The organism is Bradyrhizobium sp. NBAIM01 (genome assembly GCF_020194115.1).
Lineage (GTDB): Bacteria > Pseudomonadota > Alphaproteobacteria > Rhizobiales > Xanthobacteraceae > Bradyrhizobium > Bradyrhizobium yuanmingense.
Genome location: NZ_JADYVU010000005.1, coordinates 276,779 through 332,139, shown reverse-complemented (window position 1 = coordinate 332,139; position 55,361 = coordinate 276,779). Strand labels below are relative to the sequence as shown.

At 63.9% G+C, this 55,361-nt stretch carries 56 protein-coding genes and 1 pseudogene (2 of these 57 running past the window's edge); 32 read left to right on the top strand and 25 right to left on the bottom strand.

Annotated elements, in window-relative coordinates:
• The 5 genes from I6F31_RS19395 to I6F31_RS19375 all read left to right on the top strand — a co-directional run.
• Positions 1-355 carry the 3' end of a TRAP transporter substrate-binding protein gene (locus tag I6F31_RS19395; protein ID WP_036000349.1) on the top strand. Its footprint begins 773 nt before the window's first position, so only the last 355 of its 1,128 coding nucleotides appear in the window; the start codon falls outside the window, past its left edge; the stop codon is at positions 353-355.
• A 114-nt stretch (positions 356-469) separates the two neighbouring features.
• Positions 470-1,072, top strand: a complete 603-nt coding sequence (locus I6F31_RS19390) for a TRAP transporter small permease subunit (protein ID WP_025035930.1) — start codon at positions 470-472, stop codon at positions 1,070-1,072.
• Positions 1,069-2,418 (top strand): TRAP transporter large permease subunit, encoded by a 1,350-nt coding sequence (locus I6F31_RS19385; protein ID WP_036000352.1) that lies wholly within the window; start codon positions 1,069-1,071, stop codon positions 2,416-2,418. The genes I6F31_RS19390 and I6F31_RS19385 overlap by 4 nt, the downstream gene beginning before the upstream one ends.
• Positions 2,405-3,850 carry an amidase gene (locus tag I6F31_RS19380; protein WP_225185956.1) on the top strand — a complete coding sequence of 482 codons (1,446 nt, stop codon included), beginning with the start codon at positions 2,405-2,407 and terminating at the stop codon, positions 3,848-3,850. The genes I6F31_RS19385 and I6F31_RS19380 overlap by 14 nt, the downstream gene beginning before the upstream one ends.
• Complete coding sequence (locus tag I6F31_RS19375) at positions 3,847-4,017, top strand: hypothetical protein (protein WP_157284651.1); 171 nt, start codon at positions 3,847-3,849, stop codon at positions 4,015-4,017. The genes I6F31_RS19380 and I6F31_RS19375 overlap by 4 nt, the downstream gene beginning before the upstream one ends.
• A 74-nt stretch (positions 4,018-4,091) precedes the next feature.
• On the opposite strand, the gene I6F31_RS19370 is transcribed toward I6F31_RS19375, so the two are convergent.
• Positions 4,092-4,550 (bottom strand): Rrf2 family transcriptional regulator, encoded by a 459-nt coding sequence (locus tag I6F31_RS19370; protein ID WP_036000430.1) that lies wholly within the window; start codon positions 4,548-4,550, stop codon positions 4,092-4,094.
• 66 nt (positions 4,551-4,616) lie between these two features.
• Between I6F31_RS19370 and I6F31_RS19365 the strand changes: the two genes are divergently transcribed.
• Together I6F31_RS19365 and I6F31_RS19360 are read left to right on the top strand one after the other, a co-directional pair.
• Positions 4,617-5,417: a class I SAM-dependent methyltransferase gene (locus I6F31_RS19365; RefSeq protein ID WP_225185955.1), complete on the top strand. Its 801-nt coding sequence runs from the start codon at positions 4,617-4,619 to the stop codon at positions 5,415-5,417.
• A 196-nt stretch (positions 5,418-5,613) separates the two neighbouring features.
• Complete coding sequence (locus I6F31_RS19360) at positions 5,614-6,861, top strand: glycosyltransferase (protein WP_225185954.1); 1,248 nt, start codon at positions 5,614-5,616, stop codon at positions 6,859-6,861.
• A gap of 551 nt (positions 6,862-7,412) precedes the next feature.
• Here I6F31_RS19360 and I6F31_RS19355 read toward each other — a convergent pair.
• A complete protein-coding gene (locus I6F31_RS19355) occupies positions 7,413-7,667 on the bottom strand; it encodes a hypothetical protein (RefSeq protein WP_225185953.1) in 255 nt (84 codons plus the stop codon).
• Positions 7,668-7,827: 160 nt separating this feature from the next.
• Here I6F31_RS19355 and I6F31_RS19350 point away from each other — a divergent pair, with 160 nt between their 5' ends.
• Positions 7,828-8,562 carry a DUF3750 domain-containing protein gene (locus I6F31_RS19350; protein ID WP_109143958.1) on the top strand — a complete coding sequence of 245 codons (735 nt, stop codon included), beginning with the start codon at positions 7,828-7,830 and terminating at the stop codon, positions 8,560-8,562.
• A gap of 179 nt (positions 8,563-8,741) precedes the next feature.
• On the opposite strand, the gene I6F31_RS19345 is transcribed toward I6F31_RS19350, so the two are convergent.
• Positions 8,742-10,145: a DUF305 domain-containing protein gene (locus I6F31_RS19345; RefSeq protein ID WP_225185952.1), complete on the bottom strand. Its 1,404-nt coding sequence runs from the start codon at positions 10,143-10,145 to the stop codon at positions 8,742-8,744.
• Between the two features lie 432 nt (positions 10,146-10,577).
• Here I6F31_RS19345 and I6F31_RS19340 point away from each other — a divergent pair, with 432 nt between their 5' ends.
• The 3 genes from I6F31_RS19340 to I6F31_RS19330 all read left to right on the top strand — a co-directional run bounded on the left by I6F31_RS19340 (position 10,578) and on the right by I6F31_RS19330 (position 13,689).
• A complete protein-coding gene (locus tag I6F31_RS19340; RefSeq protein WP_225185951.1) occupies positions 10,578-11,330 on the top strand; it encodes a hypothetical protein in 753 nt (250 codons plus the stop codon).
• 207 nt (positions 11,331-11,537) lie between these two features.
• Entirely contained in the window at positions 11,538-12,503 is a 966-nt protein-coding gene (locus tag I6F31_RS19335; protein ID WP_225114123.1) for an ABC transporter substrate-binding protein, read from the top strand.
• A gap of 253 nt (positions 12,504-12,756) precedes the next feature.
• Positions 12,757-13,689: a dienelactone hydrolase family protein gene (locus I6F31_RS19330; protein WP_225185950.1), complete on the top strand. Its 933-nt coding sequence runs from the start codon at positions 12,757-12,759 to the stop codon at positions 13,687-13,689.
• Positions 13,690-13,749: 60 nt separating this feature from the next.
• Here the strand turns inward: I6F31_RS19330 and I6F31_RS19325 are convergent.
• The 3 genes and pseudogenes from I6F31_RS19325 to I6F31_RS19315 all read right to left on the bottom strand — a co-directional run.
• A pseudogene (locus I6F31_RS19325) lies at positions 13,750-13,971 on the bottom strand (GrlR family regulatory protein); the annotation flags it as partial.
• Between the two features lie 39 nt (positions 13,972-14,010).
• Complete coding sequence (locus I6F31_RS19320; protein ID WP_225133072.1) at positions 14,011-14,628, bottom strand: class I SAM-dependent methyltransferase; 618 nt, start codon at positions 14,626-14,628, stop codon at positions 14,011-14,013.
• Positions 14,629-14,952: 324 nt separating this feature from the next.
• The gene (locus I6F31_RS19315; protein ID WP_225114126.1) at positions 14,953-15,657 is read right to left on the bottom strand and encodes a hypothetical protein; all 705 of its coding nucleotides are present in this window, start codon (positions 15,655-15,657) and stop codon (positions 14,953-14,955) included.
• A 303-nt stretch (positions 15,658-15,960) separates the two neighbouring features.
• Between I6F31_RS19315 and I6F31_RS19310 the strand changes: the two genes are divergently transcribed.
• On the top strand, positions 15,961-16,413 hold the full coding sequence (locus I6F31_RS19310) for a hypothetical protein (RefSeq protein WP_225185949.1): 453 nt from the start codon (positions 15,961-15,963) through the stop codon (positions 16,411-16,413).
• Between the two features lie 102 nt (positions 16,414-16,515).
• Here I6F31_RS19310 and I6F31_RS19305 read toward each other — a convergent pair whose 3' ends face one another.
• The 3 genes from I6F31_RS19305 to I6F31_RS19295 form a co-directional block, all read right to left on the bottom strand.
• Positions 16,516-17,337, bottom strand: coding sequence for a tetratricopeptide repeat protein (locus I6F31_RS19305; RefSeq protein ID WP_225146689.1), 822 nt, complete (start codon positions 17,335-17,337; stop codon positions 16,516-16,518).
• A 69-nt stretch (positions 17,338-17,406) separates the two neighbouring features.
• Positions 17,407-18,108 carry a GrlR family regulatory protein gene (locus I6F31_RS19300; RefSeq protein ID WP_036022782.1) on the bottom strand — a complete coding sequence of 234 codons (702 nt, stop codon included), beginning with the start codon at positions 18,106-18,108 and terminating at the stop codon, positions 17,407-17,409.
• A gap of 193 nt (positions 18,109-18,301) precedes the next feature.
• The gene (locus tag I6F31_RS19295) at positions 18,302-19,336 is read right to left on the bottom strand and encodes a glutamine synthetase beta-grasp domain-containing protein (protein ID WP_036000382.1); all 1,035 of its coding nucleotides are present in this window, start codon (positions 19,334-19,336) and stop codon (positions 18,302-18,304) included.
• A 539-nt stretch (positions 19,337-19,875) separates the two neighbouring features.
• On the opposite strand from I6F31_RS19295, the gene I6F31_RS19290 reads away from it, so the two are divergent.
• On the top strand, positions 19,876-20,079 hold the full coding sequence (locus I6F31_RS19290; RefSeq protein ID WP_225146688.1) for a DUF2735 domain-containing protein: 204 nt from the start codon (positions 19,876-19,878) through the stop codon (positions 20,077-20,079).
• A gap of 110 nt (positions 20,080-20,189) precedes the next feature.
• Here I6F31_RS19290 and I6F31_RS19285 read toward each other — a convergent pair whose 3' ends face one another.
• The gene (locus I6F31_RS19285) at positions 20,190-20,516 is read right to left on the bottom strand and encodes an MliC family protein (protein WP_225146687.1); all 327 of its coding nucleotides are present in this window, start codon (positions 20,514-20,516) and stop codon (positions 20,190-20,192) included.
• Between the two features lie 86 nt (positions 20,517-20,602).
• Between I6F31_RS19285 and I6F31_RS19280 the strand changes: the two genes are divergently transcribed.
• From I6F31_RS19280 to I6F31_RS19265, 4 genes are all read left to right on the top strand, one after another.
• Complete coding sequence (locus tag I6F31_RS19280; RefSeq protein ID WP_036022792.1) at positions 20,603-21,346, top strand: tyrosine-protein phosphatase; 744 nt, start codon at positions 20,603-20,605, stop codon at positions 21,344-21,346.
• A gap of 24 nt (positions 21,347-21,370) precedes the next feature.
• Complete coding sequence (locus I6F31_RS19275; RefSeq protein WP_225146686.1) at positions 21,371-22,051, top strand: SDR family oxidoreductase; 681 nt, start codon at positions 21,371-21,373, stop codon at positions 22,049-22,051.
• Between the two features lie 98 nt (positions 22,052-22,149).
• A complete protein-coding gene (locus tag I6F31_RS19270; RefSeq protein WP_057029000.1) occupies positions 22,150-22,836 on the top strand; it encodes a DUF2161 family putative PD-(D/E)XK-type phosphodiesterase in 687 nt (228 codons plus the stop codon).
• Between the two features lie 94 nt (positions 22,837-22,930).
• Positions 22,931-23,230: a hypothetical protein gene (locus tag I6F31_RS19265; RefSeq protein WP_036000395.1), complete on the top strand. Its 300-nt coding sequence runs from the start codon at positions 22,931-22,933 to the stop codon at positions 23,228-23,230.
• An 80-nt stretch (positions 23,231-23,310) separates the two neighbouring features.
• On the opposite strand, the gene I6F31_RS19260 is transcribed toward I6F31_RS19265, so the two are convergent.
• The 7 genes from I6F31_RS19260 to I6F31_RS19230 all read right to left on the bottom strand — a co-directional run bounded on the left by I6F31_RS19260 (position 23,311) and on the right by I6F31_RS19230 (position 29,811).
• Positions 23,311-23,916 (bottom strand): GNAT family N-acetyltransferase, encoded by a 606-nt coding sequence (locus tag I6F31_RS19260; RefSeq protein WP_109143965.1) that lies wholly within the window; start codon positions 23,914-23,916, stop codon positions 23,311-23,313.
• A 152-nt stretch (positions 23,917-24,068) separates the two neighbouring features.
• Positions 24,069-24,467 (bottom strand): PaaI family thioesterase, encoded by a 399-nt coding sequence (locus tag I6F31_RS19255; protein WP_036000401.1) that lies wholly within the window; start codon positions 24,465-24,467, stop codon positions 24,069-24,071.
• 140 nt (positions 24,468-24,607) lie between these two features.
• A complete protein-coding gene (gene kynU, locus I6F31_RS19250) occupies positions 24,608-25,810 on the bottom strand; it encodes a kynureninase (protein WP_225146685.1) in 1,203 nt (400 codons plus the stop codon).
• A gap of 8 nt (positions 25,811-25,818) precedes the next feature.
• A complete protein-coding gene (gene kynA / locus I6F31_RS19245; RefSeq protein WP_036022774.1) occupies positions 25,819-26,658 on the bottom strand; it encodes a tryptophan 2,3-dioxygenase in 840 nt (279 codons plus the stop codon).
• A 31-nt stretch (positions 26,659-26,689) separates the two neighbouring features.
• Positions 26,690-27,502: an alpha/beta hydrolase gene (locus I6F31_RS19240; RefSeq protein ID WP_225146684.1), complete on the bottom strand. Its 813-nt coding sequence runs from the start codon at positions 27,500-27,502 to the stop codon at positions 26,690-26,692.
• Positions 27,503-27,753: 251 nt separating this feature from the next.
• The gene (locus tag I6F31_RS19235; RefSeq protein WP_036000410.1) at positions 27,754-29,031 is read right to left on the bottom strand and encodes an ArgE/DapE family deacylase; all 1,278 of its coding nucleotides are present in this window, start codon (positions 29,029-29,031) and stop codon (positions 27,754-27,756) included.
• Between the two features lie 54 nt (positions 29,032-29,085).
• Entirely contained in the window at positions 29,086-29,811 is a 726-nt protein-coding gene (locus I6F31_RS19230) for a pyridoxamine 5'-phosphate oxidase family protein (RefSeq protein WP_225185948.1), read from the bottom strand.
• A 74-nt stretch (positions 29,812-29,885) separates the two neighbouring features.
• On the opposite strand from I6F31_RS19230, the gene I6F31_RS19225 reads away from it, so the two are divergent.
• Both I6F31_RS19225 and I6F31_RS19220 read left to right on the top strand, forming a co-directional pair.
• A complete protein-coding gene (locus I6F31_RS19225) occupies positions 29,886-31,355 on the top strand; it encodes a PLP-dependent aminotransferase family protein (RefSeq protein ID WP_225185947.1) in 1,470 nt (489 codons plus the stop codon).
• A gap of 67 nt (positions 31,356-31,422) precedes the next feature.
• Positions 31,423-31,668 (top strand): DUF6719 family protein, encoded by a 246-nt coding sequence (locus tag I6F31_RS19220; protein ID WP_036022769.1) that lies wholly within the window; start codon positions 31,423-31,425, stop codon positions 31,666-31,668.
• 10 nt (positions 31,669-31,678) lie between these two features.
• On the opposite strand, the gene I6F31_RS19215 is transcribed toward I6F31_RS19220, so the two are convergent.
• The gene (locus I6F31_RS19215; protein ID WP_036022768.1) at positions 31,679-32,041 is read right to left on the bottom strand and encodes a hypothetical protein; all 363 of its coding nucleotides are present in this window, start codon (positions 32,039-32,041) and stop codon (positions 31,679-31,681) included.
• 32 nt (positions 32,042-32,073) lie between these two features.
• Complete coding sequence (locus I6F31_RS19210; RefSeq protein ID WP_225185946.1) at positions 32,074-32,238, bottom strand: hypothetical protein; 165 nt, start codon at positions 32,236-32,238, stop codon at positions 32,074-32,076.
• Positions 32,239-32,650: 412 nt separating this feature from the next.
• On the opposite strand from I6F31_RS19210, the gene I6F31_RS19205 reads away from it, so the two are divergent.
• Positions 32,651-32,863: a hypothetical protein gene (locus tag I6F31_RS19205; protein ID WP_036000463.1), complete on the top strand. Its 213-nt coding sequence runs from the start codon at positions 32,651-32,653 to the stop codon at positions 32,861-32,863.
• Between the two features lie 12 nt (positions 32,864-32,875).
• On the opposite strand, the gene I6F31_RS19200 is transcribed toward I6F31_RS19205, so the two are convergent.
• Positions 32,876-33,424, bottom strand: a complete 549-nt coding sequence (locus I6F31_RS19200) for a CreA family protein (protein WP_036000425.1) — start codon at positions 33,422-33,424, stop codon at positions 32,876-32,878.
• Between the two features lie 208 nt (positions 33,425-33,632).
• Between I6F31_RS19200 and I6F31_RS19195 the strand changes: the two genes are divergently transcribed.
• From I6F31_RS19195 to I6F31_RS19175, 5 genes are all read left to right on the top strand, one after another.
• Complete coding sequence (locus I6F31_RS19195; RefSeq protein ID WP_225185945.1) at positions 33,633-35,156, top strand: L,D-transpeptidase; 1,524 nt, start codon at positions 33,633-33,635, stop codon at positions 35,154-35,156.
• Between the two features lie 89 nt (positions 35,157-35,245).
• The gene (locus tag I6F31_RS19190; RefSeq protein WP_225185944.1) at positions 35,246-35,815 is read left to right on the top strand and encodes a glutathione peroxidase; all 570 of its coding nucleotides are present in this window, start codon (positions 35,246-35,248) and stop codon (positions 35,813-35,815) included.
• Between the two features lie 179 nt (positions 35,816-35,994).
• Positions 35,995-37,014: a polysaccharide deacetylase family protein gene (locus I6F31_RS19185; RefSeq protein WP_036033905.1), complete on the top strand. Its 1,020-nt coding sequence runs from the start codon at positions 35,995-35,997 to the stop codon at positions 37,012-37,014.
• A 7-nt stretch (positions 37,015-37,021) separates the two neighbouring features.
• Positions 37,022-37,573 (top strand): dihydrofolate reductase, encoded by a 552-nt coding sequence (locus I6F31_RS19180; protein WP_225150921.1) that lies wholly within the window; start codon positions 37,022-37,024, stop codon positions 37,571-37,573.
• Between the two features lie 298 nt (positions 37,574-37,871).
• Positions 37,872-38,987 carry a helix-turn-helix domain-containing protein gene (locus tag I6F31_RS19175; RefSeq protein ID WP_057028994.1) on the top strand — a complete coding sequence of 372 codons (1,116 nt, stop codon included), beginning with the start codon at positions 37,872-37,874 and terminating at the stop codon, positions 38,985-38,987.
• Between the two features lie 3 nt (positions 38,988-38,990).
• Here I6F31_RS19175 and I6F31_RS19170 read toward each other — a convergent pair whose 3' ends face one another.
• On the bottom strand, positions 38,991-39,443 hold the full coding sequence (locus I6F31_RS19170; RefSeq protein WP_036000486.1) for a DoxX family membrane protein: 453 nt from the start codon (positions 39,441-39,443) through the stop codon (positions 38,991-38,993).
• Between the two features lie 352 nt (positions 39,444-39,795).
• Positions 39,796-42,105, bottom strand: coding sequence for an NADP-dependent malic enzyme (locus tag I6F31_RS19165; RefSeq protein ID WP_225185943.1), 2,310 nt, complete (start codon positions 42,103-42,105; stop codon positions 39,796-39,798).
• A 240-nt stretch (positions 42,106-42,345) separates the two neighbouring features.
• On the opposite strand from I6F31_RS19165, the gene I6F31_RS19160 reads away from it, so the two are divergent.
• The gene (locus tag I6F31_RS19160) at positions 42,346-44,310 is read left to right on the top strand and encodes a hypothetical protein (protein ID WP_225185942.1); all 1,965 of its coding nucleotides are present in this window, start codon (positions 42,346-42,348) and stop codon (positions 44,308-44,310) included.
• A 165-nt stretch (positions 44,311-44,475) separates the two neighbouring features.
• Here the strand turns inward: I6F31_RS19160 and aspS are convergent, their stop codons facing one another.
• Positions 44,476-46,248 carry an aspartate--tRNA ligase gene (gene aspS, locus I6F31_RS19155; protein ID WP_225185941.1) on the bottom strand — a complete coding sequence of 591 codons (1,773 nt, stop codon included), beginning with the start codon at positions 46,246-46,248 and terminating at the stop codon, positions 44,476-44,478.
• A 197-nt stretch (positions 46,249-46,445) separates the two neighbouring features.
• On the opposite strand from aspS, the gene I6F31_RS19150 reads away from it, so the two are divergent.
• A complete protein-coding gene (locus I6F31_RS19150) occupies positions 46,446-47,918 on the top strand; it encodes a protein adenylyltransferase SelO (RefSeq protein ID WP_036000509.1) in 1,473 nt (490 codons plus the stop codon).
• Positions 47,919-48,040: 122 nt separating this feature from the next.
• Here I6F31_RS19150 and I6F31_RS19145 read toward each other — a convergent pair whose 3' ends face one another.
• Positions 48,041-49,051: a M23 family metallopeptidase gene (locus I6F31_RS19145; RefSeq protein WP_225185940.1), complete on the bottom strand. Its 1,011-nt coding sequence runs from the start codon at positions 49,049-49,051 to the stop codon at positions 48,041-48,043.
• 253 nt (positions 49,052-49,304) lie between these two features.
• On the opposite strand from I6F31_RS19145, the gene I6F31_RS19140 reads away from it, so the two are divergent.
• Genes I6F31_RS19140 through I6F31_RS19125 form a run of 4 tightly spaced genes read left to right on the top strand, consistent with a single transcriptional unit; the run spans position 49,305 to position 53,317 of the window.
• Positions 49,305-50,156, top strand: coding sequence for a phosphodiesterase (locus tag I6F31_RS19140; protein ID WP_225185939.1), 852 nt, complete (start codon positions 49,305-49,307; stop codon positions 50,154-50,156).
• Position 50,157: 1 nt separating this feature from the next.
• A complete protein-coding gene (locus I6F31_RS19135; RefSeq protein WP_225185938.1) occupies positions 50,158-51,108 on the top strand; it encodes a sugar ABC transporter permease in 951 nt (316 codons plus the stop codon).
• Positions 51,105-51,974, top strand: coding sequence for a carbohydrate ABC transporter permease (locus tag I6F31_RS19130; RefSeq protein ID WP_057028987.1), 870 nt, complete (start codon positions 51,105-51,107; stop codon positions 51,972-51,974). Before I6F31_RS19135 ends, I6F31_RS19130 begins: the two co-directional genes overlap by 4 nt.
• Positions 51,975-51,985: 11 nt before the next feature.
• Positions 51,986-53,317, top strand: a complete 1,332-nt coding sequence (locus I6F31_RS19125) for an ABC transporter substrate-binding protein (protein ID WP_225140279.1) — start codon at positions 51,986-51,988, stop codon at positions 53,315-53,317.
• 76 nt (positions 53,318-53,393) lie between these two features.
• Here the strand turns inward: I6F31_RS19125 and I6F31_RS19120 are convergent, their stop codons facing one another.
• Positions 53,394-54,383 carry a zinc-dependent alcohol dehydrogenase family protein gene (locus I6F31_RS19120; protein WP_225140278.1) on the bottom strand — a complete coding sequence of 330 codons (990 nt, stop codon included), beginning with the start codon at positions 54,381-54,383 and terminating at the stop codon, positions 53,394-53,396.
• Positions 54,384-54,486: 103 nt separating this feature from the next.
• Between I6F31_RS19120 and I6F31_RS19115 the strand changes: the two genes are divergently transcribed.
• Positions 54,487-55,361, top strand: the 5' portion of a protein-coding gene (locus tag I6F31_RS19115; RefSeq protein WP_036000535.1) for a LysR family transcriptional regulator. It continues 25 nt past the right edge of the window; the window shows 875 of its 900 coding nt (coding positions 1-875); it begins with the start codon at positions 54,487-54,489; its stop codon lies off the right edge, out of view.

The window sequence follows — 55,361 nt, the reverse complement described above, 5'->3', positions numbered from 1 at the left end:
CAACCGGACGAAATTCAACGCGCTGCCGAAGGAACAGCAGGCGATCCTGCAATACGCCGCCGAAGCCGTGTCCTCCGCCAACGAATGGAAGGCCATGGATTATTATTCGAAGGACCTGCAGGAGCTGATCAACAAGGACAAGGTCAACGTCCAGCGCACACCGAAGTCTGTGTTCGACGCGCAGATCAAGGCGTGGGACGGTCTGATCGCCCAGCTCGGCTCGGATCCGTTCATGAAGAAGGTGATGGATTCGCAGAAGGAATGGGTGCGCCGCGTGGTTTACTACAACATGAACAACGCGACGGACTACCGCGGCGCCTTCGAGCATCACTTCCCGGGCGTGCTCAAGGTCTGACGGCTGTCGCGGGGGATCGCGTCAGGTCTTATCGCGGGGGCGGCGCAATTGAAGCGCCGCCCACGAGTTGGAGGGGGACATCCGGATGGACTGCTCGCAGCGAGTTCAGCTCGCATGACGAAATTCCTGTTCTTCATCGATGAGCTCAGCACGTGGGTGGGCAAGGCGTTCGCCTGGCTGATCCTCGTTCTCACCCTGGGAGTCAGCTACGAGGTGTTCGTGCGCTACGTGCTGCGTGCGCCGACCACCTGGGCTTTCGACATCAGCTACATCACCTATGGCGCGATGTTCCTGATGGCCGGCGCGTACACGCTCTCGCGAAACGGCCATGTCCGCGCCGACGTGGTCTACCGCCTCTGGTCGCCGCGCACCCAGGCGACGATGGACCTCGTCCTGTATATCCTGTTCTTCCTGCCGGCGATCGCGGCGCTGATGTATTCGGGCTGGAACTACGCCCAGATGTCGGTGCGCTTCCGCGAAGTCAGCATCTTCAGTCCGGCCGGCGTTCCCGTGTTTCCACTGAAGGCGCTGATCCCGCTCACCGGCTTCCTTCTGTTCCTGCAAGGGGTCGCCGAGATCATCCGCTGCGTGCTGTGCATCCGCACCGGTCGATGGCCGCAGCGCCTGCACGACGTGGAGGAGACCGAGAGCCTCGTCATCCGCGAACATCAGCAGCACGCGGCTGAGCCGCAGAGTGAGAAGGGACCAGGCGCATGACCGATCCTCAACTCGGCATGCTGATGCTGGGCCTCTTCATCTTCATCATCATGCTCGGCTTCCCGATCGCCTTCACGCTGATGGCGATGGGCGTCTCGTTCGGCTATTACGCCTACTACACCCCCGGTCAGGACTTCTTTCAGAACCGTATCTTCACGCTTCTGGTGCAGAAGACGTTCGAGGTCACATCCAGCGACGTGCTGGTGGCGGTTCCGCTGTTCCTGTTCATGGGCTATTTGATCGAGCGCGCAAACATCCTCGACCGCCTGTTCTACTCGCTGCAGCTGTCGATGAAGAACGTGCCGGGCGCACTTGCCGTGGCCACGCTGATCACCTGCGCCATGTTCGCGACCGCCACCGGCATCGTCGGTGCCGTCGTCACGCTGATGGGGCTGCTGGCATTGCCGGCGATGCTGCGAGCCGGCTATGACGCCAAGCTGTCGGCGGGCGTCGTCTGCGCCGGTGGCTGCCTCGGCATCCTGATTCCGCCGAGCATTCTCCTGATCGTCTATGCGGCGACTGCCGGCGTCTCGGCGGTCAAGCTTTACGCGGCGGCGTTCTTTCCGGGGTTCATGCTGGCCGGCTTGTATGTCCTCTATGCGATGACGCGCGCGATCATCAATCCCGCGCTCGCGCCGAAGCTGCCGCGCGAGCAGACCGACGTGCCGACCTCGAAGGTCATCTGGGCGCTTGCCACGTCGTTCCTGCCGCTCGCGTTGCTGATCGTTTCGGTGCTCGGCGCGATCCTGTTTGGGCTCGCGACGCCCTCGGAAGCGGCCGCGGTGGGAGCCCTCATGAGCATCGTGCTGGCGGCTGCCTATCGTTCGCTCAACTACGAGATGATACGCGAATCCGTGTACCTGACCGTGCGCGCCACGGCGATGGTCTGCTACCTCTTCATTGGATCCTGGACGTTTTCGGCGGTGTTTGCCGTCCTTGGCGGACAATCGGTGGTCGAGCAGTTCTTCACTTCGATGAACCTTTCGCCGATCCAGTTCCTGCTGCTGACCCAGATCATCATCTTTCTGCTCGGCTGGCCGCTGGAATGGACCGAGATCATCATCATCTTCGTGCCGATCTTCCTGCCGCTGCTTCCGCAGTACGGCATTGATCCGATCTTCTTCGGCATCCTGGTGGCACTGAACACGCAGACCGCGTTCAATACGCCGCCGGTCGCCATGGCCGCCTTCTATCTGAAGGGCGTGGCGCCGCCTGAGGTGAAGCTGACCGACATCTTCTCCGGCGCGCTACCGTTCGTCGGCCTGGTCTTCCTCACCATGGCACTGGTCTACATCTTCCCGGGGATCGCATTGTGGCTGCCGAGCTATCTCTATGGGGCGCGATGAGCGGACCCGGCAAACCGACGAGAGGCTGCGCATGAGTCTCAACGCGCTCGGCCTCGCGGAGTCTGCGGCCGGCATCCGCGACGGCCGGCTCAGCTCGGTGGAACTCGTCGGCGACTGCCTCAGGCGCATCGATGAGGTCGATCGCGATATCCAGGCGTGGGCGTTTCTCGATCGCGACCACGCGATGCAGCAGGCCGAGGCGGCCGACGATCATCGCAAGCACGGCAAGGCCACAGGCCCGCTGCATGGCGTGCCCGTGGGCATCAAGGATATCTTCGACACCGGCGATATGCCGACGGAATTCGGATCGGAGCTGTGGGCCGGACGGACGCCGCGGCACGATGCGGCGGCCGTGGCGCGTCTGCGGGCGGCAGGAGCCGTGATCCTCGGCAAGACGGTGACCACGGAGTACGCGTACTACAATCCGGGCAAGACCCGAAATCCGCACAACCCAAATCACACCCCCGGCGGATCGTCCTCGGGCTCCGCCGCGGCCGTCGCGGCGCTGATGGTACCGGGTGCCATCGGCTCGCAGACCAACGGCTCGGTGATCCGTCCTGCCGCCTTCTGCGGCGTGGTCGGCTTCAAGCCCACGCATGGTCTCATTCCACGCAGCGGCGCGCTCCAATTGTCGCGTACGCTCGACCATGTCGGCGTGTTCGGGCGCAGCGTCGAGGACGCGGCCCTGCTGGCGGAGGTCATGGTCGACTTCGACCCGGAGGATCCGGACACCCGGCCTGTTGCGCGCCCGCCATTCTCTGCGGTCGCGGCGAGCGAGCCGCCGTTGCCGCCGCGATTTGCCTTTGTGCGCTCTCCGGTCTGGGATCAGGCCGAGCCGGAGATGCGTGAAGCCTTTGCCGAGCTCGTCGACGCTTTGGGCGAAGCGTGCAGCGAAGTCGAGCTTGGGCCGAGCTTCAACGGGGCCGTCGACATGCACCGCATCATCATGGAAGTCGATATGGCGCACAATTTGCGGCGCGATGAACAGCGAGGCGGCGACAGGCTGAGCACGCGTCTGCGCCAGGCGATCGAGCGCGGCCGCGCGCATCTTGCGGCGGATTATTGCAACGCTCTGGCCGGGATTGCGCCGCTCAACCAGGCTCTGGACCACCTTTTCGATGAATACGACGCCATCCTGACGCCCGCAGCGCCGGGCGCGGCACCCGGCATCGAGACGACGGGCAACCCGGTCTTCTGCTCGCTCTGGACGTATCTCGGCGTGCCCGCGATCAGCCTGCCATTGATGCGTTCCGAAACGGGCCTTCCGCTGGGCGTCCAGCTCGTCGGCCGCCGCGGCAACGACGCCCGCCTCTTGCGCACGGCGCACTGGCTGATCAAGAGCATCGGGCGCACGCGTGGTAGCGGTCGGCGCAACGCCCCGAGCGCCGGATCGAACTCGGCTCCGGGCGCGGAGAAAAGGAAAGTGCGATGACCAATCTGATCACCGGACTCATCGGCCTCGCGCTCATGATCGCATTTCTTGGAATCCTGCTGGTCTGGATCAAGGCCATTCCGCTCATCATCATCGTTGTCTGCGTCGTGGTGCTGGCCGTGATCGATTTCGTGCGATCCCTGCGGACGAACGGCGCGCCTCGCTGAATACCCCACGGCAAGAAGACGCTTCACTTCTCGGCATTGGCCGGAGCAGCCGGAATTACGACAAGAAGAGAGCTTTAGCGGCCAACCCGTTCGAGCTGCCACCTGGGATCGCCTGCGCAGCGCGCGTCGAGACCTTTGCTCAGGTCTGCGAGGCTCACCGCACCCAGCCGCTCGACCAGCAATGCTTCGGCATCGCGAAGGACATCGTCCACCGCTGCGTTGACGAGTTGCTCGATCGCACAGTCTGGATTGGAATGCTCGTTCCCGATCGCAAATAGCCGGGGACCACCAACCGCACGATAGACATCGAGAAGTGACACGCGCTCGAGGTCGCACGCGATGACCCACCCGCCGCCATGCCCTTTGTCCGACCGGACATAGCCCGCATCGCGCAGCCCCGCCAATGTGCGGCGAACGACGACCGGATTGGTCCCCAGCATCGTGCCGATCGCCTCCGAGGTCATGGGGCCGTCATGTCGCGCCATGTGGAGCAGCACATGCAGCATTCGGGAAAGGCGGCTGTCGTTTCGCATCGGCTGATCTTTCGCACGCATCCCATCATTGGCAAGGGCACGCAGTCATGATACATATAAAGTTACATGACTCGTGAGGTATCCGACGTGCAACAGTTTGAGGATCCAGACCACTGGGACAGCGCAGCCAGGCATTATCGAGAGACCGCGCACCCCTTCACCGCCCTGTTTGCGGAGGCGGCGCTGGCGCGCGTAACCCTGACGCCTCAGAGTCATGTTCTCGATGTGGCAGCCGGCACCGGCGCGCTCGCCCTCGCAGCCGCTCGCACCGGCGCACGAGTCCTGGCGACCGACTTCTCGCCCGGCATGGTCGGATGCATCGCAGCTGCTGGTCTGCCCAATGTGAAGGCGCGGGTCATGGACGGACAGGCGCTGGACCTGCCCGACGCGCATTTCGATGCCGTCTTTTCGATCTTCGGTGTCATCATGTTCCCCGATTGGCGCAAGGGTTTGGCCGAGATGCGACGGGTGACGCGCCCCGGCGGGCATGGCGTGGTTGCGACCTGGCAGGATCGGGGCGCGGCGACCTTCCTCCTGTTGGGCGAAGTGCGGCAAAAGCTGTTCCCTGATCGGCCGGGCATGGCAATGCCTGAAGCCGTTCAGGCCCTGAGCGATCCGGACGATTTCGCCCGCGCCCTCGTCGCTGCCGGCTATCGCAATCCCCGGATCGACACGGTGACTCATGATTTTCTGCTCGACGTCGCGGCGCTCGACGCGCCTGACACGCTCTTTGGCATGTCGCCCGACTGGACCAGCCTGGACGACATCGAAAAGGCGGCGGTGATTGCCGAGGTGCGGGCCAGAGCCGATGGTCGTCCGGTGCTGCCGATAAGCTCGACCGCACTCATTGGCGTCGCTGAACGATGAGGCTCAAACAATAAAGCCTGGCGGGCCGTCACACTATCGGCCGATCTCTCGATCTCCCGAAACCCGAGCGTCTGACCAGTGAGCAGAAACTCGCGCCCGATTGCGACACATGGGTGGGGTGTGGTCAAAGCTTCATCAGAAGCGGCTTGTCTGAGCAGCGGTTGTCGTCCCAATCCATTTCTCAATGGTCAGAAGCATGCGAGTCGCAATCCATACACTAGGCACCCGCGGCGACGTGCAACCCTATCTCGCCTTGGCGCTCGGTCTGAAGCAGGCCGGGCACGAGGTGCTGATCGCCGCGCCCTCGCAGTTCGAATCGTTCGTCTTGAGCCGCGGCATCGCTTTCGCGCATCTTCCGAGTGAATATCTCGCCCTCCTGGAAACCCCGGAAGCCAAGGCGGCAATGGCGGGCGGTGCGGGGTTTATGGCTGGCTTCAGGATGCTGAAGCAGTTCAGGCCGATCGGCCGCCAACAGCTCAGCGCCGAATGGCAAGCCGCCCGACGATTTCGTCCAGAACTGATCATCTATCACCCGAAGGCCATCGCCGCGGCGCATATCGCAGAAAAGTTATCCTGCCCTGCCGTTCTGGCTTCTCCCCTGCCTGGCTTCACACCGACAGCAGCGTTCGCGAGCCCGCTCGTGCCGTTCCGCTCGCTTGGCCCCCTCAACAGACTCACGCACAGCGCGATGGCTCACAGCGCCTACGCCCTCTTTCGCGGGATGATCGGGGAATGGCGGGCCACCGAACTCCACCTCGCAAACACGCCGGAGAAGAAGCTGCGGCCTCGCGCGACGCTCTACGCCTATAGTCCGCATGTCGTGCCCGTTCCGCCGGACTGGCCGAATTCTGTCGCGGTGACTGGGTACTGGTTCCTGGGAGGCGACGACGTTTGGCAGCCTGACCCGCAACTCCAGCGCTTCGTAGAGGGCGATGAGCGGCCTGTTTATGTGGGCTTTGGCAGCATGCCAGGTGTCGACCCGACGTCCCTGACGAAACTCGTACTGGAGGCATTGGCCAAGGCTGGGAAACGCGGCGTTCTAGCGGTCGGCGGCGGTGCTCTTCGAGGCGATCTCGGAGCCAGTCACGTCCATTTCATCCAAGGCGCACCGCATGCGCAGTTGTTCCCGCTGATGTCGGCCTGCGTCCATCACGGCGGGGCCGGCACTACGGGGGCTGCGCTTCGAGCTGGCAAGCCGAATATCATTTGTCCCTTCTTTGGCGACCAGCCGTTCTGGGGAAGGCGCATCGATGATCTGGGCGTCGGACCAAGATCAAGAGGAGTGAGGAACCTTTCAGCCGATTGGCTGGCCGCCGCGATCGCAGAGGCCACCGGAAATCCGTTGATTCAGCAGCGAGCGAACCGCCTTGGCGAAGCGATCCGCGTCGAAGACGGCGTCGCAAGCGCGATTGGCTTCCTGCGAAGCCAACACCTTCTCAATTAGGCCCGAAATTGCACAGGCCGATTCAAAAGGCTCGAGTTGCAATGCAGGTGAGCAGCCCTTGCGGCCGATCAACACAGATGCCTGCTCCTGGTCCACTGCGAGGGGACGTCGACCAAAGCGCTGCCATAGCGAGTGGGCACGCCGCCTTGATCACCGCTACTTCTTAAGGATACCCGTGTTGGTGTTTCCAAGCTGCTGGATGGCGGCGTCGGCGGCTGGCGTGTTGTAAGACGGTCGAGATCCGCCACCCTCCTGACCGGACGGGGGCAGCCCGAGTCTCTGGCCCGTCGTTCCCTGGCCCTTTGCATTAAGCGTGTTGGGCCCCGGCGAACCGCCGGTTCCGCTCAGCGTCGTCCCGTTCGAGAGCGTCGAGCCACCAGCGCCGCCCGAACCGGTTGCGCCCGCCCCTCCAGCGGAGGAAGCACCTCCTGAGCTTTGCGCCATGGAAAACGAGATGGTGCCCAGAAGGACAGTCGCCATCAAAACCAGAACCCTCATCGTCCACCCTTTCCTATGCCAGCGCCTGAAACCGCTGCTTCTTGTCACAGTTCCTAGCGGCGGCGAGCGATCCATGCTCCGGCCAGGAAAGCGACGAGCAAGGACCGTAACGGCGCCCTCACCGTCAACTCGCGCAACTGATCAGCCCATCGCTTCGCCGGCTCTGGCGACGGCGTGCGGGCCTGCGGAGCAAAAGCCCGTTCTTGCTCTCCGGAACCCGGCCGCGGGCCTGAAGTCCGCTCCATGCTGCCCTGATCGTCCGTCAGCCCGGAGGCTTCGGTCATTGCCGCGGCTTCCTTCATGTCCATGCGTGTGCTCCATCCGTTGCGGAACAACTCAACCGATCTCGTGCCCGCCCGACCGAGGTGACAGGCTCGTTCGGCGACCGGGAGCGGCTATGGCGTCGACATCGATGCGAACTATATGTTTGCCGAAGATCCCCGCCGTACCACTCCCTTGAAAAAGCCATTGCTCATCTTTCTGTTCCTCGTCTTCGCACCGCTTGCCGCATCGGCGGCGAGATATTTTTGGCTGGATGATGGCCGCCAGAGCTGGCAGACGGCCGACCGCTCCAGCGCAGGTCTATTGACCGCCGCGGCCGACCACCGTGAGGCCGTCATCCGGGTGTTCGGAGCAAGAACGGTGAGATGGCGCGGCATCTTCGCGATTCACACCTGGATCGTCGTCAAGGAGAAAGATGCGCCGACCTACACAAGGTACGACTACACGGCCTGGGGCGAGCCGATCCGCACCAACGGCTTCGCTCCGGACGGGCGATGGTTCGGCGCTGTGCCTGAAATCGTCGTGGCCGTCGATGGCGAGCGCGCGGAGGCGCTGATCCCGAAGATCAGGCATGTGGTCGAAAACTACAGGTTTCGATCCTATGGAGATTACAGCGTCTGGCCTGGGCCCAATTCGAACACCTTCGTGCAGGCCGCACTCGATTCCGTCCCTGAGCTCCGGGCCGTCCTGCCGCCGACCGCGATCGGCAAGGACTTCCCGTACACCGGCAAATGGTTCGGCGTAACGGCGTCCGGCACGGGCATCTACGCCTCGCTTGCCGGATACATCGGCTTCTCGCTCGGCTGGGTCGAAGGTCTGGAGATCAATTTCTTCGGCGCCGTTCTCGGCATCGACATCCGACGCCCGGCGCTCAAGCTACCTGGCCTCGGTCGGCTTGGGGTAACCCCCGGCCTGTCGTGATAGAGAGCGAAATGCTGGGTTGACCGCACCGTTTGTGGACTGCTCAGTCCTTTCGTAAGAGCTTGGATCGATAGAAGAGCTGGCTGCTTACTGACGTGATGTTTGTTCCTGCCGAGCATCTGTTGCGCTCAAGCGGGACCAATCAGGACGACGGAGCCTGTCGCGCTCATCACCGTTCCTCACGGTTGGGGAATGCTCTTCTGATTGAGCCATGCGCGCATCTCGCCGATCTCTCGCCTTTGGGTGTCGATGATCTCGCGAGCAAAGTGCTGATTTCGAGGATCCTTGCCGAACTTGAGGACGATCTCGGCCATGTCGACTGCGCCTTGATGGTGTGGGATCATGCCGAGCACGAAGGCCGCATCGGGATCAGCATTGGTGATGCCTCGCATCATCGGACCGTGCATGCGGTCCATGGCGGCGCGGTAGGCATCCGGAGCCGTCAACCCTATCGCCGCAGCGCCGTGCATGCCATGCGGATGTTCGGGGTTCGGCGTATGGGTCAGCCGCTCTCCAGCCAGCGTTCCGATGTCTCCTTCGATGCCATAAATCGCAATGTGCAGTCCCCAGTAACCCGTTGTGAAAATGACTAGCGCCGCCGCAAGTCCGGCCGGGACGCCGGCAAGCCTTCGCTTGAGTGCGGGCAGGAAATGAACCTCACGACTATGATCGGCAGCAATGGCAACGACGACCGCCATGATGAGCGCGTGTCCGATCAGGTCGGTTCGCCCGAACGGATAGACGGCTGCGTTGAAGATGATGAAAAGAGCGATGGCCGACAGCCGGCGGACAAGCGGCGTCCAGATCAATCCGAATCCCATCGTGAATTCGGCGACGCCCGCCATCGGGATAAATACGTCGCGCGGCATGCCGAAGGTCAAGAAGGGCTTTTCCTGCACGAGCGGGTAGAACCAGTCCGGATAGGCAAACTTTTCGAGGCTCGACCACATCAGCGCGATGGCGACGCCCCAGCGCAGCGCCTCGAATCGATGGTTGCGCCATTCCGGATTGGATGAGGCCTCCAATACCAGATAGGCGGCGACGCCGACTCCAAGCGCGAGGTAGTCCAGCAAATGGAAGACATCATAGTCGCGCAGCGCGAGTAGCCACAAGGCGATGATCCCGAGAGCCGCAAGTGGCTGCGTCTTGCGAGAGAAGATCAACCCGGCGATCAGGAGCTGGGTCCAGGACACCCATTCGGCCGGCGTTTTGAGATCTGGCGTCAGGTAGACGCCGCCGACGGCGAAGATTGCCACGAAGAAGGCGGCGATGACGACGCGCACGAAGTCGTCGAGGCGCTTCCAGAGAGGGTCGGTGATGCGATCCATGGCCAGCAGGATCGTCTCGCCGGCGCTCGACTTCTCGATGGCTCGTGACGCGAGGAAGAATGCCAGCACGAGCGCAATGCCGGTCCAGAACCATACATTGGTCAACGTGGCCCCGATCGACTGTGGTGGCGCTCCGACAATATAGGGCGCGAACCATTTGACATGTGCATGCGCCGGCACCGGGGTCGCGACCGATGCGAGGATGATCAGGGCCAGCAGGCAACCAGAGGAGCGAGGCCGCGCGGGATGGTTCAATTTCTTCTCCTCAGGTGGTGAGGTGACTAAAGCGTGATTGAGGCGGGGCGGTAGGAGACGAGAACGCCAGAGCCTGATCAAGGCGATGGCTCTTGTGATAGTTTAGACGTTGCCAAGCGTGCTCCCTACTCTTTTTTCAATCGAGCTGCATCACGGCGGACGCGCGCTGTATGCCGTGCAATGCTGAGCGCGCGTACCGCCGTGGCAGCGGGCTATTGCGGCAGGTAGCCGCCGTTGATCACAAGTTCGGCGCCGGTGATGTAAGCGCGTAAGCACGCGTCGAAGGAGGCTGTGAGCTGGTTCACATGCTGTCTTAGTTAAACGGAGTACGGTTGGAAGAAGCCGGATAAGAGAAGGGCATCGCGTCGGCGCAGCGTCCGCTGCCGGAATTGGGCTTTTTCGGTCCAAACGTTTTCAGAAAAGTCATTTGCCATGTGTATTTTCACAAGCCGAGCCCGGCGCGCGGCAGGTCATAACCAAGCAAGCCGACCTTTCCTCAACCTTTTGGCTTCCATACTCTCGGCGGCCTGCGTCATTTCCTTTGCGAGCGCCGCGTCCGCTCAATGCGCGGCGCGCGACGTGTTGCAAAACAAGCTGAAGCTCAAGACGCGCTCGGCCCCGGCGTCGCAACAGCCTATTAAGTCCGCGCGCGACGTTGCGACATGGAAAACGATCACAATAGGTACCTTCGCTGACTCTCTTGCCTTGCGCAACGAACTCGATAGCAAGGGCTGCAATGTCGGTGGTCAGGCCGCTGAAATCCTTGCTAGGCCGACGTTCACCGTTAGCTCTCGGAAGACATATGTGGAGCTTCTCGATCTATCGCCTGCGCAGCTTGGATTCACGTCCGATACCGTGACTTTGGCTAACGTTTACGCACGCGCCCAGCAGTTCGGCCTCGAACTCGCTGCGGCCGAAGTCGGCCCGCAATTGCGTCTCCAATATTTTGACCAGCCTATCGGCGAATTTCTCATCATCGGAATGGACCCGATCAAGACATGGAACGGCGAGCCGATCATTCTGAATGTGGCAAATGGCGGTGCCGGATTGATACTCATCGGCCAGGATGGTCGCTCCGAAGCGGATATACCCGCGGCGTCCCGTTTCATTTTCGTTCGATCCCATCGACCGGCAGCCAGCCGCGACGTCGTGGGGCCAATAGCAGGAGCCTTTCCGCCGCCGTGAGCGGACCGGTGCGCATTTGCGTCGAATGTCAGCTCATTGGCCCTCCAGCCAAACTGCCCATGAACTGCCGCGACGGCTGCTCTCGGAGAGAAACCGGACCGGACGCAGAGCGGTCGGACCGCGGATTTTGACCCGAAACGGACATTCGGCCGCATGGACCGGCGACAAAATGTAACTACGTTGATCTGTCATCCTGGTGGGTGCCGGATGAAGCGGAGAGAGTTCATTGCCGCTACTGCGGCGTTGCTACTTTCACCAGCGGTGGCGCAAGAGATCCGCCGCCGCATAGGCTTGCTCTTTGTCAATGAGCTGCCACCCGCTTGGCAGAGCGCATGGCTCGACGGCTTGCGAAACCACGGCTGGGTTGAAGGAAAAAATCTGACCTTTGAGTACCGATTTGCCCGATCCCAGGATCGCTTGCCTGCTATGGCAGCAGAACTGGTCGCTGTTGGTGCCGATGTTCTTATGGCCGGCAACCCACAGGCAGCTGTAGCCCTGAAATCGGCAACCGCCAGCGTACCGATCGTATTCGTGGGTGTGGCCGATCCCATCAGGATCGGCCTCGTCAATAACCTTGCGCGTCCGGGCGGCAACATCACAGGTCTCGCGACTTTCGTGCCGGGTCAGTTCATCAGCAAACAGATCGAAATATTGCGCGAGCTGGTTCCTACTGCCTCGAAAATCGCTGTGGTAGCCAACCCGGGCAATGCCATCCACAAGTTCGTATTGGCCGAGGAGTTGCCCCAAGCAGCCAGGAAATTAGGCTTGAATTTCGTGATTGTGGAGGCGGCGACTGCCGAGGAACTGGACACCGCCTTTGCCGCAGCCGCAGCACAGCAACCAGATGCAATCGTTCCTTTTGGTGATCCTTTGACCCTGCGCAATGCTCCGCAAGTTGCGGCGTTGGCGGCGAAGCATCGCCTACCGGCGATTTATCTCAGCCGACAATTTGCCACCCCTGCTGGATTGATTTCATACGGTCCCGATTACCCCGATTTGTTTCGTCGTGCTGGCGGCTATGTCGATAAAATCTTGAAAGGTAATAAACCTTCTGAATTGCCGGTTGAGCAGCCAACCAAATACGAGTTGGTGATCAATCTTAAGGTGGCCAAAGAGCTGGGTCTCACGGTCCCACCTACACTACTTGCTCGCGCCGACGACGTGATCGAATAGGGTGGCACTTCCGGTTATGGCCGATCTGCGAAGTTGCGACACATCTGTCGGAGGTCCGCTTATGGCGGTAGAGTGGACAAGATTTGCTCAACCTGAGTTCCTTCGCATTTCGACCCAAGGCCGACATGGCCGGGCGTCATCTGAATGCGCGAGCACTTTCAGCCCCTATCGAAGCGCTAGTCTGCCCCGCTATGATGTCGGTTCGAGCAGGGGAAATGGGCATGAGGCGGCGGAATTTTTGAACCCAGCGAACATGGATTATTTCATTCAATCTCACCGCAAGAGAGTACGTACGCTCGCCAAGTGGCTCGGCGTGATTGCTGCCGTTGTCTGGCTGAATCAACATAATGCCAGCGCTCAGGGGTTGTTGGCTGCCGCTACAGGCGCAAAGGATCTGACGTTTCCCGATTCGCCGTCTGCTAGCCCAGCAGACGGTTCACGTATGATCTTGCTCAAACCGAAGGGAGCCGGATCGTTTCCTGCGATGGTCCTGCACCACCAATGCGGCGGTCTGCGCACCAAAGGCGGCCCGAACAGGTCGATGGGCGCCTGGGCGCAAGCTGCGGTTCAACAAGGCTTTGTAGTGCTTTTGATAGACTCCCTGGGACCTCGCGATGTCGATATGGTGTGTTTGGAAGCGAAGAAGGGCGTTAACTTTCCGCGCGGAGTACGCGATGCTCTTCAGGCTGCTGATCACCTACGAGCCTTTCCATTCGTCGACAAGCAACGAGTCGCCCATGTAGGGTTTTCCTGGGGTGCAATGGTCGCGCTGCTGGGCAGCAGCAGCAATTGGCGAGCAGCTGCGCCAGGCAGTGAAGCATTTACAGCAGCTGTGGCGGTGTATCCGGGTTGCTTCTCAATCCAACCCAAAGCAGGCTCTCCATATGAAATCGTTCAGACCAAGATTGACCGTCCTACTCTGGTCTTGATGGGCGATAAGGATACCGAAACGCCGCCGGAAGAATGTATTCCCAAACTTCAAGCGGCAAAGAACGCCGGTGCGCCCGTTGAGTGGTACACCGTCCCGAATGCTACGCATTGTTGGGACTGTCAGCACCTGAACGGGTTCTCAAAGATCGATTTTCGTGGCACTAAAGTGATCTACCGATACGACCTAAGCGCAACCCGCGAGGCGCAACGACGAATCTTCGCGTTTCTGGAAAAAACCTGGGGCACCGGGCGCTGACATCCAGATGCGCGACTTGAATGTCGCCTTCGGAACAGATGCGACGGAATTATCGGCAACTTACGCCCTTCGCATCAGCTTGAGCGAGGCCGCAAGCCGCAAGCTCCGCTTTCCCGCGAGCGTGATGCCTTCGAGCTCGCCGCTGTCCTCCGTGCAGGTCCCGGAGAAGAGGATGCCGACCTCGAGGCTGCCGAACACGGGGTTCTCGCCTTTTGCCGGCGTGTGCTCCTGGTTCAGGATCTCGCCCTTCCAGCACCCATCCGCCGAGGAATAGGCGCCGAGACAGGCCAAGCCCCGATTGCGATGGCTTGATCGCTTCACCTACCGCTTTGTCGCCAGCACAAGAGCCGGTTGGTTCGCGCTATCCTCCGCGAGGTGGACATCCATACCGACGCGTTGGAGCGCTGCGGATACGTCGGCCAGCGCGGGAAATGTGTAGATTTCCGGTGGGAACGACGCGATCGCTTTCGGGTCTGCATTCGTCCGGAACAGCAGTCCGAGACGGCCACCGGGCTTCAGCACACGCGCGATCTCGCGCAGCGACGTCTCGATATCCTTCCAGAAATAGAGCACGTGGACGCACTGGACCTTGTCGAACACGCCGTCCGGAAAGGGCAGCGATTCCGCGGTCGAGAGGACCAACTCCACGCGAGCGGCTTCGATGAGCGACCGGTTCCGTTGCGCAGCGATCTCAATCATCAGCTCGGAGAGGTCCAGCCCGACGATGTGGCCCCGCGGAGCTCTCGCCGCTAATTCCATCAGGCTGCGACCATGACCGCATCCGATATCGAGCACCTCATCGTTCTGCTCAATGCCAAGCGCATCCATCACGCGCAAATTCTGGCCCCAGGTCTCGCGCGCCATTAAGAAGGCAATGAGTCGGCCGAGGAGGCCGCGGGCATTCCGCGCATGTTCGGCGATGAACTGAGGACGACGCATCGAGAATTCCAGTGCTCCAAATACTAGCTGGCAACGTTGCCTTAAGTCTGCAGAACTGGCTCGCCGGAATTGAAACGCAGCTTGTCGTTTCTGAAATATCTCCGCAGAATCAGTGCGCTGAGGCGGCGGCGTGCAGCGGCAATTTGCCATGGCTGCTTAAATAGGTCCGGCCTCCCCGTCTCACGCGATTCGCATTATCACGTTGCTGAAGAAGGACCGCGAGCGGGTTTGATTGGAGACTCCCGCGAACTTGCTGACATTCGGACGAGGCCTGAGGTCTGCTTCAGCTCACGAAGCGGGCACCTGAGCCAATGAATGTGCGTCCTACGCCCGTCGCATCAGCCTGAGCGAGGCCGCAAGCCGCAGGCTTCGCTTCCCCGCAAGCGCGATGCCTTCGAGCTCGCCGCTGTCTTCGGTGCAGGTCCCGGAGAATCCGATGCCGACCTCGAGGCCGCCGAACACGGGGTTCTCGCCTTTCGCAGGGGTGTGCTCCTGGTTCAGCATCTCGCCCTTCCAGCGCCCATCCGCCGAGGAATAGGCGCCGAGATAGTAGAAGAACGCATCGCCGCCGAGGATGCGCCCGTCGATCAGCAGCATCACGCCGGACAGTCCGGCATCGACGCCGTCGAGAGCGCGCAAGCCCATCCCATAGAGCCCGTTGGCGATGCCGCCCGGTCCGACCGTTCCGCTCGGCGGCAAGCCTTCGTCGTCGAGGCGCGTGAGATTGGCCCAGAACCTTGCGCCTGGCATGGTGTCCGCGCCGCCCTCGAGACGGATCTGGTTGCCGTAGAGCCGGCCACGCGCTCCGATCGAGGCGACGTCGGCGCCCATCAGCGGCTTGTAGCTGGGGTCGAGGTTGTGCCGCTCGGTGATGACCTGGGCGATGATCTCGCCGTCGCGCTCGACATAGGTACCGAGATGCGCGAAGCCAGAATTGCCGCCCAGCATCCTTCCGTCGTGCAGGCACATGATGCTGCAGCCGAACCCATCGTTGACGCCGTATTCAACCTTGTAGAGCCCGTCCAGCAACGTCTTGAACCTGCAAATCGAAAATGAATTGCGGGCTACCTAGCACCGACGCCACAGCGAAGCCACCGGCTTCTGCGCGCATCGCCACCCCGGGGACCTCCGCCCGCCGTGATGCCATTATGCCCCTGTTTTGCCCGACGGGTCAAAACTTCACTTCGTAAAACCCGCAGTCAATGATTTCAGGGACTTGGCTACTGTGCATGGGGTTGTTTTGGAGGTTTGTTTGCCGGCCTCCGAAAAAAGCTCCTCGGCCGATCGGCGCCAAGCTCGAACCTGCTCCCACGGACGCACGACCAATCGCGCATGGACACGCAATCAGCCGAGGACGAGCTCAGCGCGATCATCGCCGGCGCCGCGAAGCAGCCGCTGCTCGATGCCGCCTACGCGCTCTGGCGCCAACGCTACCGGCTGGAGACCATCGCGGGCCGCCCGACCGCCGAAGAGGTGCGGGTCAATGGCACCTTCTCGCCGGAGCAATTCATCATCCAGTACCGCCATGAACGCGCCCACGCCCATGAAGGGCCGATGTTCGGCTATGTGAAGCGCGCTCATCCGCGCGCCGACGATCAGGCGATCCGGCAAGCCATCATCACGGCGGTCAAATTCGAAGACGCCTACAACAAGCACTTCGACTGGAACGGCGATTTCGAGGATTGCGTGGCGCGCGCGGTGAAACAGGCCGCGCGGAAATATCCGCATTATCTCGAGACCACCTACCGCGATGCCCGCAACGATCTCGCCTACTACATGAAGTGAACTAGAGCATGATCCGGAAAAGTGTGAAGCGGTTTTCCGAAAAGATCATGCTCAAACAATAGGCTAAAGCGCGATGACGATTCATCCTGATCGCATCGCGCTTTAGAAGCACAGCGTGGTGACCAGCCTGCCCTGCTTGTCCTTGATCGCATAGGGACAGCGAATGCGCTCGAGCGCCTTCTTGGCATCCTCGTCACCGAGCGCGGCGGCGCGCTCGTAATAGGCCTTTGCGGCGTCCTTGTCCTTCGCACCGCCGCGCCCCTCCTGCGCGAAGGCGCCCATCCGCTCCAGCGCGCCGGGATGGTTTTGCGCCGCCGCCTTCTCGAACAGGGCGCGCGCCGCGACATCGTCCTTTGCGCCGCCATCGCCTTCAGACAACATCAGGCCGAGCTGGTACTGCGCTTCCGCATTGGTCTCGGCGGCCTTGCCGAGCAGCGCACGGGCTTGGGCGGGATCGGCCGGCGCGGCGCCACCTGCGCCACCGAGCGCTGCGAGATTGCTGACGCCGCGCGGGTTGCCGGCCTGCGCCGCCTTCTCGAAAAGCTTACGCGCCTGCGCCTCGTCCTTGGCGACGCCCGAGCCGGTGGCGTAGGTAACACCGAGCTCGACCATGGCCGCACTCGATCCCTTGTCGGCCGCCTTGCGCCAGGCCGCGATCGCCTCTGCGGTCTGCCGGTTGGCCGCATAGGCGCGGCCGAGTGCGAACATCGCACGCCGCGAGGAATTTGCCGCCTGCTTGCAGAATTTGATCGCTGTCGCGACGTCGGACGCCGCGATGTCGGTTACGCCCTTCACGTCAGCCGGCTTGTCGGGATCGCTGGGATCGGCGGCGAGACGGTCACACAACACGAGGTCGGCCGATTGCGCCTGCGCCGTCAGGGGCGCGGCGAGCGCAAAGAGCATGGCAAGGAGGAAAGTCCGCATGATCGTCACGTTGCGTCTGTGGCCCGGCAAATTCAAGGCTCAAGTCGGTTCGCGTCTGCGATGGGTGGCTCAGGCGCGATGCATCAGCTTGAGCGCTGCGGTCAGGCGCAAGCTCCGCTTGCCGGCCAGCGCGGTTGCCTCCAGCACCGCCTGCTCCGCGTCATAGCTGCCGGAGAAGCCGATGCCGACCTCGTGGCCGCCGAAGATCGGATCGTCCTTGGCCGGCGTGTGCTCCTGGTTGAGGATCTGGCCCTTCCAGCGTCCCTTCGCGGCGGTGTAGCTGCCGAGATAATAGAAAGCCGCATCGCCGCCGAGGATGCGGCCCTGGTTCAGCAGCATCACGCCGGTGAGTCCGCCGTCGAGGCCGTCGAGCATGCGCAAATGGATGGAGTAGAGACCGTCGCTGATGCCGGCTTCGCCGACGCCGCCGGCGATCGGCACCTCCTCGTCAGTGATCGGCGTCATCAGCGACTGAAACGGAACGCCCGGCAGCTCCTTGAGCTCGCCTTTGAAGCGATAGAGATCGCCGTCGGCCCAGCCCTTCGCGATCAGGGTTGCATCGTCGGTGCCGGCCATGGCGCGGTAGCTCGGATCGGGATTATGGCGGACGGTCTTGATCACGATGTCGACGCCGCTGCCCGTCTTCTCGTAGCTGCCGATATGGGCGAAGGCCGAATTGCCGCCGAGCATCTTGCCTTCGCCGGCATGCATCACGCTTCGGCCGACGGTATCGCCGAGCTGAAATCTCACTTTGTAGAAGCCTTCAATCACCAGCCGTGTCCCCGGCCCTGCGCGCATCCGGATGCACTCTATCCCGCTTTCGGCGGCGATGGACAAGTTTCGCGGCGCCCGGGTCGGCAGGCACAGGAACGGTTGTCATCAAAATGCAAAAATCCGCCGGAGCCTTCGCTCCGGCGGATTGAATGCCAACCCGGGCCAGCCCCCAGCCCGGGCCGGGAGGATCTTAGGCCGCGGCCTTCTTGTCGGTCGGCACGGACGAGATCGTCTTCAGGATCTGCGAAGCGATCTGGTAGGGGTCGCCTTGCGAGTTCGGACGGCGGTCTTCCAGATAGCCCTTGTAGCCGTTGTTGACGAAGGAGTGCGGAACGCGGATCGAGGCGCCGCGATCGGCAACGCCGTAGCTGAACTTGTTCCACGGCGCGGTCTCGTGCTTGCCGGTCAGACGCTTGTCGTTGTCCGGGCCGTAGACGGCGATGTGGTCCATCAGGTTCTTCTCGAAGGCGGCCATCAGCGCCTCGAAATACTCCTTGCCGCCGACTTCACGCATATAGGCGGTCGAGAAGTTGGCGTGCATGCCCGAGCCGTTCCAGTCGGTGTCGCCGAGCGGCTTGCAGTGGAATTCGATGTCGATGCCGTACTTCTCGGTGAGGCGCAGCATCAGGTAGCGGGCCATCCACATCTGGTCGGCAGCGGTCTTGGAGCCCTTGCCGAAGATCTGGAATTCCCACTGGCCCTTGGCGACTTCCGCGTTGATGCCTTCATGGTTGATGCCGGCAGCCAAGCACAGGTCGAGATGCTCTTCGACGATCTTGCGGGCGACGTCGCCGACGTTCGAGTAGCCGACGCCGGTGTAGTACGGGCCTTGCGGCGCGGGATAGCCGGCGGTCGGGAAGCCGAGCGGACGGCCGTCCTTGTAGAAGAAGTATTCCTGCTCGAAGCCGAACCAGGCGCCGGAATCGTCCAGGATGGTGGCGCGCTTGTTGGACGGATGCGGGGTCTTGCCATCGGGCATCATGACTTCGCACATCACCAGCACGCCGTTGGTGCGCGCACCGTCCGGAAACACCGCGACCGGCTTCAGCACGCAATCGGAGCTGTGGCCTTCGGCCTGCTGGGTGGAGGAGCCGTCGAAGCCCCAGAGCGGAAGCTGCTCGAGCGTCGGGAACGACGCGAATTCCTTGATCTGAGTTTTGCCGCGCAAGTTCGGAGTCGGCGTATATCCGTCGAGCCAGATGTACTCGAGCTTGTACTTGGTCATTGAGCCTCTCTGTAGATGATGCGAAAGGTTGGGGGCCCGGGAGGGCCCCCGCACGTTTGTACCCGGCCATCATCGGCCAGCCTTTCCCAAGCATTTCGCGTGCCAAAAGGCCGCAGTACGGGCGGTTTTCCACCGCTTCCGGCTCCTCTTCGCCACAGACGGGCCCTCCACGGCACCGTGCGTCATAGCCGCGCACCTCGGCCCGAAGCTGCACTGCAAAAATCCGGCGGAAAACGCCCGATTTAGAAGCAGCGGACGCCGACCGCGCATTGCCGATGAAACGCGCATCAACGTCCGGTAACTTTCGCAAACTCCCCCACCCCTCCTCAGCAACCTTCGGAATGGCCCACGCGTTGGTCAGCGGTAGCGTGCCTTGGAGGATGCAGAAGGCTTCCTGCCTACAAATTGAGCGGAAACTGATTTCCTTTTCAGCACTTTCCAATCGGGGATGAGCGGCCGATATGGGGATTCCAGTAACCACAATCGAACGAGTCGGGCGCACCATGGAGGCCAAGGCGCTTCGACCAAGGAGAATCGCAATGATGAACAATGGTCTGAGTCACGGATCTGCAAAGATCTACCAATTCCCCGTCGGCGGCCGTGCGGCCCTCGCCGGACGCCGCTATGGCGAGGCCCGCCTTCCCGCCGATCAGGCTTCGCTGCCCGCGAACGTCTCGATCTGCAGCGACAGCTGGTATCACCAGGATGCGGTCGACGAAGCCAAGCCCAAATGGGAACGCTGATGCCAGCTGCTGGTCTGACAGTGCCGGGCTTTCGCAAGCGGCCGGCGGCAGTTTGAAAAGGGTCGAAACAACGGCGTTTCGGCCCTTTTTAGTTCCAGGTGCGCCCGCGCCTAGATCCCGGGCTTGTCGACCACCGCGCAGGCCGTAACCGGCCGCTTCAGGTGTTTGACCGTAGCGGGCCCGGTCTTGGGAATCCTCAGCGTGACTCCCGCCCCCGAATAGCGCATCCCCGAAACCGCCAGCCGCTTGGCGAGCGCAACCGGCTGGCCATCGATCTGGACGAAGGCCCGCTTGTCGTGGTCATAAAAGCCCAGGATGAACTGCGTACCATCGGCGCAGCGGTAGGTTTGGAAGGTCTGCGCATCGGCCTGCCGCGCACCGAGCATTGCGCCCGCCAGCATGCTGACCGTCAAAACAATGGCCTTGTGCCGGCCCATGATCGCCCCCTGTAATAGACCGCAAGGACGCCAAACGTGCATCCGGTGGAACCATAACCCAAGCTGATTCCATGCAAGACTCCTCCCTGAAGGACTCCCCCGCCCGCCATCTCGCCCTTCAGGGTGCGAGCAATTTCCGCGACCTCGGCGGCTACCCGACCATTGATGGCCGCACCACACGCTGGCGGCACATCTTCCGCTCCAACCATCTCGGCCAGCTCACTGCTGCCGACATCGAGGTCGTCCGCGCGCTTGGCGTGCGCAGCGCGTTCGATTTCCGTGGCCTGGAGGAGCGCGCGGCCGGCATCTGCGTCGTGGACGAGATCACGGTGCATTCGCTGCCGATCGAACCGACCGTCGTGGCCGGGCTGCGCGCCGAGCTCGCGAAGGGCACGCTGACCGCGGCCGTGGCGCTCGAGCTCATGCGCGAGTCCTATCGCAATTATGTGCGCCACAACACGCACAGCTTCCGCGCGCTGTTCGGTCATTTGCTGGAAGATCGCGCGCCGCTCGTGATTCACTGCACCGCCGGCAAGGACCGCACCGGCTTCGCCAGCGCGCTGATCCTGCATGCGCTCGGCGTGGCGGACGAGGTCATCGCCGAGGATTATCTCTTGACCAACCGGCACTACAAGCGCGACCCGTCGAACGTCTTCGATCTGCCCGCCGACGTCCTCGACGCGATCGGCAGCGTCGAGGCCTCGTACCTTGCGGCCGCTTTTGAAGCGGTCGGCAGCGAATATGGCGATCTCGAAACCTATTTGCGCGACGGGCTCAAGCTCGGCACGGCAGAGCGAGACGCGCTGAAGGCGCGCTATCTGCAAGCATAGGGCGGCTGTGCCGGGAGAACGATCATGCAAGGCAAGATCTTGATCGTGACGGGCGCACGCGGCGCGCTCGGCAAGGTGGTCGCAGAAACGGCGCTGGTACGCGGCGCGCGCGTGGCCGGCATCGATCACGCACCTCCGCAAACCGCCGCAAGCGCTGACCACATCGACATCGGGGGCGTTGACCTGTCCGACCCAGCGCAGGCGAGAACGGCCGTCGATGCGGCGGCAAAGCATTTCGGCCGGCTCGACGCATTGATCAACATCGCCGGCGGCTTTGCCTTCGAGACCGTCGGCGACGGCGATATCGCGACGTGGCAGCGCATGCATGCGCTGAACGTGCTGACCGCGCTCAACGCCTCGCGTGCGGCGTTGCCGCACCTTGCCAAGTCCAAGGCCGGCCGCATCGTCAATATCGGCGCCATGGGCGCACTGCAGGCCGGCAACGGGATGGGCCCCTATGCCGCGTCGAAAGCCGGCGTGCATCGCCTGACCGAGGCCCTCGCAAACGAGTGGAAGGGCAAGGTTACCGTCAACGCGGTGCTGCCCTCGATCATCGACACCGCGGCCAACCGCGCCGACATGCCGAAAGCCGACTTTTCCAAATGGGTGACGCCGCAGGAGCTCGCCGAAGTCATCCTGTTCCTCGCCAGCGATGCCGCGAGCGGCGTCACGGGCGCCCTGATCCCGGTCGGTGGCCGGGTGTAGTCGCGTTCCGATCAAAACGTTAGAGGCACCGGCTCCGATTCAATCGGGGCCGAGAACGCTCTAGACTGGCTGCAACTGATTCTCCGATCGGACGTCCCTTGGAAACCGCGCTTTACCTGCCCGTCAAACGCTTCCTCGAAGAGCTCGGCTTCACGGTCAAGGGCGAGATCGGTGGTTGCGATCTCGTCGGCCTCAGCGCGGGCGATCCGCCAGTGGTGGTGATCGGCGAGCTCAAGCTTGCCTTTAATCTCGAGCTGATCCTGCAGGCGGTCGATCGCGCGCCGGCCGGTGACGAGGTCTGGATCGCAGCGAAGATGTCCGCGCGGGGCAAGGGACGCGAGAGCGACGCACGCTATCGCAATCTCTGCCGCCGCCTCGGCTTCGGCATGCTCGGCGTGACCGATCGCGGCCAGGTCGAAGTGCTGGTGAAGCCGCCGACCGCGGCGCCGCGCCGCGAGCCGAAGGTGCGCTCGCGTCTCGTCGCCGAGCATCAGCGCCGCCAGGGCGACCCCGTGCTCGGCGGCAGCACCCGCGCGCCGATCATGACGGCCTATCGCCAGCAGGCGCTGGCCTGCGCGTCGGCTCTTGCCGAAGGGCCGAAGCCGGTGCGCGAGCTGCGCGAACGCTGCCCCGATGCCGGCAAGATCTTGCTTAACAATGTGTATGGCTGGTTCGAACGCACGGAGCGGGGAATCTACCGGCTCACCGAAGCTGGACACGCCGCCCTGAAACGTTGGCCTCAGCAACGGGTGGAGGTCGGCGCAGGTGCTGCGTCACCGCTGTGACACCAGACCGGTGCATAGCTGAGATGCCGCACCGATTTCATATTGCAATGCAACATTGGCGGCACTAGGTATCCGGCATCAAGATGAGGCCGTTATGAGCGCAGACTGGAATACCAAATATGGCACGCGGCGCGTCCGCCACGATCCCCCGACCCTGGACGAGGCGATCTTCGCCGCTGTCGGCATCACAGACGACCAGGCGCAGCAGGCCGAGATCGCCGCAGCCTTGATGGGGATGCCGCTCGACGTCGTCCAGGCCGAGGTGAAGAAGCAGGCCCGCTCCAACAGCCGCATCACCGCCACCCGCGTGATCGCCGGCGAACAGGGCGCGCAGCGCTCCGTCGTGGTCGAACGCCGCGTCGTCCGCCGCTTCGGCGCCGGCACGCGCAGCTGAGCATTCCTTTCATCGCACCGAACACGAAAGCGGACCGGCCTGGCCGGTCCGCTTTTTGATTCCTGTCCGCAATTTCCCGGTTATGCGGCGCGATTGCCGTACATGCTCGAGATCAGCTTCCAGCACGTGCTGTTGAAGCTGAGAAGCGCGCGCCCGGCCGTGAACGGCGAGGCCGCGAGATCGGCAAGCTCGGCCTCGGGCGTCTTGGCGAGGTCGATCGTGCCGGTCGATTCACCATGGCGGAAAGCCAGATGGGCCCCGAACTTCCTGGCGAGCGCCCGCATCGCATGATTGTCCGCGCCCGTCGTGATGCGCAGCTGCTTGTAGCCCTTCCAGCGGGCCTCTGCGATCAGGCGGCGGAACAGCACGGTGCCGACGCCCTGGCGGCGCGCGGAGGCTTCCACGCTGAAGGCGACCTCCGGCAAGGAACCGTCCTCCGGCGGGTGCAGCTCGGCCGCGCCGCGCACCACGCCTTCGACGATATAGGCAACGATGACGGTGCCGTCCTCGGCACAGCGGGCGGCGTAGCGCTCGATGAAGCTGTCGTCGAGAAAGCCGTTGAAACGGTCGTGCCGGCTGCCGGCATCAAGCCTCAGCAGGTGATCGCGCAGGAGCGGCAATTCTTCCTGCTGGATCAGGGTCCGCACATAGCCGGGAACGGTACGGACGGCGTCTTCAAGTACCACGTCAGAACTCCTCTTGGTGTTCCCTCGAGGAGGCGTTCGAATCCCTAGGCCTCCTATATTGTGCATCGCACCATGATTTTCAAGACGGAGACCTGCCCAAGTTTCGGGCACCGAAGCGACCAATTCGTTAATAAAATCAAAGTCCCATAGTTTCACAGGACCAGCTGGGTCTGGGTCACCACCGCAACCAATTTGCCGTCCTCGGTTTCCAATCTGGTGGTCCAGACCTGGGTCCGCCGACCCCTGTGCACCGGGGTGGCGGTGGCGATGACCGTGGCCCCCTCCTTGGCCCCACCGATGAAATTGGTCTTGCTCTCCAGCGTGGTCGTACCCTTGGCGTCCTCGGGCAGATTGATCACGGTCGCTGCCGCGCCGACGGAATCGGCCAGCGCCATCACGGCCCCGCCGTGGATGGTGTGGTGAAGCGTGCAGAGTTCGGGCCGGACCGTCATCCGCGCCACCACGCGGTCCTTCTCCGCCTCGACAAATTCGACGCCCTTGAGTTCGGCGAACGGCATCTTCATCGCTTTAAGTTTCTCGAGCGGCGTCATCGGATCTCCTCCCAACTTCTTGTTGGCTCAACGTGAATTGCTTCAAGCCGCAAAGCAATGACGTCCGAGGTAATGGCGATGCTGACATCGGCGCGCAGAGCCGGGAAGCGCTGCACTGCGTCCGGGGCACGAGACCACCCTCACGTCACTGCATGCACTACCTGATACTCCGGCCGTCGCCACACCTCCCCTGAAATCACCTCTTCGACGATCTCCGCGGCCCGCACGATCTCGCTCTCGCCGATGTACAGCGGCGTGAGGCCGAAGCGCATGATGTCGGGCGCGCGAAAGTCGCCGACGACACCGCGGGCGATCAGGGCCTGCATCGCGGCGTAGCCGCCGGCGAAGGCGAAGGAGACTTGCGAGCCGCGCCGCTCATGGTCGCGCGGCGTCACGAGCTTGAGTTGCGGACAACGGCGCTCGACTTCACCGATCAGGAGATCGCCCAGCGCCAGCGAACGCGCACGAACCTCCTTGATATCGACCTTGTCCCAGATATCGAGCGAGGCCTCCAACGCCGCCATGGCGAGCACCGGCGGGGTGCCGACGCGCATGCGCTCGACGCCGCCCGCGGACGCATAGGCAAGCTCGAAAGCAAACGGTTTTGCGTGGCCCATCCACCCCGACAGCGCGGCGCGCGAGCCGTCGGCATGGCGCGGTGCGACATAGAGGAAGGCCGGCGCGCCGGGGCCGGCGTTGAGATATTTGTAGGTGCACCCCGCGGCGAAATCGGCGCCGCTCCCGGCGAGATCGACCGGCAGCGCGCCGGCGGAATGGGCGAGATCCCAGACCGTGACGATGCCGAGCGCATGCGCTTTCGCTGTCAACTTCGCCATGTCGTGGCGGCGGCCGGTGCGGTAGTCGACCTCGGTGATGTACAGAACGGCGATCTCCTCAGACAATGCGTCCTCGATCTCCTCCGGTGCTACCAGGCGCAATTGATGGCCCCGTCCGAGCGTCGCGATCAGGCCTTCGGCCATGTATAGGTCAGTCGGGAAGTTACCGGTATCCGACAGGATCACCTTGCGCGAGACGCTCATGTCTAGCGCGGCAGCTAGCGCCTGATAGACCTTGAGCGACAGCGTGTCGCCGACCATGACCGAGCCGGCCTCCGCGCCGATCAACCGTGCGATGCGGTCGCCGACATGGCGCGGCTGCACATACCAGCCTGCACTATTCCAGGCGCGGATCAGCTCGTTGCCCCATTCCTCGGTGATCACGCGGTCGACACGCTCGGCAACGCCCAGCGGCAGCGCACCCAGCGAGTTGCCGTCGAGATAGATCACGCCGTCAGGCAAATGGAACAAGGCTCTGGTATCGTCGTAGACGCGAAGCCGGGTCATGGACATCCCTACAGAATCGTACGCACGCGCCAGAGTTCGGGAAACAGTTCGACCTCGAGCATGCGCTTGAGATAGCTGACGCCGCCAGTGCCGCCGGTGCCACGCTTAAAGCCGATGACGCGCTCGACCGTGGTGACGTGGTTGAAGCGCCAGCGCCGGAAATAGTCCTCGAAATCGACCAGCTTCTCGGCCAGTTCGTAGAGCATCCAGTGGGTTTCCGGCGCCTCGTAGACGATACGCCAGGCCTGCAGCACGCCTTCGTTGAAGCTGTGGGTTTCGCGAACGTCGCGCGCCAGCACCGCAGCAGGCATCTTGAGCCCGTTGCGGTCGGCAAGCCGCAGCACCTCGTCATAGAGGCTCGGCGTCCCGAGCTCGGCTTCGAGCAGCTTGATCGTCTCCGCATCGTGCGCGTGCGGCTTCAGCATGGCGTGGTTGCGGTTGCCGAGCAGAAATTCGATCAGCCGGTATTGCCGCGACTGAAAGCCCGAGGATTGTCCGAGTTGCGAGCGGAAGCGGGTATACTCGCTGGGCGTCATTGTGCGCAGCACGTCCCAGGCCCCGTTCAGCTGCTCGAAGATACGCGACATCCGGGCCAGCATCTTCATCGCGGGTTGCACCTCATCCCGTGAGATCGCACGGCGCGCAGCCGCGAGCTCGTGGATGGCGAGCCGCATCCACAGTTCCGTGGTCTGATGCTGGATGATGAACAGCATCTCGTCATGCGCCTCCGACAGCGGATGCTGCGCACCGAGGATCGCGTCCAGCGCGAGATAATCACCGTAGGACATGCGCCGGGTGAAATCGGTCTCGGCGCCTTCGCTTGTGGGATCGTAATCGCTGGACGTCATGGCTGGCCCTCTCGATCGATCGTCCCTGGCCTCATTCATCGAGGCCGATCAGGCGCGCGGTGATCTGTGACGACGGATCCTTGAGCCCGTCGATCACCGTGAAATGGTTGAGGCCGGGCTCGACGACGAGGTGCGTCGGCACGTCGAAGCCGGTCCAGATGTTCGCCATCAGATCGGACTGGCGGATGAATTCGGGCCGCTCGCTGCCGCCGACCCAGGCCGTCACTGGCGAACGCCCTCGTGGCAGATGCAGCGCCGCGCTTTCCAGCGTCGCCTCCTCCATCGTCATGCGCAGCGTCTCGTTCATCCCCGTCTTCAGGAGCGGACGCAAGTCGTGCAGGCCGCTGATCGAGAGCGTACCGGCGATGCGGTTGTAGACGGCGGACTCGAGCCGGCTGTCGTCGCACAGCATGCGCGTGACGAGATGGCCGCCGGCGGAATGGCCGGCGAGCCGGATCGGCCCCGAGACGAGCGATGCCGCTTTGGCGATCGCGGCGGTGATCTCCGCAGTGATATCGGAGATGCGGGCAGCTGGTGCCAGCGTGTAGCTCGGCAGCGCCACCGTCCAGCCATGGTGCCGCGCACCTTCGGCGAGATCGGTCCAGGTCGATTTGTCGAAGCGCATCCAGTAGCCGCCATGGACGAAGACGACGAGACCCATGCTGTCGCCGTCAGGCAGGATCAGATCGAGCCTCTGGCGCTCGCCGGCGCCGTAGGCGATGTCGGGGCGAAATTCCTTCAGCCCGGCGCGGTAGGCCGCCGCCCGCTCCGCCCACAGAGCCGGCAGCTTGTCCGAGCCCGGGATGTGGGCCGAATTGGCGTAAGCGTCATCCCAATCGCGCATCGTTGCTCCCGAGGACTCGTCCGACGAACCGAACGCCAGTCTGCCACCGGTCAGGGCGGCATCCTAGTCTTTCTTTTAAGCTTAAAGGATTGAGGGAGCCGGTGGATTGGGCAGCGACCGCTACGAGCTGAGCTGTCGCAGGGTGGGCAAAGCGGAGCGTGCCCACCATCTTGGTTCATCCGAGAGAAAGGTGGTGGGCATGGCGCAAGTGCGCCTTTGCCCACCCTACCGCAGTGGCGATGGGGAGACCGCTACGCCTTCTCCACGCCGCACCATTCCGCGATGAACAGCGCCATCGCCTTGGTCGCCTTCTTCAATGACTCCAGGTCGACGAACTCGTTGAAGCCGTGCATCTCGCCTCCGCTGGCACCAAAACACAGACTCGGGATGCCGTGGTTGAGGCCGTAGAAGCGCGTGTCGGTCAGTGCCGTGAAGACGAGGTCCTCTGGCGTACCGCCATAGACCCTGTTGAAGGCCTTACCGAACGCAGCCTCGGGCTCCGCGGCGTTGGTCAGCTCATAGCCTTCCGACAGGAAGCCGGACCATTCGACCTGCGGCGGATTGTTGGCGAGGAAGCGGTGGTTGCGCGAAGCGGCGGCGACGCAAGCCATGATCTCCTTCTGGTGATCGGCGATCGACCAGCCCGGCAACACCGCAATCCGGCAGTCGACATCGCACCAGGCCGGCACGCTCGAGGCCCAGTCGCCGCCCTTGATGATGCCGGCGTTGAAGTTGACGGGATGGTCGAGCGTCTTGAAGTGACGGTCGGCCTTGGCCCGCTCGTTCCATTCGATCTCGAGCTTTTGCAGCGCCTGGATCAGGTGATATGCCGCCATGATCGCGTTCGCGCCGGAGCCTGCGAAGGCAACGTGGGTCGGATGCCCCTTCACGCGGAGGCGGAACCAGATCACGCCGACCTGGGAGCGCACCATCTTGCCGCCGGTCGGCTCCGGAATGAAACAGGCGTCCGCGCGATAGCCGCGTTGCAGCGTCGAGAGTGCGCCGACACCGGTGCTCTCCTCCTCGATCACCGATTGGAAATGGATCCGCGCCGTCGGCCTGAAGCCCGCGGCCTTGATCGCGTCCAGCGCATAGAGCGCACCGATCGTCCCGGACTTCATGTCGCAGGCACCGCGGCCGAACATCTTGCCGTCCTTGATGACCGGCGCGAATGGCGGCGTTTCCCACAATTCCAGCGGACCGGCCGGCACCACATCGCAGTGCCCTTGCAGGATCAGCGACTTGCCGCCATTGGTTCTCGGACGGTAAGTTCCCACCACGGATCGCGCCTTCGAGAAGTCGTGCTCGATCGGACCGAAGCCGCGCAGATCCTTCAAATCCTCGACGTCGATATGCCAGTCGTCGACCTCGTAGCCACGTTCGCGCAGGAGATCGCCGATCATGTCCTGGCATGGTCCCTCCGCCCCGCGGGTCGAAGGGATCGCGACGAAATCGCGGGTGGTTGCAAGCTGAGCCTCGAAGCCGCTGTCGACGGCGTCAAGAATCCTCTGCTGCGTTTCGGCATTCATTCGGGCGTCTCCAGACATTCCAATGGTCCCAGGGAGCGCGCAAACTAGCCGATTTCAGCCGTTCGGGTACTCCAGAAAATATGCATCCCGCAATGCATCTTCGAGCAGCCGGCCTTCGGAATAGCCGTTCAGAGTCGCAGGCCGACTCACACCATCGAGCAGGCGCGGGCACGGTTCGGGGGCGCCGAGCACGGTGCGGACCGGAATGCGCTCCGCATAGATCGGCAGCGCATAGTCCTCGTCGTCGTCGGCGACGCCCTTGGCGCGGATCTTGGCCGAGGCTTCCTCGATTTCCATTGCGATGAAGGACGTCGCCTTGATTTCCTGCGTGGTGCTCTGTCGCAGGCCGGCGGTGCGATCCGGGAAGAAGCGATCGACCATCGCGATCACCGCCCGCTCCTTCTCATCGGGGTCGGTGACGAGATAGGCTGTGCCGAACGCCATCACGGCGCGGTAGTCGGCGGAATGGTTGAAGCCGCAGCGTGCCAGCACGAGGCTGTCGAGATGGGCGACCGTCAGGCAGACGCGCTCGCCCTTGCTCTGGTTGCGCAGCATGCGGCTGGCGCTCGATCCGTGCCAATACAGCCTGGTGCCCTCGCGCCAGAAGAAGGTCGGCGTACAATAGGGCTGGCCGTCGATTGTGTAGGAGACGTGGCACAGCATCGAGGAATCCAGGATGCGATGAACCGTGTCGTGATCATAGAAGCCGCGGTCGTGCCGGCGCTTCACCTGGTTGCGTGCCGATGTCGGATAGGAATTCGAGGTCTCGGTCTGGCTCACGGCCGCTCCTGCTCGGATGGAAGAAATCCGGAGCAGTTGTAGCGGCGCATTTGGTCTGCGATAGTTCCAATTCCATGCAAAAAATTCCGACCAATTCGTCCTCCCGAGCCAAGCCCGAGCTTCCGCTCGACCTCACCGGCCCTCACGTCACGGCCGGCGCTTCCGCGGCGCACCGGCTCTATCAGGCGCTGTGCGAGATGATCGTCTCCGGCCTGGTCCGGCCGGGCGAGCCGCTGCCGCCATCGCGGACGCTGGCCAAGCAGACCGGCTTCCGCCGCAACGCCGTCGTCACCGCCTATGAGCGCCTGATCGCCGACGGCTTTGCCGACGCGACGGTCGGCTCCGGAACGTTCGTCGCGGCGCGTATACCCCAGCGCGCCGCCGAGCCGAACAAGCCGAAGGTCGTTCTCGAAGCGCCAAAGCAAGGCGCGTTTGCGCTTGGCTGCACCCATATCGACGAACGCGCCGTGCAGCGTTTTCGCGCTTTCGTCGGCCGCCGCATGCGCGCATTCGGAACCGAGCACCTGCATTATGGCGACCCTCGCGGCAGCCGCGAGCTGCGCGTGGCGATCGCCGACCATCTGTTGTCGGCGCGGGGGCTGCGTTGCGATCCCGACCAGATCATGCTGACCTCGGGCACGCTGCACGCGCTGCGCATCGTGCTGAGCGCGATCCTGAAATCCAGCGACCAGGTCTGGTGCGAGGACCCGGGCTATCCCGCCGCGCGAAAAACCATCGTCCATTGCGGTTATCGCACTGTGCCTGTCGCGGTGGACGAGCACGGGATGCGCGTCGCCAAAGGCCGCATCGCGGCACCGTCCGCGCGCGCGGCCTACGTTACGCCGTCGCACCAGTTTCCACTTGGCGTGCAGATGTCGATGCCGCGACGGCTCGAGCTTCTGGACTGGGCCAAACAGGCCGGCGCATTCGTGCTCGAGGACGATTACGACAGCGAGTTCCGTTATGACGGCGCGCCGCTGATGTCGCTCGCCGGCATCGATCGGCTCCAGCGCGTGATCTATCTCGGCACCTTTGCCAAGACGCTGTTTCCGGGCCTGCGCATCGGCTATTGCGCGCTGCCCGAACGCCTGATCGCGGACGTGACGACGGCGCGGGCGGCGCTCGACCGCTTTCCCGGCACGCTGATGGAGGGCGCGGTGGCGGACATGCTCAATTCCGGCGCCTTCGCCGCGAATCTGAAGCGCGTGCGGAAACTCTATCGCGAGGCGCGCGACGTGCTCGCCGAGAGGCTGGAAGTCGCATCCGGTGGCGCGCTTTCGGTGCCGGTGCCCTCACAAGGCCTGCATCTTGTCGCCCGGTTCGATCCTGCCGTCGATCCGGCGGTGGCGGCGCTGGCCAAGCAGGCGGCCGGCGCCGAAGGCTGGCTATTGGCCGACACCTATTCGCGCGGGCGTCCCCTGCCCGGCTTCGTGCTGGGATTTTCCGGACATCCCGTGCCGCAGCTCGTGGCGTCCGCGGAACGTCTCGCGAGGGAATCGCGCGCAGCCTTGGCCGCAAAAGGAAAACCGGCCCGCCGGGCCTGACGAAGCTTCACTATCAGAATCGCCCGCCGCTCCCTAGATTGCGGCATCGATTCCGGGACCTCACATCATGCTGCTGCGCCACGCGACCTGCCTCTCGCTGCTGATCTCCATCGCGCTTGTCTCGACGGCACGCGCCGCCACAGTCGGACGTGAGCAGGACATCGGCGATCTGAAGCTCGGCCAGCGCGTGCTCGTGGATGACGGAACCTGCCCCGCCGGTCAGCTCAGGGAAGTGCGCGGCGCGAAGATGACCGACAAGGGAGTCTCGCGCACGAGTTCCTGCGTGCCGCGGCACGGACCGAAAACGAAGTAAGGATCCAGGACTATTTCGCCGGATCGAACATGCACTGCAGGGTCGGTTTGGCGATCTTGGTGAAGGTCGGGCCGATCTCGCTGTGCTTGGAGGCCGGTACCCAATCTGTCTCGATGGTGGGCACGCCGGTCTCGCTGATGCCGCGCAGCAGCGCTTCGCGCAGATCGCGATCCTCGACGGCCGCGGCGGCGTGATCGTGCAGGCAGCCGCAGACCGCTTCCGGATGCTGCCAGCGCCCGAGCATGTGCGGCGCACACTGGCGCACGAATTCGCCACGCGGATCGGGTAGCCTGGAAGGTGAGCGGACCTGCGCCTGAACGGAGTTGATCGTCAGAAGGGACACGAACGCTGCGGCGCAGAGACGAAGCAACATGATCGTTTTGCCGGCTGTTTCGTTGTGTGCAGTCAGAAGCGCGCGGCGACCATGATCGGCTGAGCGGCCGGAACCGCAACGGGCGAGCCGCTGTACTGGAAGGTACCGACACCGGGGAGATTGCCGTCGGGCGCACCCGCCAACGAGGAGCCGGCGAGCACGAGACCGAAAGCAAGGATGAAGCTGAGCGCGCGCATGATCTGTGTCCCAATTCTGTGACCGGCGGTGCGCCGTCGTCGTTATGAGCCTGATAACCATGGGCGGTTTCGCGCGTGATGCGCGAAAAACTGAAAATGGTTTCGTCTTCGTGAGAATTGTTTCGTCCCGGCCACGGCGACGAAACAATTCTCGGAAAATGCCAGTTATTTCAGACAGGTCTGGCGGCAGGCCAAAGTCGCCTGCCAAGTTCCGGCGCCGGCACGGACGTGCACCCCGCCCAGGCGTCGTCACGCGGCCGCCGCGCGCGCTTCACATGCATTTTACGTTTTTCTGCTGAAAGGGCGGCAAAAGAAGGCTGGATCCTGTCGAACCGGAATTGGTTCAGCAACGACCCAAGCCATCGAAACCGAGACGCCCGGATCATCGGGCGCATTCACGTGAGGGATGGCCATGATGGCGGGAAATCGCGCAACGCCGCGCGATGAAAATCCACCGACGGAGCGCGCAGATCAACCGATCATTCGCGGCAGCACCGGCGCAATGGCGCTGCAATCGAGCCGCGGCCTCGAGGCGGCGCCGCAGACGTTCGTGCGACTGACCGGATCGCGCCTTGCGACGCCGCGCGATCGCCGCCGGGTGAACGCGAGCGCGTTGCAGGAGTGAACGCGGAGCGCCTCATTGCGTGAAGAACTCGCCGCACTTCTGGACGTTTGCGTCCGCCGGTCCCCACGGCATGATCGGCACGGTTGAGGTCGAGTTCTTGGGCGAGCCTTCGATCAGCTTGTCTGAATAGACCATGTAGACCAGCACGTTGCGCTTGGCGTCGCAGCCGCGCACGATCTGCATCTTCTTGAAGAACAGCGACCGGCGCTGGCGGAACATGTCGTCGCCCTGCTCCATTTTGTGCTTGAACTTGACCGGACCGACCTGGCGGCAGGCCAGCGAGATATCCGAGACCTCCTCGGCAAGGCCGAGCCAGCCTTTGAAGCCGCCCTTCTCCGGCACCGTGAAATGACAGGCGACGCCTTCGACTTCGGGATCGTCGAGACCATAGGTCGCGAGCTTGTCGTTCGGGCTCATCCATTTGAACACGGTAGAGCGGCGGAAGATCAGATCAGGTTCGTCGGCCGCAGATGCCGAGGCCATTGGCGCGGTCAGAGCCAGGAGGAATAAAGCGAGGCCTTTCAGACGGATGCTCGAAAGACCGGGGAAACGAGATGACATGAAGTTCTCCGCTAACAAGTCCCCGCAATGTAGGAACGCAAGCGGCGGTCAGGAAGGCGGCAGAGGAGCGGACCAGGCCGCCGTTTACCGCTCCGTGAGGCTTTTTTGCTACGCCTTGGACAAAAGTAGCTGATGGCAGAACCGCGCTGCTGGTGAACGCGTATCCCCTTTGCGAGACTAACGTCTGATTTGGATAATGGATTCGAGGATGAACAGCGTGAACGGGTGGGGTTCGCCTGCCAAGCCGGCACGGCTGTGGCAGGTCGCCATGTTGACGGCGGCGGGTGCGATCGGCGCAACCAGCGAAGCAAACGCAGCATTTTATTACTGGACGGACTATTCCGACCGGCCCTACTACGCCCGGCCGAACCGGCTTCCCGAAATACCGCGCCAGAAGCCGCAAAAGCGCGGCGCCGCAAGCAAGAAGGACGTCGTTGCCGAGAAGGAAGCCGGCACCAAGCCGCAAGGGCCACTCGTCATTGTCGTCTCGATCGACCGGCAGAAGATGACGGTCTACGACAAAGCCGGCGTGTTCGCGGAATCACCGGTGTCGACGGGCATGAAGGGCCACTCGACGCCGATGGGCGTGTTCAGCATCATCCAGAAGCACAAATTCCACCGTTCCAACCTCTATAGCGGCGCGCCGATGCCGTACATGCAGCGGATCACCTGGTCCGGCGTCGCGATGCATGCTGGCGCGCTGCCGGGCTATCCGGCCTCGCATGGCTGCATCCGCATGCCCATGGCGTTCGCGATGAAGATGTGGAACTGGACCAGGATGGGCGCGCGCGTGATCGTGGCGCCCGGCCAGGTGTCGCCGCAAAGCTTCTCCCATCCCGTGCTCGCCTCCATGCGCGTGCCGCCGCAGCCCGCCGCGAGCCTCGCGCCGCAGACCAATGTCGCTGACAAGGCCGATAAGGGCACGACCGAAGCCAAGCCGGTCGAGACCAAGACGGCCAGCGCCGACAGCGTGGTCGAGCTGCGCACCTCGGTCGGCCACACCGTGTTGTCGGACGTGACCACCGGCCATGCGGCTGCGCGCGAGGAAGCCGCGGCGACGGCCGACGAGGTCAAGACGGCCGAAGCGGCCAAGCCTGCGTCCGAAGACGCCGCCAAGCCGGCGACCGAGAACAAGCCTGCCGACAAGGTCGACCCGGTCAAAACGGAAGCCGCGAAGGCACCCGATGCGCCGGCGCTCGCCACCGCACCCGATGCAAAGAAGGACGAGGGCCGCCTCACCGATCCTGCGCCGGCGGCAAAGCCGGACACACCCAAGCGGGCCGGCCAGATTGCCGTCTTCATCAGCCGCAAGGATTCCAAGCTCTATGTGCGGCAGAATTTTGCGCCGCTGTTCGAGGTGCCTGTCACGATCGCCGCGAGCGACCGGCCGCTCGGCACGCATGTCTTCACCGCCGAGCTCGACAAGGCCGATGCCAACACGCTGCACTGGTCGGTGGTGTCGCTGCCCGTGTCCGCCCGTTCCGTGGCGCGCGAGGACGACAACCGCGTGGCGCGCCGCCAGCGCGGTGCCGCCGTGATCCCCGTCGCCGCAAAACCGGTGGTGACGCCGGACAGCCCAGCCGAAGCCCTCAACCGCATCTCGGTCCCCACTGAGACCATGGCGAAAATCAACGAGATGCTGACGTCAGGCGGCTCGATCATCGTCTCCGACCAGGGCATCAACCAGGGCGAGACCGGCGAAGGTACCGACTTCATCGTCCGCCTGTACTAGCTCTCTCGCAGGACCGATAACGCGGTGTTGACGCGCGAGGCCGCAGTGGCGGAGTAATCTGCCCTCGGATCATCTCGGGGGACGCCGTCATGATGAATCGCAGAACCGTGCTGAGCGTCACGCTTGCGGGCGCGTTCGCGCCTGTCACGCGCGCCCTCGCTGATGGCGCCATGAGCCGGATCTCGGCCTACGCCTTCTCCTTCCCGGCATTGTCAGGCGACGACATCCGCCTCGCCACGTTCACCGGCAAACCGCTGCTGGTGGTGAACACGGCCTCGCTCTGTGGCTACACGCCGCAATATGCCGGCCTGCAGGAAATCTGGAACGAGTTTCGCGGGCGCGGGCTCACCGTGATCGGCGTGCCGTCCAACGATTTCGGCGGCCAGGAGCCCGGTGGCAGCAGCGAGATCACGCAGACCGCACACCACCAATATGGCGTTACCTTCCCGATCACGGCGAAGGCCGCGGTGGTCGGTGCGAGGGCGCATCCCTTTTACAAATGGGCCGCGGAAGCCCGACCGAAGGAAGTTCCGCGCTGGAACTTCCACAAATACCTGGTCGGCCGCGACGGCTATATCGCCGAGGTATTTCCATCCGCCGTCGAGCCGGCCGACACGCGGATCAAGACCGCCATTGCAAGGGCCCTGGCCGACACTTGACTCACGTGCACGACTCAAGTGCACGCCATCCGGCTGGGCACAATTGCGACGCGGCATCAAACAGCCGTTGCAATGGCGATGGCCCACCATCTAGGCTAGGATTGTTTTGGGCAGGACGGTTTTTGCCGCAGGCGAAAAGCCACGGCGGAACAACGGGATCAATCTCGAGGGACATCACCATGCGCGTGGCGGCAGGACTGATTTTAGCAGGTGCGATGTCGGTGGCGCTCTCCGGCGCCGCATGGTCGCAGACGCCGGCTGCGAAGCCCGCAGCCGCACCGCAAGCCGCGCCGGCGGCAACACCAGCGGCTGCAACGTCCCCAGCTCCAGCGCCCGCAGCAGCGGCTGCGGCGCCAGCGGGCTTCGTCAATCCGCCCCCGCCGAAACAGCCGCCGCAGCCGGCCCGCGCGGCCTGCAACACGCCGGGCGCACTCGGCGTCGCCCGCACCGTCGAGATCGACACCACGGGCGGTCCCGGCTTCGGCTTCGAGCATTTCAAGGAGCTCGACTTCCTGCGCGACAAGGAGGTCGTGCTGACCTTCGACGACGGCCCCTGGCCGCGCAACACGCCCGCGGTGCTGAAGGCGCTCGCGGACGAATGCACCACCGGAATCTTCTTCATCATCGGCAAGCACGCGACCTACGAGCCGGAGGTCCTCAAGCAGGTCTACGCAGCCGGCCACACCGTCGGCGCCCACACTTGGTCGCACGCCAACCTCAACAACAAGAAGCTCAACGAAGCGCAGCGCAAGGACGAGATCGAGAAGGGCTTTGCGGCGGTGAAGTGGGCGCTCGGCGGCATCTCGCCCGCGCCGTTCTTCCGCTTCCCGGCGCTGCAGCATCCGCCCGAGATGGTCACCTATCTCGGCAACCGCAATGTCGCGAGCTTCTCCTGCGACATCGACTCGTTCGACTTCAAGGCTTCCAAGCCCGAGAAGATCGTCGAGACCGTGATGAAGAAGCTCGACACCAAGGGCAAGGGCATCATCCTGATGCACGACTTCCAGAAGCACACCGCGGAGGCCCTGCCCGAGCTGCTCAAGCGGCTGAAGGCCGGCGGCTACAAGGTGGTCGCGATGCGCGCCAAGTTCCCGGCCTCGACGCTGCCGGAATACGACCAGGAGCTGCTCAAGGACCTCAAGCTGCCGACGGTGAGTCAGCGCCCGGTCAATTCGGTGGTGACCACCGTTTCCGAATAGTAGGCCATTGTCTTTCCGCTTCGAAGGCTACGTCATCGTCTCCGCGGACGGCATGCTCGCCGATCCGTCGCACATCATGCCTGAGACGTTGAAATTCGAAGGTGACAAGCGGTTCTTCGAGCAGGCGCTCGATCGCGCCGCGCTGATCGTGCACGGCCGCAACTCGCACGAGCAGCAGCCGAATTCGGCCAGCCGCAAGCGGCTGATCCTGACCCGCAAGATCAGGGACCTCACCGTCGATCCGGAGATGCCGAACGCGACGCTGTGGAATCCTGAGCATGCGAGCTTCGAGGAGGCCTGCGCCTTCGCCGACGTCGCATCCGGCATGGTCGCCATCATCGGCGGCCCGGTCGTGTTCGACCTGTTCATGGACCGCTACGACACGTTCTGGCTGTCGGAGGCTCCGCATGTGCGGCTGCCCGGCGGTGAAGGCTGCTTCGTCGGCGTACCCCAGCGGACGCCTCACGAGGTGCTGGCTGCGCGCGGGATGAGGCCGGGTGCGCCCTACCTCCTCGACGCGGCGCATGAAGTGACCGTGACCCCGTGGCGGCGGGGGTAGCGTGCCGGCAGTGGCGGCGCTTACGCCGGCTCCGACTCAAACTGGAAAAACAACCCCATGCACAGTACCGGCAACATCATACCGCTCCACATATTGCTGGTGTGCCGTGCTAAAATTGGTCCCGCCGCCGGCCAGCGCAAAGCCGGCTAGCATATTTGCCGAGACCCGAAAATCGGCCCCGACGGCGGTCGTGGCGCTATAGCCAACGTCCGAGGCGCGGCGTCAATACGGGCCAACGGCTGCGACACACCGCATCAATAGACTGAGACAAAAGAGCAAAAACTAACCCACGGCCAGCATGAGCGACGACTGCACGACGACTAGTCCGACGGACGCTTCCGGATTGAATGACGATGTCGCCCCGATATCGTCCCTGCTGCCGGCATTCGGCTTCAGCGCCGATCAGATGGAGACGGAGGCGAACATCGCAGCGTGGCGGGAAGCCGTCGCCACGCTGTTCGAGGTGGACGAGCTCGCCGCCGGCGAACCGGGCCCGTTTCGCGCCGACCTCAGCTCCTACTCCATGGGACCGGTGCTGATCGGGCTGAGCCGTGCCAGCGGCCAGCGTTTCCGCCGGACGGCCGAAACGATCGCGCGCAGCGGCGTCGACCACATCATCCTCCAGCTCTATCTGAAGGGCGGCTATGACGGCGTTGCCGGCACACGGCCGATGCGCGTACGCGCCGGCGACATCTGCCTGTTCGATCTCGCCCAGGCGCTGGAGACCAAGGCGACGGCGTTCGAGAATGTCACGCTGGTCGTGCCGCGCCCGATGTTCGCCGCCCATCTCTTGCGGGTTGATGATATGCATGGCCTGGTCCTGCCGGGCAGCAGCGCGATCGCGCGATTGCTGGCGGGGCATCTCACCGCCCTGTTCGAATTTGCCCCGCGCATGAGCCTCGACGAATGCCAATCCGTGGTCGAGGGCACGGTGTCGCTGCTGGCCGCGTGCCTTCGCAACGAAATCGAACGGGGCGAGGCCGATGCCGACCATGGCGTCGCGGCAAGCCCGTCCTTGATGCGGATCCGCCAATATATCGAGGCTGGCCTTGCCAGCGAGGATCTGTCGGCCAATTCGATCGCCGCCCATTTCGGCCTGTCCCGGGCCTCGCTGTACCGGCTGTTCGCCCCGGTCGGCGGCATCGCCGACTACATCCGCAGCCGCCGGCTGCACCGCGCCTTCTTCGACCTCGCCAATTCGGGCGCGCGGGGCCCCCGGATCAGCGAGGTGGCACGGCGCTGGCAGCTCGGCACCGACGCGCATTTCACGCGCTCGTTCAAGGCCGCCTACGGCATCACGCCCCGCGCCGCACGGGAGGCCGCCCTGCTCGGCCGACAGCGCGGCAGCGATGGAGCGAGCAGCGCGACGATTTCCCGCTGGATGCGCGAGATCGCGCCGCCGAGAGCGGAGTGACCGCTAGACGTCGCCGTAGGCCGCCTCGGCCGGACGCGTGGTGCGGCCATAGCCGATGATCATGCAGAGCGCGCCGATGATCGAGAGGTTCTTGAGCGCGTCGACCAGCATCTTGGCGTTGTCGGGCGCCGCCATGTTCCAGAAATCGTAGAACAGGACGGTCGCGACGGCGACGTAGACGATCAGCAGCATCGCGAAGAAACGCGCGCCGAAATTCAGCGCGATCATCAGCCCTGCAATGATCTCGAGCCCGCCGATCGCGATCGCCAAGAGCTGCGGCGTGGTCATGGCGGTCGCCGTCTCGACCTGCTGGGCATAAGGCGCGACGACATCGGGCACCACGAGCTTGGTTGCGATGACGTCGGCGGTGGCCTGGATGGCAAACAGCTTGGTCGCGCCCGTGTAGATGAACAGCACGGCGAACAGGATTCGCCCGAAAGTCACGAACGCTGGCATGATCGGCCTCTTGGCAAGCTCAGAGCGCAGAACGCTTGAGGAGATTATGGAGAGTCGTGCGCCGGTTTACAAACGGGGAAATGGCGAACTGATAGGAATTCAAAATTGCCGGTCTCTTCCCTTCTCCCCCTTGTGGGAGAAGGTGGCTCGCCGCGAAGCGGCGAGACGGATGAGGGGTATCTATCGGCACGAGCAACTCGCGAGATCCCGACTCGCGGAAACAACCCCTCATCCGGCGCCACGGCCGAAGCTTCGCTTCGGCGTCGCTAAGAACGGCGGCCGAAGGCCGCCTATGCCACCTTCTCCCACAAGGGGAGAAGGATTGCACCTCCAGCGGCGCGACAGCGGTGCCTTACGTAAACAACGTCGGCTGCTGCCGCGAGGCGCGTTCCTGCGCTTCCACCACGGCGACTGCGGTCATGTTGAGGATGCCGCGTGCCGTCACCGAGGGGGTGAGGATATGCGCGGGGCGCGCGGGGCCGACCAGGATCGGGCCGACGGGCAGCGCGTCCGCCAGCGACTTGATCATCTGATAGGCGACGTTGGCAGTATCCAGGGTCGGCATGATCAGGATGTTGGCCTCGCCCTCCAGCTTGGAATGCGGCAGCACCATCCTTCGCGCAGCTGCGGAGAGCGCGGTGTCGCCCTGCATTTCGCCGTCGGCCTCGATCTCCGGATGCTTGTCCTTCAGAAGCTGGGTCGCCAGCCGCATCTTGCGCGAGGAATCGGTGTCGTAGCTGCCGAAATCCGAATGCGAGACGAAGGCGATCTTCGGCTTGATGTTGAAGCGCTGGACGTGGACCGCGGCGAGCGATGCGATCTCGGCAAGCTCCTCCGCGCTCGGATTGGGGCGAACTTGCGTGTCGGCGATGAAGAAGGCGCCTTTGCTGGTGATCAATAGCGCCAGCGCCGCATAGTCGCTGATTCCAGGCGAGAAGCCGACGATCTCGCGGACGTGGCGCAGATGGCTCATGTAGCGGCCCTCGACGCCGCAGAGCATGGCGTCTGCTTCCCCGCGCGTCACCGCAAGCGCGGCGATCACCGTATTGTTGGTGCGCACCACGGTGCGGGCTGCATCCGGCGTCACCCCGCGGCGACCGGCGACCTCGACATAGGACTGCACGTAGGAGCGGTAGCGCGGATCGTCCTCGGGATTGACGAGGTCGAAATCCTTGCCGGCCCGGATCGAGAGGCCGAAGCGCTTGATGCGCGCCTCCACAACCGACGGACGGCCGACCAGGATCGGCCGCGCCAGCTTTTCCTCCAGCACGACTTGCGTGGCGCGCAGCACGCGCTCGTCCTCGCCTTCGGCATAGATCACGCGCACCGGCTGGGTCTTGGCCTTGGCGAACATCGGCTTCATGACGAGGCCGGAGCGGAAGGCGAAGCGCTCGAGCAGCGCGGTGTATTCGTCGAAATTGGTGATGGGGCGCGTTGCGACGCCCGATTCCATCGCCGCCTTCGCCACGGCCGGCGCGATGCGCAAGATCAACCTGGGATCAAAGGGGCTCGGGATCAGCGAGCCCGGACCGAAGCCCTGCGTCTCGCCGGTGTCGAAACCCTGCGCGACGGCATCCGACGGCGCCTCGCGCGCGAGCTGCGCGATGGCCTCGACGGCGGCCTGCTTCATCTCCTCGTTGATCGCGGTGGCGCCGACATCGAGCGCCCCTCGGAAGATGAAGGGAAAGCAGAGGACGTTGTTGACCTGGTTCGGGTAGTCGGAACGGCCGGTGCAGATCATGGCGTCGGGGCGCGCCTTGCGCGCCTCTTCCGGCATGATTTCCGGCACCGGATTGGCGAGCGCCATGATCAGGGGCTCGTCGCCCATCGCCTTGGCCATCTCCGGCTTGAGCACGCCCGGCGCCGAGAGCCCGATGAAGATGTCGGCGCCGCCGATCACGTCGGCGAGCGTGCGCTTGTCGGTCTTCTGCGCATAGACCGCCTTCCAGCGGTCCATCGAGGTGTTGCGGCCCTCGTGCACGAGGCCGTCGATGTCGCAGACCCAGATGTTCTTGCGCTGCGCGCCCATCGAGACCAGGAGATTGAGTGTCGCAATCGCCGCGGCCCCCGCCCCCGACGCGACGATCTTGACCTCGGACAGCTTCTTGCCGTTCAGCCTCAGACCATTGGTGATGGCGGCGGCGACGATAATCGCAGTGCCGTGCTGGTCGTCGTGGAAGACCGGAATCTTCATGCGCTCCTTCAAGCGCGCTTCGATCTCGAAGCATTCCGGTCCGCGGATGTCCTCCAGATTGATGCCGCCGAAGGTCGGCTCCAGCGCGGCCACGGTCTCGACCACACGGTCGATGGTGTCGGCGGCGATCTCGATGTCGAACACGTCGATGCCGGCGAATTTCTTGAACAGGACCGCCTTGCCTTCCATCACCGGCTTGGAGGCCAGCGGACCGATATTGCCGAGGCCGAGCACCGCGGTGCCGTTGGAGACCACGGCAACCAGGTTGGCGCGCGTGGTGAGCGTGGCCGCCTCGGCCGGATTCTTGGCGATCTCGGTGCAGGCCGCGGCGACGCCCGGCGAATAGGCGAGCGCGAGGTCGCGCTGGTTGGCAAGCGGCTTGCTTGCCTGGATCTCGAGCTTTCCAGGGCGCGGCAGACGGTGGTAGGCGAGCGCCGCCTGGTGGAGATCATCAGAATAGGACGACATGCGGTGTCTCGCCTCGCGTTACCGGCCTCAAAAATGCACGATTCGACGGCCCAAGCGGACCGTATTTCCGGGTCATGGAAACGGGATGAAGCACGGCCGAAGGCCCGGTGGCAACATCCGATTGCATCCCCGTCAACAGGGCGCGCCGTCAAAATTTGAAACCATAGCTTTCTCTGGACCGCGCGGCGTTTCGCGAATATGGCAGGTTGCGCGGTGCGAAACGAGCAACTGGAGCTGGGAATGAAGCGAATCCTGATCGGCCTCGTCGTGGGAGCGGTGCTCGCCGCGGGCGGATGGTTCGGCTTCAATCTGTATGTGCAGAACCGGGCGACCGCCGAGGTCGAGGCGGTGTTCGCGCAGATCCGCTCGGGTGGGGGCAAGGCTAGCCATGGCAAGATCGGGTTCGAGCTCGCGACCCGGACGCTGACGGTGGAGGACATCAAAGTCGAGCCTGCCCAGGCGCAGCTCGCCACCTTGAAGGTCGCCAAGATCACGGCCGTCGGTGTGCGCCAGCCGGACGAGGCTCGTTTCTCGGCCGACAGCATCGAGGCGTCGGGCGTCGAGGTCGGCTTTACATCCACCGAGCGGATCACCGTGAAGTCGAACTACAAGCTCCCGCAGATCACCGCGCGCGATTTTTCCGGCCCGACCCGCGCAGAGGGCACGCCGGTGACCGGCTCGATTATCGACATGTACCGCTTCATCCTCGCGCAATACGCGAACATCTCGGCGTCGGAGATCGCGGTGCCGACCCTCGAGGTCAACGTCGATGCGGGCGGCAATGCCGGCGGCGGTGATTATGTCTATTCGGGCGTGTCCATCCAGAACGTCAACCGGGGCAAGATCGAAACGGCGAAGATGGACCGCGTCGCCCTTACGGTCGACCTGACCCAGCCGGGCAGGCCCGCGAAGATGACCGGCGAATTGTCCGGCCTGGCCATCTACGAATTCGACCCAACCGCCGTGAGGGCTGCGCTCGATCCGCAAGGATCGAACGACGACAATTTTCACAGGATCTATCGGCGCATCTCGGTCAACTCCTATGTCGTGACGGCGGCTCCCGGCATGCGCATGCAGGTGGACGGGTTCACCTTCGACGACATTGCCATCCGGCCCTCGAAATTCCGGCCGGCCGAGATCATCGCGCTGGTGCCGGCCGACGGCTCGATCCCAACGCCGGCACAGTCGCGTGACATGATCGAGAAGGTGACCGACCTCTTCGACGGCTTCCAGATCGGCAAGGCCGAAATTGGCCGGCAAACGGCCGAGACGCCGCAAGGGACGGGACGGCTCGACGCGGTCAAATACGATCAGGACAGAATAACGCTGGAGGGCCTCGACATCCCGATGCCGCAGGGCCAGTTCAAGATGGACCGCTTCGCGTTGAAGTCCTTCAGCGTGGCAAATCTGATGCGCTGGGCGGCGAGTCTCCAAACGCCGGGACGGCCGCCCTCGCCCGATCAGATGGTCGGCCTATTCCGCGTGCTCCAAGGTGCCGAGATCAAGGGCGTGGTCTCGCCGTACAAGACGACGCGGCAGCTCTTCACCATTGATACGATCAGCCTGAACTGGGGGGAGTTCGTCGGGCCGATCCCGAGCAAGGTCAATCTGGTCGTGAAGATGGTCGCGCCGACCGATCCCGCCAATCCGGCGCTGCAGCCGCTGATCATGGCAGGCGTGGACAAGCTGGCGATCGATCTGGATCTCGGCGCGGCCTGGACGGAATCGTCGGGCGCGTTCGCGCTCGCCCCCGCTACGCTCGATCTCGGCAACCTCGCCAGGCTGCAGACCCGCGTCGCGCTCGTCAATGTGCCGCGCGGCCTGTTCACGACCGACCCGGCGCAGGCGATGGGTCAGGCAGCGCTGGTCGAAACCGGCGCGCTTGAGGCCTCGCTGCGTGACGGCGGCGTGGTCGATCTCGTCGTGGCGCAGTTCGCACGCATGCAGAATGTCAGCCGCGATGCTGCCCGCAGCGCCATCGTCGCGATGATCAGGGCGCAAGGCGAGAAGATCGCAGGGACCAATAGCGATGCCAGGGGCGCGGTCGACGCGCTCGCCGGATTCGTGGAAGCGCCGGGGCAGACGCTGACCATCAAACTGACGCCCCGCGCCAAGGTGCCGTTGATGCAATTGATGCAGCTCTCGCAAACCGACCCGCAGAGCGCGCTGGCGCAATTCAGGATCGAGGCCTCGACGGGGCTGTAGGGAAGAGACAGGCGGCTCTCTCCTCCTCGTCATTGCGAGGAGCTCTTGCGACGAAGCAATCCAGACTCGTTCCGCGGAAAGATTCTGGATTGCTTCGCTGCGCTCGCAATGACGAGGAGGAGAGAGCGCGCTTTTCCGCGCACGAGGAGAGGCGTAGCCTCACCTTCACTTCTGCGGCAGGTTTACCCGGATGTGCAGCTCGCGGAGCTGCTTCGTCGTGGCTTCCGACGGAGCGCCCATCAGGAGGTCCATGGCCTGCTGGTTCATCGGGAACAGCGAGATCTCGCGCAGATTCGTGGTGCCACAGAGCAGCATCACGATGCGGTCGACGCCGGCGGCCATACCGCCATGCGGCGGCGCGCCGTACTGGAAGGCGCGGTACATGCCGCCGAAGCGGTCGACCACTTCCTGCTCGCCGTAACCTGCGATCTCGAACGCCTTCACCATGGCTTCGGGCACGTGGTTGCGGATGCCGCCCGAGGCGATCTCGTAGCCGTTACAGGTGATGTCGTACTGGAACGCCTTGATCGTCAGCGGATCCTGCGACTTCAGCGCCTCCAGGCCGCCCTGCGGCATCGAGAACGGGTTGTGCGAGAAGTCGACCTTCTTGTCGTCCTCGTTGTACTCGTACATCGGGAAGTCGACGATCCAGGCGAGCTCGAACCGCTCCTTGTCGGTGAGGTTCAATTCCTCGCCGACCTTGTTGCGGGCGAGACCTGAGAACTTCCAGAACTTGTCGGGATCGCCGGCGACAAAGAAGGCGGCATCGCCTTCCTTGACGCCGAGCTGTGCACGGATCGCCGCGGTGCGCTCAGGCCCGATGTTGTTGGCGAGAGGACCTGCGCCCTCGCCGCCCTCGCGCCACATGATGTAGCCGAGGCCGGGCTGGCCCTCGCCTTGCGCCCACGAGTTCATGCGGTCACAGAAGGCGCGGCTGCCGCCGCCCGGTGCCGGGATCGCCCAGACCTGGTTCTTGGGATCTTCGAGCATGCGCGCGAACACCTTGAAGCCGGAGCCGCGGAAATGCTCGGAGACGTCCTGCATCTCGATGGGATTGCGCAGGTCCGGCTTGTCGCTGCCGTACTTGCGCAGCGCCTCGGCGAACGGAATCCGGCGCCAGCCCTTGGTCACCGGCTTCCCCTTGGCAAACTCTTCAAAGACGCCCGTGATCACAGGCTCCATCGCCGCGAAGACGTCTTCCTGCGTCACAAAGCTCATCTCGACGTCGAGCTGGTAGAACTCACCGGGCAGACGGTCGGCGCGCGGGTCCTCGTCGCGGAAGCAGGGCGCGATCTGGAAGTAGCGGTCGAAGCCCGACATCATCAGCAGCTGCTTGTACTGCTGCGGCGCCTGCGGCAGCGCGTAGAACTTGCCGGGATGGATGCGCGACGGGACGAGGAAGTCGCGGGCGCCTTCCGGCGAGGACGCGGTCAGGATCGGCGTGTTGAACTCGAAGAAGCCCTGCCCCTCCATGCGCCGGCGCATCGACTTGATGATCTCGACGCGCGTCATGATGTTCTGGTGCAGCTTCTCGCGGCGCAGGTCGAGGAAGCGGTACTTGAGGCGGATGTCTTCGGGATATTCCTGGTCGCCGAACACCGGCAGCGGCAGGTCGCCGGCCGGTCCCAGCACCTCGATGTCGCTGATGTAGACCTCGACCTTGCCGGTCGGCAGATCGTCATTGTCGGTGCCATCGGGGCGGCGGCGGACCTTGCCGTCCATCTTGACCACGAACTCCGAGCGCAGCTTTTCGGCCAGCGAGAACGCCGGCGAGTCCGGGTCGACCACGCACTGGGTCAGGCCGTAATGGTCGCGCAGGTCGATGAACAGCACGCCGCCATGGTCGCGGACGCGATGGACCCAGCCCGAGAGGCGGGTGGTCTCGCCGATGTTGCTCTCGCGGAGCGCGCCGCATGTGTGTGACCGGTAGCGATGCATGGTCGTCCCAAAATCAATGTCTGAAGGAGGCGAATCGAACGGCCCGTGATGGCCGGTCCGAAGTTGCGGCAGGGTTTACCCCGGCAGGACGGGGGCGGCAACCAAGGGAACGGCGGGATTTGGACCTCAGGTGCCCATTTTTGGCTTATCCGGGGGCGAACCTTTGCCGATTGACGTTCCAGCCCTATCTTGAGGTCATGACGGTGCATTTCCCCTTCCAGAACTCCTATTCGGCGCTGCCGGACAATTTCTTCGCCCGCGTCGCGCCGACCCCCGTCGCCGCCCCCCGGCTGATCAAGCTGAACCGGCCGCTGGCGGTCCAGCTTGGGCTCGATCCAGACCTGCTGGAGACCCCGGAAGGCGCGGAAATCCTGGCCGGCAAGACGGTTCCCGCCGGAGCGGATCCGATCGCGATGGCCTATGCCGGGCACCAATTCGGGCATTTCGTGCCGCAGCTCGGCGACGGCCGTGCCATCCTGCTCGGCGAGGTCATCGACAAAGACGGCGTCCGCCGCGACATCCAGCTCAAGGGAAGCGGCCCCACCCCATTTTCCCGCCGCGGCGACGGCCGCGCGGCGCTCGGCCCGGTCTTGCGCGAATACATCGTCAGCGAGGCCATGTTTGCGCTGGGCATCCCGACCACGCGCTCGCTCGCCGCGGTCGTCACCGGCGAGCACGTCATCCGCGAGACCGCGTTGCCCGGCGCGGTGCTGACCCGCGTCGCCTCCAGCCACATCCGCGTCGGCACCTTCCAGTTCTTCGCCGTCCGCCGCGACACCGAGGCGATCCGCCGGCTCGCCGATCACGTCATCGCGCGCCATTATCCGGACCTGCTCCACGCCGAGCGGCCGTATCACGCGCTGCTCGCCGCCGTGGTCGCGCGCCAGGCCGAACTGATCGCACGCTGGCTGCTGGTCGGCTTCATTCACGGCGTGATGAACACCGACAACAGCTCGATCTCGGGCGAGACCATCGATTATGGCCCGTGCGCCTTCATGGATTCCTACAATCCTGCCCAGGTGTTCTCCTCGATCGACGAGATGGGCCGCTACGCCTATGCCAACCAGCCGCGCATCGGCTTGTGGAATTTGACGCGGCTTGCCGAATGCCTGCTGCCGCTATTTTCGGACGACCAGGAGAAGGCCGTCGCCGAAGCCCAGGACATTCTCGGCGCCTTCTCGGACCAGTTCAGCGCCGCCTATCAGGCCGGCCTGCGGCGGAAGGTCGGCCTGTTCACCGAGCGCGACGGCGACGATGCGCTGATCCAGGACCTGCTCGACGCCATGGCCAAGAACCAGGCCGATTTCACCCTCACTTTCCGCAAGCTGGGTGAGGCCGCAGGCGATGAGGCTGCGGACGTGCGCGCGCAGTTCATGGAGCCCGCAGCCTTCGACGAATGGGCCGGCCGCTGGCGCGCGCGCATCGCGCTGGAGCCGCAAACCGCCGCCGAGCGCCAGGCCGCCATGCACGCGGTCAACCCGCTCTTCATCCCGCGCAACCACCGCGTCGAGGCCGTGATCCAGGCCGCGGTGAACGACGACGATTACGCGCCGTTCGAGGAGCTGGTGCAGGTGCTGGCGAGGCCGTTCGACGACCAGCCGGAGTATGCGGCCTACGCCGATCCGCCGCTGCCGGATCAGCGCGTGTTGCAGACGTTCTGCGGGACGTGAGGCGGGCTCCGCCACACAGATGCGTAGGGTGGATTAGCCGAAGGCGTAATCCACCACTTCTCTCGACGCGCGAAGAGCGAAAAGGTGGATGACGCTTCGCTAATCCACCCTACGCACTCATTCTACTTCGTCGCCTTCCTCACCCCGCCGAACGATGCCACGTCGAATTTCTGAGGATCGACGGTCTCGTAACGTGACCACTCCATGTCCGGCATCTTGCCGTAGCGTTCGTTCCACGCCTTGTCCGTCGTCGTGTTGCCGGGTGCGACGGGGCGGAGCTCGAAATGCAGCACCTTGTTTGAGCCGATCTCGCCGATCGTGTCCTTCGCCTTGACGGTCGCTCCCACCCTGAGTGTCTCGCCTTTCGGACCGACGACGCGGCCGAGCTGGACATAGCGCGTGTAAACGACGCCGCCGTTCGGATAAGTGTGCTTGAGCACGACGTATCGGCCGCAGCCGCCGATCCCGGGCAAATCGGCCGGCGCCTGCTCGCCGGTCTCGATCTTGACGATAACGCCGTCCGCCATCGCTGCCACCGGAGCGCCCGGCTTGTCGGCGGTGAAATCGACACCGGGATGCTCGTCGTGGGTCCAGCATCCGCAGGATGTCATCGTCTTGTCCGCCGGCTTGTCGGCGCGCGGAAAGCTGCGCGGGGTCAGGAATTCGTTGACCAGCAGTGCCGGCCCGTCGGGGGACGTGAAGGCATGGATCGCATAAAGCGAGAGCTTGTCCCCGACCGGCACTTCGCTCGGCAGGAAGCCGTAGACCACATCCTGGATAAAGACCTTGAGCTCGCGCCCCTTGGCGGAGCGCACCGTGATGCAGTTGGTCGCCTGCAGGCTGTCGGCATCCTGCTTGGGCATGCCGCTCATGATCAGAGACCGCTTGAGCGCTCCGTTGGCACACGGCTCGCCGTGAGAGGCCAGCGTGACATCGAGCTTCAGCGGCGACATTGGGTAGACGTCCATGCCGGTGGCGGGCCGCCGGCGCGCCAGGAATTCGTCGAGATCGGTCTCCTTGTAGCGGGCGAAGTTGAACTCGGCCGCGGTCGCACGCGGACCGGTGCTCAACACGGCAAGCAGGACGGAGAGAGAAGCAAGCAATCCCAGCTTGCGGAAGACTCGCGGCGGCATTGGGGAAACTCGTGATGCAAATGAGGCTTGGACCCAGCAAACCATGACCGCATCTTCACGGCAAGGTAGCTCCTTCACTGCAGCGCAATCGTGAGGCGCCGTCCGCGTCGCATCTGCCCGCGGAGGCGTGTCCACATCTTCAGCAGGCCGCGGGAACCGCTGTCATCAAACTGAAACACACGCGCTCTAACGGGCTGACAGCGCCGTCTTGCCGGAGGCGCCGATCCTCCCACCGTCTCCATTTAGGCGCGCCATGCCCTTTAAATTCATCCACCTCACCGACACGCATCTCGCGAACCCCGGCTCGATGCTCTATGGCCTCGATCCGCGCGCCCGGCTGGATGCGGCGATCGCCGACATCAACAAGCACCAGTCCGACGCTGCGTTTGCGGTCGTGACCGGCGATCTCACCCATTGGGGCGAGCCTGAGTCCTACGCCAACTTCGCCGAGGCGATGACGGCGTTGAAGATTCCCTACATCGCGATGGTCGGCAATCACGACAAGCGCGTCACCTGCCTGGACGCGCTGAAGGCGGCGCCGCGCGATGCCAACGGCTTCGTGCAGGGCACGCGCACCACCGAGCACGGCCTGTTCGTCTTCCTCGACACGCTGGACGAGACCAGCCATGCCGGCGAGATGTGCGCAAAGCGCCTCGGCTGGCTGGCGAATACGCTCGCCGCCGCATCCGCCGACCAGGAATTCGTCGTGTTCATGCACCATCCGCCTTTCCCGGTCGGCGTCCACGCCATGGACGAGATCGCGCTGAAGCAGAGCGCCGAATTCGCGGAAGTCATCGCGCCCTATCGCGCGCGGATCCGCCACCTCTTCTTCGGCCATGTGCACCGGCCGATCTTCGGCAGCTACGGCAATATCCCGTTCTCGACGCTGCGCGGCACCAACCACCAGGTCTGGTTCGAGCTCGACGTCGCGGCCAGCGAGCATCTCGCCAGCCACGAGCCGCCGGCCTATGGCGTCGTGCTGATCGACGACGAGAACCTCGTCGTGCACAGCCACGATTTCCTCGACCAGAGTCTGCGCTTCCCCTTCGAGCCACCGGCGGGAGTGGACGGCCGCGACTACGCGCTCAATTTCCGGGCGCGATGAGATGAGCCTCGCTGAACCCGCGGCTCTTCCGGTCGCGACGTCGGCGGCACCGCGTCTACACGTCCTGAAACGGTTCACGAGCCGCTTCAAGGCCTCGCTGCCGGCCTATCTGCTGCTCCTGCCCTCGCTGGTCTTCCTCGCGCTGTTCACCTATGGCGCGATGGGGCGCGTGCTGATCGATGCGCTCTATCAGCGCGCGACGCCGAAGGCGCCGGTGCGTTTCGTCGGCTTTGAGAACATCAGCGCGGTGCTTGCCGACCCCGCCTTCGCAGGAGCCGTCGTCAACAATTTGATCTACGCCGTCGGCACGGCAGTGCCGAGCATCGCGCTTGCGCTGCTGTTCGCTCTGGCGCTGGCGCGCACCCATGCCGTGAACAGCGCGCTGCGCGCCGCGCTGTTCCTGCCGGTGCTGATCCCGATGGTCGCGGCCTCGGCGCTGTTCCTGTTCATCTTCCTGCCGAATGTCGGCCTGCTCGACTATTACATCGGCCGGCTGCTGCCGGTGCTGCCAAACTGGCTCGGCGACGGCGACATCGCGCTCTACGCGATCATGGTCATCACGATCTGGAAGAACGCCGGCTATTACATGCTGTTCTTCCTCGCCGGCCTCCAGGCCGTGCCCGAGGACGTGATGGAGGCCGCGCATCTCGACGGCGCCGGACCGTATCGGCGGCTGCGCCACATCATCCTGCCGGAGCTCAAGCCCACCTTCCTGTTCGTCACCGTCATCGCCACGCTGAATGCGGTGACGCAGGTCGACCACGTCTTCGTCATGACCCAGGGCGGGCCGTCCAACGCGACCAATCTCGTGCTGTTCTACATCTACCAGCAGGCGGTCGAGCACTACGACATCGGCAAGGCCTCGGCGGCGACGCTGCTGACGCTCGCCGCGCTGATGGCCCTCACCGCGCTGTCCTTCCGCACCATGGCGAGCCGCGAGGGCGGGCCATGAAGCTGTTTGATACGCTGTGGAAGGACGCCCCGCTCGCCACCCGCGGCGAGATCACGCCCAAGCTCGGCTTCGCCCTGACCGTGCTGCTCGCAATGGTCTGGCTGATCCCCTTCCTGTGGATGGTCATCGCGACGCTGCGCCCCGCCTCCGACGGCATCAACGCCATGGCCGAGTTGATGCCGAGCTTGAAGCCCACGCTCGACAATGTCAGGGATGCCTGGGAGATCGGCGATTTCCCGCGCTACACGCTCAACACCACCATCATCTGCACCGGCATCCTCCTGGTGCAGTTCGTCACGATCACGCTGGCGGGCTTTGCCTTCGCGCGCCTGGATTTCGCCGGCAAGACGCCGATCTTCTACCTGTTCCTGATGCAGCTGATGCTGGTGCCGGTGCTGCTGATCGTGCCGAACCTGTCGCTGGTGGCGCAGCTCGGTCTCTACGACACGCTCACCGGGGTGATGATGCCGTTCTTCGCCTCGGCCTTCGGCACCTTCCTGATGCGCCAGGCGTTCGAGGCCATTCCGACCGAGCTGGAAGACGCCGCGCTGATCGATGGCGCCGGTCTGTTCCAGCGCATCCGCCACATCTACGTGCCGCTGTCGATGCCGAGCTTCTCGGCCTTCGCCATCATCTCCGTGACCAGCCACTGGAACGACTTCCTGTGGCCGCTGATGGTGATCAATTCGCCGGACAAGCGCCCGCTCACGATCGGCCTCTCCGTCTTCACCAAGACCGCCGAAGGCACGCAGGCCTGGGGCACCATCGCCGCCGGCACGCTCATGGTGATCGCGCCTCTGCTCGTCGCCTTCCTGATCTTCCAGAAACGCTTCATCAGCTCTTTCGTCACCTCAGGCATCAAATAGGAGACTTTCCGATGCTGTTCTCCCGCAGGCTCATGCTCGGCCTTGCCATGGTAGGTACCATGGCAGGCGTCCTCGCCATTCCGGCCAAGGCCGAAGGTCCGACCGAGGTCGACCTGTTCTTTCCCGTCCCCGTCGACGGCAAGCTCGCCCGCGACATGGGCACCCTGATCAAGGAGTTCAACGAGACTCATCCCAGCGTCAAGGCGACTGCGGTCTACACCGGCTCCTATGACGACACGCTGATCAAGACCCGCGCCGCGATCAAGGCCGGCAAGCCGCCGGCCGCCGTGATCATGTCAGCGAACTTCCTGCTCGACATGCAGATCGAGAACGAGCTCACCAATCTCGATGCGCTGATCAAGGCCGACGGCACCACCAAGGACCAGTTCCTCGGCCAGTTCTTCCCGGCGCTGCACGGCAATGCCGTGATCAACCGCTCGGTCTACGGCGTGCCGTTCCACAATTCGACGCCGCTGCTCTACATCAACGCCGACAAGGCCAAGGAAGCGGGCCTTGATCCGAGCAAGCCGCCGCAGACCTGGGCCGAGCTCACCGACTGGGCCAAGAAGCTGACCAAGCGCGAGGGCGATAAGGTGACCCAATGGGGCATCGCAATCCCCTGCGCCTACGATTACTGCGGCTGGATGATGGAAACGCTCACGATGAGCAATGGCGGCCGCTACTACAACGAGGAGTTCGGCGGCGAGGTCTATTACGACACGCCCTCGATGCTCGGCGCGCTCACCTGGTGGAATGACCTCATTTACAAGCACAAGGTCCACACGCCCGGCGCCACGCCCGGCCCTGCCGTCAGCACCTCCTTCATCTCGGGCAATGCCGCGATGATGATGCTGTCGACAGGCTCGCTCACCTATGTGCGCGACAACGCCAAGTTCCCCTACAAGGTCGCCTTCATCCCGCGCAACGTCCGCAACGCAGTGCCGATCGGCGGCGCCTCGCTGATCATGCCGGCCGGGCTTGAGGCCGACAAGCAGAAGGCCGCCTGGACGCTGATCAAGTGGATGACCTCGCCGGAGAAGAGCGGCTGGTGGAGCCGCGCCACCGGCTATTTCGCGCCGAACATGGCCGCCTACAAGACGCCGGAGATGGTCGAATTCCTGGCCAAGAACCCGGACGCCAAGACCGCCGTCGAGCAGCTCGACGTCGCAAAGCCGTGGTTCGCGACCTACAAGACCGTGCCGGTGCGCAAGAACCTCGAGGACGAGGTGATGCTGGTCCTCAACGGCAAGAAGCAGCCGAAGGAAGCTCTCGCCGCCGCCCAGAAAGCCGCCGACGAGACGCTGAAGCCATACAACGCGGAGACGTCGCTGAAGCTGCCGTAAAATCGGCTGTCCATCGCACGAACAAGCTTCGGCGCCCCGTCATGCGGGGCGCCGAATGCGTTGGGAATGCGCTCGATCAGATCGTCACCACGATCTTGCCGAACTGATCGTTCGACTCCAGAAACCGATGCGCTTCGACGATGTCCTCGAAGCGGAACGTCCTGGCGATGACCGGCTGCAAGGTGCGATCCGACAGCCCGTCGAGAATGAACGCCTTGGCCTGCGCAAGGCGCGCGGGATCGCGGATGATCTCGTGCACGAGGTAGCCGCGCAGCACCAGGCTCTTGGTCAACACGTTGAAGAGCGGAAACGGGGTCGGCTCAGGACTCAATCCACCATATTCGATCAGGATCCCGCCCGGCGACATGGCCGCGGTCAGCGGCTCGAACGCGGGACCACCGACGGCGTCGAAGACGACGCGGACCCCGTTAGATCCGGCGATCGCCTCCAGCCGCGCCCGAATGTCGTCTTCGTCCGAGGCGACGACATGAGGCGCGCCGGCATCGCGCAAGGCCCCAAGCTTGGCCGAGGTCCTGGTCAGCGCGACCGCCGTCGCGCCGACCCGGTTCGCAATCTGAATCGCCGCAATCCCGACGCTGCTGGATGCAGCGGTGATGGCGACGATGTCCCCTCGGCCAAGTCGGGCGATGTCGACCAAAGCGCCGTAGGCCGTCAGATACTGCATCCACACGGCCGCCGCCTTCTTGAAGCCGAGCTCCGGCGGATGTTTCACGATGAGTTCGGCCGGAAACGTCGCGAGCTCGGCATAGGCCGGCCATCGCACCATCGACAGCGGCGGCACGATGCTCACGACATCGCCCGGCACAAAGCTCGTCACATCATCCCCGACCGCATCGACGATGCCGGCCGCCTCCACCCCCAGCCCCGACGGAAATGTCGCGCGCTCGATATAGGTCCCCCTTCGCAACAGGGCCTCGGCGCGATTGAGGCCGAGTGCCTTGACCCGGATCTGCACCTCGCCCGTCGCCGGTGGCGGAACATCGATGGTTTCGATGCGCAGCACGTCGGGACCACCATGGCGATAAAAGCGAACGACGCGGGCCATGGATGCACTCCAAAACAGTTGAACTGAATAGAGCTATGCCGATCCATGCGAAGGGGATAAATCGCCCAAGCAAGCCAACAGTCGAAACCAGGAGTTTTCAATCATGGACCGCCTGACCAGCATGGCCGTGTTCGTCAGGGCCGTCGATCTCGGCTCGTTTGCGGCTGCGGCCGATGCCCTGGAGATGTCGGGGCCGATGGTTGGCAAGCACGTCCGTTTCCTCGAAGAGCGCCTCGGGGCACGGCTCCTCAACCGCACCACGCGGCGCCAGAGCCTGACCGACGCCGGCCAGGCCTACTACGAACGCTGCCGCGCGGTGCTGAGCGAGGCCGAAGCCGCAGATAGCGTCGTTGCCGACCAGCTGTCGGAGCCGCGCGGCAGGCTGCGCGTCACCATGCCGGCCCTGCTGGGACGGCACTGCATTGCGCCGTTGCTGATGAAGCTCGCGCGGAAATATCCGCATCTCGAACTCGACCTCTCGTTCGGCGATCCGATTGCCGACATCGTCGAGGCCGGCTACGATCTGGCAATCCGAACCGGCGATCTCGACGACCAGTCCGGCCTGATCGCACGGCGCATCGCAAGCCAGCGCATGGTGGTATGTGGCGCCCGGTCGTATTTGCGCACGAGCGGCAAACCGAAATCGCTCGACGATCTCGCCGCCCATCAAGCGATCATCTATCGCGGCTCAGGGCGTGTCCGGCCGTGGCTCTTTCCGCAGGAGGGCGCGCCTCCGCGCGAGATCATGCCATCGGGCCGGCTCCGACTTGACGACCTGGAGGCGATTGCCGATGCCGCGGCACAAGGCATGGGTCTCGCCTGGCTACCCTATTGGCTGGTCCGCGAGCGCCTCGACACGGGTGCGCTGGTCAATCTCTTCAGCAGTCAGCCCCAATTCCTCTACGAGTGCCACGCTCTCTGGCCGCGCTCACCCCGGCTGCCGCCGAAGGTGCGCGCTGCCGTGGACATCCTCGCGAC

Excerpts from the sequence above, each read along its gene's own strand:
- I6F31_RS19340 (WP_225185951.1), top strand. The coding sequence starts at position 10,578 with ATGTGTATTTTCACAAGCCGAGCCCGGCGCGCGGCAGGTCATAACCAA.
- I6F31_RS19330 (WP_225185950.1), top strand. The coding sequence starts at position 12,757 with ATGGATTATTTCATTCAATCTCACCGCAAGAGAGTACGTACGCTCGCC.
- I6F31_RS19145 (WP_225185940.1), bottom strand. The coding sequence starts at position 49,051 with ATGCCGCCGCGAGTCTTCCGCAAGCTGGGATTGCTTGCTTCTCTCTCC.
- kynU (WP_225146685.1), bottom strand. The coding sequence starts at position 25,810 with ATGACCCGGCTTCGCGTCTACGACGATACCAGAGCCTTGTTCCATTTG.
- I6F31_RS19165 (WP_225185943.1), bottom strand. The coding sequence starts at position 42,105 with ATGTCGTCCTATTCTGATGATCTCCACCAGGCGGCGCTCGCCTACCAC.
- I6F31_RS19380 (WP_225185956.1), top strand. The coding sequence starts at position 2,405 with ATGGGGCGCGATGAGCGGACCCGGCAAACCGACGAGAGGCTGCGCATG.
- I6F31_RS19190 (WP_225185944.1), top strand. The coding sequence starts at position 35,246 with ATGATGAATCGCAGAACCGTGCTGAGCGTCACGCTTGCGGGCGCGTTC.
- aspS (WP_225185941.1), bottom strand. The coding sequence starts at position 46,248 with ATGCATCGCTACCGGTCACACACATGCGGCGCGCTCCGCGAGAGCAAC.
- I6F31_RS19150 (WP_036000509.1), top strand. The coding sequence starts at position 46,446 with ATGACGGTGCATTTCCCCTTCCAGAACTCCTATTCGGCGCTGCCGGAC.
- I6F31_RS19285 (WP_225146687.1), bottom strand. The coding sequence starts at position 20,516 with ATGGGCCGGCACAAGGCCATTGTTTTGACGGTCAGCATGCTGGCGGGC.
- I6F31_RS19175 (WP_057028994.1), top strand. The coding sequence starts at position 37,872 with ATGAGCGACGACTGCACGACGACTAGTCCGACGGACGCTTCCGGATTG.
- I6F31_RS19235 (WP_036000410.1), bottom strand. The coding sequence starts at position 29,031 with ATGAATGCCGAAACGCAGCAGAGGATTCTTGACGCCGTCGACAGCGGC.
- I6F31_RS19320 (WP_225133072.1), bottom strand. The coding sequence starts at position 14,628 with ATGCGTCGTCCTCAGTTCATCGCCGAACATGCGCGGAATGCCCGCGGC.
- I6F31_RS19290 (WP_225146688.1), top strand. The coding sequence starts at position 19,876 with ATGATGAACAATGGTCTGAGTCACGGATCTGCAAAGATCTACCAATTC.
- I6F31_RS19275 (WP_225146686.1), top strand. The coding sequence starts at position 21,371 with ATGCAAGGCAAGATCTTGATCGTGACGGGCGCACGCGGCGCGCTCGGC.
- I6F31_RS19355 (WP_225185953.1), bottom strand. The coding sequence starts at position 7,667 with ATGGACATGAAGGAAGCCGCGGCAATGACCGAAGCCTCCGGGCTGACG.
- I6F31_RS19125 (WP_225140279.1), top strand. The coding sequence starts at position 51,986 with ATGCTGTTCTCCCGCAGGCTCATGCTCGGCCTTGCCATGGTAGGTACC.
- I6F31_RS19390 (WP_025035930.1), top strand. The coding sequence starts at position 470 with ATGACGAAATTCCTGTTCTTCATCGATGAGCTCAGCACGTGGGTGGGC.
- I6F31_RS19160 (WP_225185942.1), top strand. The coding sequence starts at position 42,346 with ATGAAGCGAATCCTGATCGGCCTCGTCGTGGGAGCGGTGCTCGCCGCG.
- I6F31_RS19130 (WP_057028987.1), top strand. The coding sequence starts at position 51,105 with ATGAAGCTGTTTGATACGCTGTGGAAGGACGCCCCGCTCGCCACCCGC.
- I6F31_RS19265 (WP_036000395.1), top strand. The coding sequence starts at position 22,931 with ATGAGCGCAGACTGGAATACCAAATATGGCACGCGGCGCGTCCGCCAC.
- I6F31_RS19215 (WP_036022768.1), bottom strand. The coding sequence starts at position 32,041 with ATGTTGCTTCGTCTCTGCGCCGCAGCGTTCGTGTCCCTTCTGACGATC.
- I6F31_RS19135 (WP_225185938.1), top strand. The coding sequence starts at position 50,158 with ATGAGCCTCGCTGAACCCGCGGCTCTTCCGGTCGCGACGTCGGCGGCA.
- I6F31_RS19295 (WP_036000382.1), bottom strand. The coding sequence starts at position 19,336 with ATGACCAAGTACAAGCTCGAGTACATCTGGCTCGACGGATATACGCCG.
- I6F31_RS19195 (WP_225185945.1), top strand. The coding sequence starts at position 33,633 with ATGAACAGCGTGAACGGGTGGGGTTCGCCTGCCAAGCCGGCACGGCTG.
- I6F31_RS19385 (WP_036000352.1), top strand. The coding sequence starts at position 1,069 with ATGACCGATCCTCAACTCGGCATGCTGATGCTGGGCCTCTTCATCTTC.
- I6F31_RS19365 (WP_225185955.1), top strand. The coding sequence starts at position 4,617 with ATGACTCGTGAGGTATCCGACGTGCAACAGTTTGAGGATCCAGACCAC.
- I6F31_RS19120 (WP_225140278.1), bottom strand. The coding sequence starts at position 54,383 with ATGGCCCGCGTCGTTCGCTTTTATCGCCATGGTGGTCCCGACGTGCTG.
- I6F31_RS19335 (WP_225114123.1), top strand. The coding sequence starts at position 11,538 with ATGAAGCGGAGAGAGTTCATTGCCGCTACTGCGGCGTTGCTACTTTCA.
- I6F31_RS19210 (WP_225185946.1), bottom strand. The coding sequence starts at position 32,238 with ATGCGCGCGCTCAGCTTCATCCTTGCTTTCGGTCTCGTGCTCGCCGGC.
- I6F31_RS19305 (WP_225146689.1), bottom strand. The coding sequence starts at position 17,337 with ATGCGGACTTTCCTCCTTGCCATGCTCTTTGCGCTCGCCGCGCCCCTG.
- I6F31_RS19170 (WP_036000486.1), bottom strand. The coding sequence starts at position 39,443 with ATGCCAGCGTTCGTGACTTTCGGGCGAATCCTGTTCGCCGTGCTGTTC.
- I6F31_RS19375 (WP_157284651.1), top strand. The coding sequence starts at position 3,847 with ATGACCAATCTGATCACCGGACTCATCGGCCTCGCGCTCATGATCGCA.
- I6F31_RS19200 (WP_036000425.1), bottom strand. The coding sequence starts at position 33,424 with ATGTCATCTCGTTTCCCCGGTCTTTCGAGCATCCGTCTGAAAGGCCTC.
- I6F31_RS19220 (WP_036022769.1), top strand. The coding sequence starts at position 31,423 with ATGCTGCTGCGCCACGCGACCTGCCTCTCGCTGCTGATCTCCATCGCG.
- I6F31_RS19225 (WP_225185947.1), top strand. The coding sequence starts at position 29,886 with ATGCAAAAAATTCCGACCAATTCGTCCTCCCGAGCCAAGCCCGAGCTT.
- I6F31_RS19185 (WP_036033905.1), top strand. The coding sequence starts at position 35,995 with ATGCGCGTGGCGGCAGGACTGATTTTAGCAGGTGCGATGTCGGTGGCG.
- I6F31_RS19205 (WP_036000463.1), top strand. The coding sequence starts at position 32,651 with ATGATGGCGGGAAATCGCGCAACGCCGCGCGATGAAAATCCACCGACG.
- I6F31_RS19370 (WP_036000430.1), bottom strand. The coding sequence starts at position 4,550 with ATGCGAAACGACAGCCGCCTTTCCCGAATGCTGCATGTGCTGCTCCAC.
- I6F31_RS19140 (WP_225185939.1), top strand. The coding sequence starts at position 49,305 with ATGCCCTTTAAATTCATCCACCTCACCGACACGCATCTCGCGAACCCC.
- I6F31_RS19255 (WP_036000401.1), bottom strand. The coding sequence starts at position 24,467 with ATGACGCCGCTCGAGAAACTTAAAGCGATGAAGATGCCGTTCGCCGAA.
- kynA (WP_036022774.1), bottom strand. The coding sequence starts at position 26,658 with ATGACGTCCAGCGATTACGATCCCACAAGCGAAGGCGCCGAGACCGAT.
- I6F31_RS19360 (WP_225185954.1), top strand. The coding sequence starts at position 5,614 with ATGCGAGTCGCAATCCATACACTAGGCACCCGCGGCGACGTGCAACCC.
- I6F31_RS19310 (WP_225185949.1), top strand. The coding sequence starts at position 15,961 with ATGGACACGCAATCAGCCGAGGACGAGCTCAGCGCGATCATCGCCGGC.
- I6F31_RS19240 (WP_225146684.1), bottom strand. The coding sequence starts at position 27,502 with ATGCGCGATTGGGATGACGCTTACGCCAATTCGGCCCACATCCCGGGC.